The organism is Chryseobacterium sp. SIMBA_029 (genome assembly GCF_046535275.1).
Classification (GTDB): Bacteria; Bacteroidota; Bacteroidia; order Flavobacteriales; family Weeksellaceae; genus Chryseobacterium.
The window spans coordinates 346,029-402,762 of sequence record NZ_JAWRXA010000001.1 but is presented as its reverse complement, the minus strand read 5'-3'; the positions used below and the strand labels follow the sequence as shown (position 1 = coordinate 402,762).

At 37.2% G+C, this 56,734-nt stretch carries 64 protein-coding genes and 1 pseudogene (2 of these 65 only partly in view); 32 read left to right on the top strand and 33 right to left on the bottom strand.

Annotated features, from left to right (window positions below; genetic code table 11):
* The 5 genes from SB679_RS01975 to purF all read left to right on the top strand — a co-directional run.
* A protein-coding gene (locus SB679_RS01975; RefSeq protein WP_410700568.1) for an endonuclease crosses the window boundary here: on the top strand, nt 1-187 show its 3' portion. 1,715 nt of this gene lie to the left of the window's left edge; only the last 187 of its 1,902 coding nucleotides appear in the window; the start codon falls outside the window, past its left edge; its stop codon occupies nt 185-187.
* Nucleotides 188-343: 156 nt separating this feature from the next.
* A complete protein-coding gene (locus SB679_RS01970; RefSeq protein WP_317739734.1) occupies nt 344-949 on the top strand; it encodes a SatD family protein in 606 nt (201 codons plus the stop codon).
* Between the two features lie 2 nt (nt 950-951).
* Complete coding sequence (locus SB679_RS01965) at nt 952-1,647, top strand: DUF3307 domain-containing protein (protein WP_410700567.1); 696 nt, start codon at nt 952-954, stop codon at nt 1,645-1,647.
* 32 nt (nt 1,648-1,679) lie between these two features.
* On the top strand, nt 1,680-2,399 hold the full coding sequence (purC, locus tag SB679_RS01960) for a phosphoribosylaminoimidazolesuccinocarboxamide synthase (RefSeq protein WP_410700565.1): 720 nt from the start codon (nt 1,680-1,682) through the stop codon (nt 2,397-2,399).
* A gap of 118 nt (nt 2,400-2,517) precedes the next feature.
* On the top strand, nt 2,518-4,017 hold the full coding sequence (gene purF, locus SB679_RS01955; protein WP_034711188.1) for an amidophosphoribosyltransferase: 1,500 nt from the start codon (nt 2,518-2,520) through the stop codon (nt 4,015-4,017).
* Between the two features lie 81 nt (nt 4,018-4,098).
* Here purF and SB679_RS01950 read toward each other — a convergent pair whose 3' ends face one another.
* The 4 genes from SB679_RS01950 to SB679_RS01935 form a co-directional block, all read right to left on the bottom strand.
* Entirely contained in the window at nt 4,099-4,812 is a 714-nt protein-coding gene (locus tag SB679_RS01950) for a porin family protein (protein ID WP_410700563.1), read from the bottom strand.
* 316 nt (nt 4,813-5,128) lie between these two features.
* Nucleotides 5,129-5,614, bottom strand: coding sequence for a porin family protein (locus SB679_RS01945; protein ID WP_410700785.1), 486 nt, complete (start codon nt 5,612-5,614; stop codon nt 5,129-5,131).
* Entirely contained in the window at nt 5,566-5,814 is a 249-nt protein-coding gene (locus tag SB679_RS01940; RefSeq protein WP_410700561.1) for a hypothetical protein, read from the bottom strand. The genes SB679_RS01945 and SB679_RS01940 overlap by 49 nt, the downstream gene beginning before the upstream one ends.
* Before the next feature lie 232 nt (nt 5,815-6,046).
* The gene (locus SB679_RS01935; protein WP_410700559.1) at nt 6,047-6,697 is read right to left on the bottom strand and encodes a porin family protein; all 651 of its coding nucleotides are present in this window, start codon (nt 6,695-6,697) and stop codon (nt 6,047-6,049) included.
* Nucleotides 6,698-7,146: 449 nt separating this feature from the next.
* On the opposite strand from SB679_RS01935, the gene SB679_RS01930 reads away from it, so the two are divergent.
* Complete coding sequence (locus tag SB679_RS01930; RefSeq protein WP_410700557.1) at nt 7,147-7,920, top strand: hypothetical protein; 774 nt, start codon at nt 7,147-7,149, stop codon at nt 7,918-7,920.
* 64 nt (nt 7,921-7,984) lie between these two features.
* On the opposite strand, the gene aroB is transcribed toward SB679_RS01930, so the two are convergent.
* Entirely contained in the window at nt 7,985-9,031 is a 1,047-nt protein-coding gene (aroB, locus tag SB679_RS01925) for a 3-dehydroquinate synthase (RefSeq protein ID WP_410700556.1), read from the bottom strand.
* 103 nt (nt 9,032-9,134) lie between these two features.
* Between aroB and SB679_RS01920 the strand changes: the two genes are divergently transcribed.
* Nucleotides 9,135-10,325, top strand: coding sequence for a pseudouridine synthase (locus tag SB679_RS01920; protein ID WP_410700555.1), 1,191 nt, complete (start codon nt 9,135-9,137; stop codon nt 10,323-10,325).
* A gap of 109 nt (nt 10,326-10,434) precedes the next feature.
* Here SB679_RS01920 and pncA read toward each other — a convergent pair whose 3' ends face one another.
* Nucleotides 10,435-11,040: a bifunctional nicotinamidase/pyrazinamidase gene (gene pncA, locus SB679_RS01915; RefSeq protein ID WP_410700553.1), complete on the bottom strand. Its 606-nt coding sequence runs from the start codon at nt 11,038-11,040 to the stop codon at nt 10,435-10,437.
* Between the two features lie 205 nt (nt 11,041-11,245).
* On the opposite strand from pncA, the gene SB679_RS01910 reads away from it, so the two are divergent.
* The 5 genes from SB679_RS01910 (at nt 11,246) to SB679_RS01890 (ending at nt 14,584) form a co-directional block, all read left to right on the top strand.
* Nucleotides 11,246-12,388 (top strand): DEAD/DEAH box helicase, encoded by a 1,143-nt coding sequence (locus tag SB679_RS01910; RefSeq protein WP_410700552.1) that lies wholly within the window; start codon nt 11,246-11,248, stop codon nt 12,386-12,388.
* Nucleotides 12,389-12,622: 234 nt separating this feature from the next.
* Nucleotides 12,623-13,159 (top strand): YfiT family bacillithiol transferase, encoded by a 537-nt coding sequence (locus SB679_RS01905; RefSeq protein WP_410700551.1) that lies wholly within the window; start codon nt 12,623-12,625, stop codon nt 13,157-13,159.
* Nucleotides 13,156-13,614, top strand: coding sequence for a DUF1569 domain-containing protein (locus SB679_RS01900; protein WP_410700549.1), 459 nt, complete (start codon nt 13,156-13,158; stop codon nt 13,612-13,614). Before SB679_RS01905 ends, SB679_RS01900 begins: the two co-directional genes overlap by 4 nt.
* Nucleotides 13,611-13,991 (top strand): bacillithiol system redox-active protein YtxJ, encoded by a 381-nt coding sequence (gene ytxJ / locus SB679_RS01895; RefSeq protein WP_410700548.1) that lies wholly within the window; start codon nt 13,611-13,613, stop codon nt 13,989-13,991. Before SB679_RS01900 ends, ytxJ begins: the two co-directional genes overlap by 4 nt.
* Nucleotides 13,991-14,584, top strand: coding sequence for a Crp/Fnr family transcriptional regulator (locus SB679_RS01890; protein ID WP_034711202.1), 594 nt, complete (start codon nt 13,991-13,993; stop codon nt 14,582-14,584). Before ytxJ ends, SB679_RS01890 begins: the two co-directional genes overlap by 1 nt.
* 3 nt (nt 14,585-14,587) lie before the next feature.
* Here SB679_RS01890 and SB679_RS01885 read toward each other — a convergent pair whose 3' ends face one another.
* Complete coding sequence (locus tag SB679_RS01885; protein ID WP_410700547.1) at nt 14,588-16,000, bottom strand: PLP-dependent aminotransferase family protein; 1,413 nt, start codon at nt 15,998-16,000, stop codon at nt 14,588-14,590.
* Between the two features lie 94 nt (nt 16,001-16,094).
* On the opposite strand from SB679_RS01885, the gene SB679_RS01880 reads away from it, so the two are divergent.
* From SB679_RS01880 to SB679_RS01850, 7 genes are all read left to right on the top strand, one after another.
* Nucleotides 16,095-16,979, top strand: coding sequence for a DMT family transporter (locus SB679_RS01880; protein WP_410700546.1), 885 nt, complete (start codon nt 16,095-16,097; stop codon nt 16,977-16,979).
* A gap of 337 nt (nt 16,980-17,316) precedes the next feature.
* Entirely contained in the window at nt 17,317-17,916 is a 600-nt protein-coding gene (locus tag SB679_RS01875; RefSeq protein ID WP_410700545.1) for a Crp/Fnr family transcriptional regulator, read from the top strand.
* Between the two features lie 41 nt (nt 17,917-17,957).
* A complete protein-coding gene (locus SB679_RS01870; RefSeq protein ID WP_410700544.1) occupies nt 17,958-18,572 on the top strand; it encodes a Crp/Fnr family transcriptional regulator in 615 nt (204 codons plus the stop codon).
* Nucleotides 18,573-18,773: 201 nt separating this feature from the next.
* Complete coding sequence (locus SB679_RS01865; RefSeq protein WP_034711210.1) at nt 18,774-19,076, top strand: hypothetical protein; 303 nt, start codon at nt 18,774-18,776, stop codon at nt 19,074-19,076.
* Nucleotides 19,077-19,089: 13 nt separating this feature from the next.
* Nucleotides 19,090-19,476: a hypothetical protein gene (locus tag SB679_RS01860; RefSeq protein WP_410700543.1), complete on the top strand. Its 387-nt coding sequence runs from the start codon at nt 19,090-19,092 to the stop codon at nt 19,474-19,476.
* A gap of 33 nt (nt 19,477-19,509) precedes the next feature.
* Nucleotides 19,510-20,010, top strand: coding sequence for a CinA family protein (locus SB679_RS01855; protein ID WP_410700542.1), 501 nt, complete (start codon nt 19,510-19,512; stop codon nt 20,008-20,010).
* A 6-nt stretch (nt 20,011-20,016) separates the two neighbouring features.
* Nucleotides 20,017-20,769: an SDR family oxidoreductase gene (locus SB679_RS01850; RefSeq protein WP_410700541.1), complete on the top strand. Its 753-nt coding sequence runs from the start codon at nt 20,017-20,019 to the stop codon at nt 20,767-20,769.
* Nucleotides 20,770-20,810: 41 nt separating this feature from the next.
* On the opposite strand, the gene SB679_RS01845 is transcribed toward SB679_RS01850, so the two are convergent.
* Nucleotides 20,811-21,602 (bottom strand): AraC family transcriptional regulator, encoded by a 792-nt coding sequence (locus SB679_RS01845; RefSeq protein WP_410700540.1) that lies wholly within the window; start codon nt 21,600-21,602, stop codon nt 20,811-20,813.
* Between the two features lie 80 nt (nt 21,603-21,682).
* On the opposite strand from SB679_RS01845, the gene SB679_RS01840 reads away from it, so the two are divergent.
* Nucleotides 21,683-22,822 carry an Atu1372/SO_1960 family protein gene (locus SB679_RS01840; protein ID WP_410700539.1) on the top strand — a complete coding sequence of 380 codons (1,140 nt, stop codon included), beginning with the start codon at nt 21,683-21,685 and terminating at the stop codon, nt 22,820-22,822.
* Nucleotides 22,823-22,925: 103 nt separating this feature from the next.
* Here the strand turns inward: SB679_RS01840 and SB679_RS01835 are convergent, their stop codons facing one another.
* Nucleotides 22,926-23,432: a pyridoxamine 5'-phosphate oxidase family protein gene (locus tag SB679_RS01835; RefSeq protein WP_410700538.1), complete on the bottom strand. Its 507-nt coding sequence runs from the start codon at nt 23,430-23,432 to the stop codon at nt 22,926-22,928.
* Nucleotides 23,433-23,737: 305 nt separating this feature from the next.
* On the opposite strand from SB679_RS01835, the gene SB679_RS01830 reads away from it, so the two are divergent.
* From SB679_RS01830 to SB679_RS01820, 3 genes are all read left to right on the top strand, one after another.
* Nucleotides 23,738-24,976, top strand: a complete 1,239-nt coding sequence (locus SB679_RS01830) for a Na+/H+ antiporter (protein ID WP_410700537.1) — start codon at nt 23,738-23,740, stop codon at nt 24,974-24,976.
* Between the two features lie 67 nt (nt 24,977-25,043).
* Nucleotides 25,044-25,844 (top strand): AraC family transcriptional regulator, encoded by an 801-nt coding sequence (locus SB679_RS01825; RefSeq protein ID WP_410700536.1) that lies wholly within the window; start codon nt 25,044-25,046, stop codon nt 25,842-25,844.
* Nucleotides 25,845-25,909: 65 nt separating this feature from the next.
* On the top strand, nt 25,910-26,863 hold the full coding sequence (locus SB679_RS01820; protein WP_410700534.1) for a nitrilase family protein: 954 nt from the start codon (nt 25,910-25,912) through the stop codon (nt 26,861-26,863).
* Nucleotides 26,864-26,963: 100 nt separating this feature from the next.
* Here the strand turns inward: SB679_RS01820 and SB679_RS01815 are convergent, their stop codons facing one another.
* The 19 genes and pseudogenes from SB679_RS01815 to SB679_RS01725 all read right to left on the bottom strand — a co-directional run bounded on the left by SB679_RS01815 (nt 26,964) and on the right by SB679_RS01725 (nt 44,121).
* The gene (locus tag SB679_RS01815) at nt 26,964-27,317 is read right to left on the bottom strand and encodes a rhodanese-like domain-containing protein (protein WP_317739755.1); all 354 of its coding nucleotides are present in this window, start codon (nt 27,315-27,317) and stop codon (nt 26,964-26,966) included.
* Entirely contained in the window at nt 27,314-27,616 is a 303-nt protein-coding gene (locus SB679_RS01810; protein WP_410700533.1) for a DUF3817 domain-containing protein, read from the bottom strand. The genes SB679_RS01815 and SB679_RS01810 overlap by 4 nt, the downstream gene beginning before the upstream one ends.
* Before the next feature lie 2 nt (nt 27,617-27,618).
* On the bottom strand, nt 27,619-28,077 hold the full coding sequence (locus SB679_RS01805) for a hypothetical protein (RefSeq protein WP_410700532.1): 459 nt from the start codon (nt 28,075-28,077) through the stop codon (nt 27,619-27,621).
* 72 nt (nt 28,078-28,149) lie between these two features.
* Nucleotides 28,150-28,740: a TetR/AcrR family transcriptional regulator gene (locus SB679_RS01800; RefSeq protein ID WP_410700531.1), complete on the bottom strand. Its 591-nt coding sequence runs from the start codon at nt 28,738-28,740 to the stop codon at nt 28,150-28,152.
* A gap of 55 nt (nt 28,741-28,795) precedes the next feature.
* Nucleotides 28,796-29,440, bottom strand: coding sequence for a ligase-associated DNA damage response endonuclease PdeM (gene pdeM, locus SB679_RS01795; protein ID WP_410700530.1), 645 nt, complete (start codon nt 29,438-29,440; stop codon nt 28,796-28,798).
* A gap of 213 nt (nt 29,441-29,653) precedes the next feature.
* The gene (locus tag SB679_RS01790) at nt 29,654-32,110 is read right to left on the bottom strand and encodes a ligase-associated DNA damage response DEXH box helicase (protein WP_410700529.1); all 2,457 of its coding nucleotides are present in this window, start codon (nt 32,108-32,110) and stop codon (nt 29,654-29,656) included.
* Nucleotide 32,111: 1 nt separating this feature from the next.
* Nucleotides 32,112-33,692, bottom strand: a complete 1,581-nt coding sequence (locus SB679_RS01785) for an ATP-dependent DNA ligase (RefSeq protein WP_410700528.1) — start codon at nt 33,690-33,692, stop codon at nt 32,112-32,114.
* A complete protein-coding gene (locus SB679_RS01780) occupies nt 33,689-34,711 on the bottom strand; it encodes a ligase-associated DNA damage response exonuclease (RefSeq protein ID WP_410700527.1) in 1,023 nt (340 codons plus the stop codon). Before SB679_RS01780 ends, SB679_RS01785 begins: the two co-directional genes overlap by 4 nt.
* A 234-nt stretch (nt 34,712-34,945) precedes the next feature.
* The gene (locus SB679_RS01775; protein WP_410700526.1) at nt 34,946-35,335 is read right to left on the bottom strand and encodes a nuclear transport factor 2 family protein; all 390 of its coding nucleotides are present in this window, start codon (nt 35,333-35,335) and stop codon (nt 34,946-34,948) included.
* A gap of 65 nt (nt 35,336-35,400) precedes the next feature.
* Nucleotides 35,401-36,240, bottom strand: a complete 840-nt coding sequence (locus SB679_RS01770; RefSeq protein WP_410700525.1) for an MBL fold metallo-hydrolase — start codon at nt 36,238-36,240, stop codon at nt 35,401-35,403.
* Between the two features lie 89 nt (nt 36,241-36,329).
* Nucleotides 36,330-36,911 (bottom strand): Crp/Fnr family transcriptional regulator, encoded by a 582-nt coding sequence (locus tag SB679_RS01765; RefSeq protein WP_410700524.1) that lies wholly within the window; start codon nt 36,909-36,911, stop codon nt 36,330-36,332.
* A 145-nt stretch (nt 36,912-37,056) separates the two neighbouring features.
* Nucleotides 37,057-38,133, bottom strand: a complete 1,077-nt coding sequence (locus tag SB679_RS01760) for an SDR family oxidoreductase (protein WP_410700523.1) — start codon at nt 38,131-38,133, stop codon at nt 37,057-37,059.
* A gap of 88 nt (nt 38,134-38,221) precedes the next feature.
* A complete protein-coding gene (locus SB679_RS01755; protein ID WP_410700522.1) occupies nt 38,222-38,818 on the bottom strand; it encodes a Crp/Fnr family transcriptional regulator in 597 nt (198 codons plus the stop codon).
* Between the two features lie 38 nt (nt 38,819-38,856).
* The gene (locus SB679_RS01750; RefSeq protein WP_410700521.1) at nt 38,857-39,312 is read right to left on the bottom strand and encodes a PPC domain-containing DNA-binding protein; all 456 of its coding nucleotides are present in this window, start codon (nt 39,310-39,312) and stop codon (nt 38,857-38,859) included.
* A gap of 40 nt (nt 39,313-39,352) precedes the next feature.
* On the bottom strand, nt 39,353-39,742 hold the full coding sequence (locus SB679_RS01745; protein ID WP_410700520.1) for a DoxX family membrane protein: 390 nt from the start codon (nt 39,740-39,742) through the stop codon (nt 39,353-39,355).
* Nucleotides 39,743-39,806: 64 nt separating this feature from the next.
* Nucleotides 39,807-40,658 carry an NAD(P)-dependent oxidoreductase gene (locus tag SB679_RS01740; RefSeq protein ID WP_410700519.1) on the bottom strand — a complete coding sequence of 284 codons (852 nt, stop codon included), beginning with the start codon at nt 40,656-40,658 and terminating at the stop codon, nt 39,807-39,809.
* A gap of 23 nt (nt 40,659-40,681) precedes the next feature.
* Nucleotides 40,682-41,524, bottom strand: a pseudogene (locus SB679_RS01735) (aldo/keto reductase).
* Nucleotides 41,525-41,637: 113 nt separating this feature from the next.
* Complete coding sequence (locus SB679_RS01730; RefSeq protein ID WP_410700518.1) at nt 41,638-42,747, bottom strand: L-dopachrome tautomerase-related protein; 1,110 nt, start codon at nt 42,745-42,747, stop codon at nt 41,638-41,640.
* A 6-nt stretch (nt 42,748-42,753) separates the two neighbouring features.
* Entirely contained in the window at nt 42,754-44,121 is a 1,368-nt protein-coding gene (locus tag SB679_RS01725) for an amidohydrolase family protein (RefSeq protein ID WP_410700517.1), read from the bottom strand.
* A gap of 165 nt (nt 44,122-44,286) precedes the next feature.
* Between SB679_RS01725 and SB679_RS01720 the strand changes: the two genes are divergently transcribed.
* The 6 genes from SB679_RS01720 to SB679_RS01695 all read left to right on the top strand — a co-directional run bounded on the left by SB679_RS01720 (nt 44,287) and on the right by SB679_RS01695 (nt 51,061).
* Nucleotides 44,287-45,129 carry an AraC family transcriptional regulator gene (locus SB679_RS01720; protein WP_410700516.1) on the top strand — a complete coding sequence of 281 codons (843 nt, stop codon included), beginning with the start codon at nt 44,287-44,289 and terminating at the stop codon, nt 45,127-45,129.
* An 85-nt stretch (nt 45,130-45,214) separates the two neighbouring features.
* Nucleotides 45,215-45,841: a CatA-like O-acetyltransferase gene (locus SB679_RS01715; protein WP_410700515.1), complete on the top strand. Its 627-nt coding sequence runs from the start codon at nt 45,215-45,217 to the stop codon at nt 45,839-45,841.
* A 130-nt stretch (nt 45,842-45,971) separates the two neighbouring features.
* The gene (locus SB679_RS01710; protein ID WP_410700514.1) at nt 45,972-46,097 is read left to right on the top strand and encodes a hypothetical protein; all 126 of its coding nucleotides are present in this window, start codon (nt 45,972-45,974) and stop codon (nt 46,095-46,097) included.
* A gap of 47 nt (nt 46,098-46,144) precedes the next feature.
* On the top strand, nt 46,145-47,623 hold the full coding sequence (locus tag SB679_RS01705; protein ID WP_410700513.1) for a tellurite resistance TerB C-terminal domain-containing protein: 1,479 nt from the start codon (nt 46,145-46,147) through the stop codon (nt 47,621-47,623).
* Complete coding sequence (locus SB679_RS01700; protein WP_410700512.1) at nt 47,616-48,932, top strand: ATP-binding protein; 1,317 nt, start codon at nt 47,616-47,618, stop codon at nt 48,930-48,932. The genes SB679_RS01705 and SB679_RS01700 overlap by 8 nt, the downstream gene beginning before the upstream one ends.
* Nucleotides 48,929-51,061 (top strand): DEAD/DEAH box helicase, encoded by a 2,133-nt coding sequence (locus SB679_RS01695; protein WP_410700511.1) that lies wholly within the window; start codon nt 48,929-48,931, stop codon nt 51,059-51,061. Before SB679_RS01700 ends, SB679_RS01695 begins: the two co-directional genes overlap by 4 nt.
* Here SB679_RS01695 and SB679_RS01690 read toward each other — a convergent pair.
* Entirely contained in the window at nt 51,058-51,516 is a 459-nt protein-coding gene (locus SB679_RS01690; protein WP_410700510.1) for a PPC domain-containing DNA-binding protein, read from the bottom strand. The two genes, SB679_RS01695 and SB679_RS01690, sit on opposite strands and share 4 nt — an antisense overlap.
* A gap of 20 nt (nt 51,517-51,536) precedes the next feature.
* On the bottom strand, nt 51,537-52,130 hold the full coding sequence (locus SB679_RS01685; RefSeq protein ID WP_410700509.1) for a Crp/Fnr family transcriptional regulator: 594 nt from the start codon (nt 52,128-52,130) through the stop codon (nt 51,537-51,539).
* A gap of 515 nt (nt 52,131-52,645) precedes the next feature.
* On the opposite strand from SB679_RS01685, the gene SB679_RS01680 reads away from it, so the two are divergent.
* The gene (locus SB679_RS01680) at nt 52,646-52,987 is read left to right on the top strand and encodes a helix-turn-helix transcriptional regulator (RefSeq protein ID WP_410700508.1); all 342 of its coding nucleotides are present in this window, start codon (nt 52,646-52,648) and stop codon (nt 52,985-52,987) included.
* A gap of 17 nt (nt 52,988-53,004) precedes the next feature.
* Here the strand turns inward: SB679_RS01680 and SB679_RS01675 are convergent, their stop codons facing one another.
* Nucleotides 53,005-53,736 carry an MBL fold metallo-hydrolase gene (locus tag SB679_RS01675; protein WP_410700507.1) on the bottom strand — a complete coding sequence of 244 codons (732 nt, stop codon included), beginning with the start codon at nt 53,734-53,736 and terminating at the stop codon, nt 53,005-53,007.
* A gap of 78 nt (nt 53,737-53,814) precedes the next feature.
* Nucleotides 53,815-54,567, bottom strand: coding sequence for an NUDIX hydrolase (locus SB679_RS01670; protein WP_410700506.1), 753 nt, complete (start codon nt 54,565-54,567; stop codon nt 53,815-53,817).
* 175 nt (nt 54,568-54,742) lie between these two features.
* Between SB679_RS01670 and SB679_RS01665 the strand changes: the two genes are divergently transcribed.
* The gene (locus tag SB679_RS01665) at nt 54,743-55,933 is read left to right on the top strand and encodes an MFS transporter (RefSeq protein WP_410700505.1); all 1,191 of its coding nucleotides are present in this window, start codon (nt 54,743-54,745) and stop codon (nt 55,931-55,933) included.
* Between the two features lie 30 nt (nt 55,934-55,963).
* Here SB679_RS01665 and SB679_RS01660 read toward each other — a convergent pair whose 3' ends face one another.
* Nucleotides 55,964-56,338 carry a winged helix-turn-helix transcriptional regulator gene (locus SB679_RS01660; protein ID WP_410700504.1) on the bottom strand — a complete coding sequence of 125 codons (375 nt, stop codon included), beginning with the start codon at nt 56,336-56,338 and terminating at the stop codon, nt 55,964-55,966.
* Nucleotides 56,339-56,495: 157 nt separating this feature from the next.
* Between SB679_RS01660 and SB679_RS01655 the strand changes: the two genes are divergently transcribed.
* On the top strand, nt 56,496-56,734 hold the 5' end (the start) of the coding sequence (locus tag SB679_RS01655) for an alpha/beta hydrolase (protein WP_410700503.1). 688 nt of this gene lie beyond the right edge of the window; the window shows 239 of its 927 coding nt (coding positions 1-239); its start codon is at nt 56,496-56,498; its stop codon lies beyond the right edge, outside the window.

The window sequence follows — 56,734 nt, the reverse complement described above, 5'->3', positions numbered from 1 at the left end:
GAATATCTTTGTGAATGGTAAAACGGAGGGAATTAAAGATGCAAAAATCTTAGATTTCTCAGGAAGACTCATGTATTCCGAAAAAAATCCGTTTAAAAATAAGAAGAATATTTCTGTACAGAATATCAGTGCAGGAAATTATTTACTACAGCTGGACGGCAAGACATATCCGTTTATTAAAAAATAATTTCAACTACTTTTTTAAAAGACAGATGGTTGTATAAACCGTAAAAACCTTGTATTTAATGCATAATTGATATAAGCAGATTCACTAATAATTAATATCTATAAGTGTTTCTGCTTATATCTTTTATTTATAAGTAATTATGCTTATATTTGCAAAATGATAGCGGTCATTACCGGTGATATTATAAATTCGCAGCACGCAGACACTGAAGTTTGGATCACCAAACTAAAGAATCTCCTAGAATCCTGGGGGAGCTCACCCCTAACATGGGAAATTTACAGAGGAGACGAATTCCAGTTTAAATGTAATATTGATGTCGTTTTCTGGCGTTTTTTAGCCATAAAATCTCTTATAAGAAGTCAGGAAAATTTAGATGTAAGAATCGCCATAGGAATCGGTGAAGAAAATTTCTCCTCAGAGAAAATCACGGAATCCAATGGAACCGCTTATGTACATTCCGGACGATTACTGGATGAACTGAAAAGTGACGGACATACCGTTTCTATTAAAACTTCCAATGAATCTGTAGACCGGGATCTTAATATCCTACTGAAATGGTCTTCCAAAGACTTTGACAGCTGGACGATGGCTACTGCAGAAATCATTCATGAAATGATCATGAATAAGGACAACACTCAGGAAGATCTCGCAAAGAAATTTGCAATTTCTCAATCCTCAGTAAGTCAACGATTGAAACGGGCTAATTACGAGCTTATCATAGAAACTAATCAATATTTTAGAAAGAAAATTTCGGAACTGTAAAAATGATTTTCACTAAACTCATATTGGCTCACCTACTCGGAGATTTTGTTCTTCAGCCAGATTCATGGGTTGCAGATAAAGAAAACCGCAAGCTGAAAAGCAAGTATCTGTATTTTCACGTTATCATTCATACTGTTCTCAGCTTTATATTCCTTTGGGATTTGCAGCTTTGGTGGGTAGCTGTTTTGGTGGGAGTTTCCCATTTCATTATCGATGCCTGCAAGCTTATTTTCCAAAAGATAAAAACTAAAAAAAGATGGTTTTTAATAGACCAGCTTCTTCATATCCTGGTTATTGCAGGAGTTTCATTCTATTTTCAGGAATTTAATTTTGATTTTTTAGAAAATCAGAACTTCTTGAAAATACTTATAGCCGTCCTGTTTTTAACCACTCCGGCTTCAATTTTTATTAAAATTTTACTGTCTTCATGGACGCCGGTTCCGGAGACCAATAATACAATACAAACCGAATCTTTAGCAAGTGCAGGAAAATATATCGGAATTTTAGAACGTTTATTAGTCTTCACTTTTATTATGGTAAACCACTGGGAAGGAGTGGGGTTTATGGTCGCTGCAAAATCTGTTTTCAGATTCAGTGATCTGGCACAGGCCAAACAAAGAAAATTAACGGAGTATGTACTGATCGGCACGCTCTTAAGCTTTGGAATGGCTGTTTTGATTGGAATTTTAATTCAATAATATAAATCTAACTATAAAGACAATTTTAGAAAATGGAAAAGAAAGAAATGTTGTACGAAGGTAAAGCGAAACAAGTTTTTGCTACCGATAACCCTGATCAAGTAGTCGTACGTTTTAAAGACGATGCTACAGCATTTAATGCTCAAAAAAGAGGGCAGGTTGATTTGAAAGGCGAAATGAACAACGCGATCACGACCCTTATCTTTGAATACTTAAATGAAAAAGGGATCAAAACTCATTTCATTAAACAATTGGACGAGAGAGAGCAATTGGTAAAAAAAGTGTCTATTATTCCTTTAGAAATGGTGGTAAGAAACTATTCTGCAGGAAGTATGGCACAGAGACTAGGAGTAGAAGAAGGAATCAAATCTCCGGTAACGATTTTTGATATCTGCTACAAAAAAGATGAATTAGGAGATCCGCTTATCAATGATCATCATGCTGTGTTCTTAGGGGCTGCAACGTATGAAGAACTTGCTGAGATGTATAAACTGACAGCTGAGATCAACGAAATCCTGATCGATCTTTTTGATAAAATGAATATCATCCTTGTTGATTTCAAAATCGAATTGGGTAAAACTTCAGACGGTGAAATCATCCTAGCTGACGAAATTTCTCCTGATACCTGCAGACTGTGGGATAAGGATACAATGAAAAAATTAGATAAAGACCGTTTCCGTAGAGATTTGGGAGAGGTAACTGAAGCATATGTTGAGATCTACAACAGATTGAAGACATTGCTTGCTAAATAATTGAAGCTTAAAGCCAGAAGTTGGCAGCTGGAAGTCCGTAGAAATCAAAAGAAGTTTATCATACAGCTTCGGATTTCAGATTTCCAGCTTCCATCATTATAATTTAGAAAAAATAGAAATGAAAAGTTTAGACATTCATAAAAGTGAATATTTAAAACAATTTAAAGACCAGCCTTACGGAAGAAATCTCTTCAGAACGCAGGACGAAGAAAGACTGGATGCTCCCAATGAGGAATGCGGTATTTTCGGAATGTATTCTGATGATGATCTTGATACATTTTCTCTTTCGCAGTTCGGGCTTTTTGCTTTACAGCACAGAGGCCAGGAAGCATGTGGTATTTCTGTTTTGAAAAACGGAAAGATCAATAACCTGAAAGATGAAGGATTGGTTTTAGATGTTTATAAAGAAATCCAGGATCCGGAAGCTTTTATGGGAAATTCTGCAATTGGGCATACCCGTTATACCACTGCAGGAGACAAAAAAAAGTATAATTTTCAGCCGTTTTTTGCCAAAAATGAATATGATCAGATTATACTTTCTATTGCACATAACGGTAACCTTACCAATGCAAGAGAATTAAAAAATGAATTGGAAGCAGAAGGGGTCGTATTCAGAGCCACTTCGGATTCCGAGGTTATTTTAAGATTAATTCAAAAAAATCTTGACCTTGGATTGCGTGCTGCTATCAAAGCAACCATGGAAAAAATTGAAGGTGCTTATTCTGTGGTAGGAATGACGAGAAATAAATTCTTTGCATTCCGTGATTTCAATGGAATCCGTCCTTTAGTATTAGGAGCAGTCAATGAAAATACTTACGTTGTTGCTTCAGAATCTGTAGCATTAGATGCCGTAGGTGCTCAGTATGTAAGAGATATTTTACCGGGAGAAATCATTTATACCAATGAAAATGAGCCTGGAAAACTTAATTCTTACATGGTTAATGAAGAAAAAGGAAAACAAAGAATCTGTTCTTTTGAATATATTTACTTTGCAAGACCCGATTCTACATTAGAAAATATCAATGTTTACGAAATCAGAGAAAAATCTGGTGAGAAAATATGGGAGCAGGCGCCCGTAGATGCTGATATCGTGATTGGAGTTCCGGATTCCGGAGTTCCGGCTGCTATCGGTTTTTCAAAGGCTTCAGGAATACCTTTCCGTCCTGTTTTAATTAAAAACAGATACATCGGAAGAAGTTTCATCGTTCCTACACAGGAAATGAGAGAAAGGGTAGTGAACCTTAAGCTGAACCCGATCATCTCAGAGATTAAAGATAAAAGAGTAGTGATCATAGACGACTCTATCGTTCGTGGAACCACATCAAAGAGACTGGTAAAAATCTTAAAAGATGCAGGGGTAAAAGAGATTCATTTCAGAAGTGTTTCTCCGCCGATTATAGCACCTTGTTATCTGGGGATTGATACACCGTCAAAAGATGACCTGATCTCTGCAAATATGACTACTGAAGAGCTTAGAGATTATCTGGGAGTAGATTCTTTAGAATTTTTAAGTACAGAAAACTTAAAAGAAATCTTGGGATCTTCTAACCATTGTTTCGGATGCTTTACAGAAGAATATCCAGTAGAAAAAGGAGAAGAAATAGAACTATTCAATTAATCATTGAATTACCATAAAAAATGAAAAGGTCAGGTTTAATAATAAGCCTGACCTTTTCTATAGAAGTTAAAAAATTGGTTTTTAAAACTTATAATTTAAACCCAGTTGAAATACTCTGTGGTTTAATGGATCTGTACCTTCCGGCTTACTGTTTCTCATGTCAGTAAGACTGTTTACATATCTTGCATTGATTCCTAAATGCGGAGTGAAATCATATCCTAATCCTAGACCAAGACCCAGGTTGAATTTATTCACATCGTCCTTATTAAGGTCTTCAGAGTGAGATGATGTTTGGGTGGTAGTAACTCCTGCTGTAGTAGTAGAAATCGTTTGATCTCCTTTAGTTTTACCATCTAGGAAATAACTGAATTCAGGACCTGCTTCAATATAAAAATTACGGGTAGGTCTCATTTGAAGCATCAACGGAACTGAAACATAGTTCATCGTTATTTTATCCTCATTTTTCGTTTTTACATTGGTTGCTCCCGTTGTTACATCTGTAGACGAAAGAACACTTCTTGCTCCTAATTGGTTGTATAGTACCTCCGGTTGAATACTAAATTTTTCAGAAAGTGGAATATTAACAAACACCCCAGCATGAAATCCAATTTTTTGATTGTTAAGGCTTAATTCCTGCGAATTGAATGAAGCCGCATTTCCTCCTCCTTTAATACCAAATCTAATAGGTGGCTTTTCTTGTTTAAGTGGAGCCGCTGCTACTGTTTTTGTTTCCGTTTCTTGAGCAAATGCTAATGTGCCAACGACCATTGCTAGTCCTAGGAATAACTTATTCATAATTTCGTTTTTTAAATTTTACTATTTAATTTTTATCCGAATATTCATCCAGACAGGATTTATTTTGCAAATTTCTTGCCAAAGTCTCTAATCCTTGATTAATAGGCCTTTGTAAGCCTGTTTAGGGTTGAAGAAATGTTTGTATTCTTTTTAAATTTAAAAAGTATGAACAAAAAAACTGGATTTTAATTGAACTTTTAATGAATATAATTGAGTTTTATTGACAGATTTTTTTACTTGAAAAATATTCTAATTCTTATACAAAAAGAGCAGCCTTATTAATAAACCTGCTCATTATTACTATTTTTTTAATATGCTATTTAAATTTATAAGCTACACCAACCTGAAATGTATTATTTCTCACTGCATCTACAGTATTATGTTTATAGATGTCCGTTAATCCTGCTGTAAATCTTGCAGTAGCTCCAAAATTAGAAGTGAAGAAATAACCGGCTCCAATACCTATTCCCATATTGAATGTATTATAATAATCTTTAATGATTTTTCTGTTGCTGCTGCTTGAAATTATACTGATATTGTTTCCCGAAGTTGTTGTTTCAGTCCAGCTGTCTTCTGTTTTTCCTCCTAATAATAATCCGAATTCCGGACCTGCTTCTACATAAAGATTGGGAAGAATATTATATTGAAGTATAACAGGCAGCGATAAATATCCTAATGTCAGGGAACCGTTATTTTTCATTCTTACTACAGTGCCGGGAAGATCATAGCGGGTATCAATTTCTATTTTAGAACCTACCTGGTTATAGGAAAGTTCAGGCTGAAGACTGAATTTGCCGGCAATTGGGATATTTGCAAAATTCCTGCATTGAATCCTACTTTAGGTTTGTTGTCTTTGTAGTTATAGCTGTTAGTGATGGTTGAAACATTAAGACCTCCTTTTACTCCGAATGTTACAGGATTTGAAGATTTTGATGGTGTGTTTTGCTGTGCAGATACCAGAGAACATCCAATTAATGATGCTCCTAAGATTAATTTTTTCATAGTTATTGCTGATTATATGTTTAATTTGCCTTTTCCTGAGTGCAAATTTCTTACCGAAAACAGAGTTGTTGATATAAGTCATATCCCGTTTGGAAGACGCAATAACTGATGATATTGAATTGTGCTTGGTATTCAATCAATTAAATAGATAAACAAAAAAAGGCCAGCTTTAACAAGTAAAACTGGTCTTTCTATTGAATTTAAAATTTGTTACTGAATGTTGTAGTGCTTATTATTTGAATTTATAAGCTAATCCTACTTGGAATACGTTGTTTCTTACAGCATCTCCAGAATTATCTTTGTAGATATCTGTAACTCCAGCTGTATATCTAACAGTAAGTCCTAAGTTTTGAGTGAAATAATACCCTGCACCAATACCAATACCTAAGTTAAATGTATTGAAATCATCTTTGTTAAGAGATGCTGTTTGGCTAGAGTTGGTATTTCCGTTCGTAGAATTTTTAAATTTGTCTTTAGCACTTACCAAGAATCCGAATTCCGGACCTGCTTCTAAATAAAGGTTAGGAAGTGCGTTGTACTGGAACATTACCGGTACTGCGATATATCCTAAATTTCTAGAATAATCTGCTTTGTAGGTGTTTCCTCCTGCTGTAAGTTCTCTTGTTACTTTTGATCCCAGATCATTATAAATAACCTCTGGCTGTATACTAAAAGAACTTGCTATTGGAATGTTTGCAAAAACACCAGCGTTAAATCCGATTTTTGATTTTGAATCGCTTAAATCAGCTCCATTTGAAAGTGAAGAAACGTTCATTCCACCTTTTACCCCAAATGTAACTGGGTTTGAAGATGAAGTAGGTGTTGTTTGAGCGAATGCTAACGAACTTGCAGTTACTGCTAATCCTAAAATTAACTTTTTCATAACTTAATTTTTTTATTTTTTACTATTCTAATTCTAAATTTTACTACTGTCAATTTTCTGTTGACGCAGAGTATCTTTCAAATTGCTTGCCAAAAATAATTTTTATGATAAAAGTCAGTGTTAAATTAAATTGTTAAATAAATGATTTTGCTTGTAAAATACTGATTATCATTTTTTTATTTAATTAATTAAACGTTTGTTTAGAAACTTTATAAATAATTATTTCTCGAAAAAGCAGTTTTTCATAAAACTTTACTAAAAAACATACAGAATAAGATAATTTATTAACATTCATCGGCAGGGTTTTTATTTATGTTAATTGATAACGGAGTGAAGCATTAATACTCATTAATGATTATGTGTAAAATTGTAATACATGCCTCTGGCGGATATTCGGATGTTTTTTTACTACCTGCTCTAAAAAGTGTATTATTACATACTGGTACAATATGGAACATAAAAAACTAATACAATTTATTGCCGCAATTATAGGATTGGCTATGATTACGATGTTTATATCAATGTCGAATACGATATCATATCCTTTCAATATCTACTTAATGATTGGGATATGCGTTGTAATGCTTTTGCTGGTCACGAAGCTGATTTATGATGTTTTTACAGCAGATCCATCAGTGCCGGTGCATTACCAGGATCGTCCCGGGCGTAAAACATTCTTCATTTCACCTTACAGAAGCACGACTTTAAGTGTCGTCATGATTCTATTTCCCTTATTTTTCTTTTATCTTTTTGCTCAATTATTTCCTGTGTTTATAAAAGATATTCAAACTGAATTTGTCATTAAGGTTATTATCATAGCAGTATTCTCTGTTATTGTATTATGTGCAGCTTTCTATTGCTTATTGACAGGGATAAAACTCTTCATCCGCAGGAAAAAAATTGTACAGCTGATCATTGATGATGACAGTTTTGAGTTTTTCCCCATCTACGACTTTGGTTCTACAACCCGAAGTACCAATGCGGTATCTATGTTTTTTCGTAAAGAAATGAAGAAGGCTTATTTTACCGATCAGGTGAGAATAGAAATGGTAAAAGATAAATGGCAGGGAAATAAAATAAGAATGTATATGGAAGGAGTTGGGTTTTATCTTCCGTATCTTTATAATGATACGAATGAACTGGAAGAAGTATATCAGACGCTTCAGCAGCGTTTGCAAAAAGGCAAACAGTCTATAAATGATCAATTGCCCAAAAATAGGTAATGTAAAATCAACTTATTTTTAGGCAATTTTAAAATGTGTTTTGTGTTTGTAATGAAAACGTAGATTAAAAATCATTCAGTTTTCTGTAAAAATCCAACGCTTTCAAAATGTTTTTCTGGCTGCATTGATGATCGAATACACAAGAACCTATTCCTGAAAGCAGAGAAAAATTGATTTTACTTTCCGTATTTTTTTTATCGTTTAATAGCAGTGCTGAAATATCATCATCTTTAAAATCACTCACATCTAAATAAGGATAATACCGTTGAATATTTTCAATAATTATGGTTGAATCCTGCTCGGAAATAAGACCTTCAAGATAAGCCAGATGGGCTTCACAGATCATTCCCATCGCAACAGCCTCTCCATGAAGAATCGGATTTCCCTGCTCCAGACACAAACTTTCAACAGCGTGGCCGATGGTATGGCCGAAGTTTAATGTTTTTCTGATGTTCTTTTCATGAAAATCTTTTTCAACGACGTCCTGTTTAATATCCATAGATGTCTGAATGTGCGGGATAATGCTTTCTACATCCAGTTTATGGATCTGTATAAGGCTTTCCCAATGTTTTTTATCGGCAATCAGTCCGTGTTTCAGCATTTCTGCGAAACCGCTTCTTACTTCTTTAAAGGGAAGGGTATCTAAAAATTGAGGGTATATAAAAATCTGTTCCGGGAAGGTAAAAGTTCCTACCATATTTTTAAAATGCATCAGGTCAATCCCAGTTTTCCCGCCGATGGAAGCATCACACATCGATAAAAGGGTAGTGGGAATATTAATAAACTGTATTCCTCTTTTATAGGTAGACGCCACAAAACCGCCCATATCGGTAATAACACCGCCGCCAAGATTGATGATCAGGGCTTTTCTATCCGCCTGCATTTCCGTTAAAATTTCCCAAAGGTGATTGGCAGTCTGGATATTTTTCATTTCCTCACCAGCCTCAATCTCTAAAATTTCAAAACTCAAATCTGTCTCCAAATTGCCTAAAAGAACCGGCAGACAGTACTCATGAGTGTTTTCATCAACTAAAATAAAGATTTTGCTGAACGATTTTTCCTGCAAAAAATCATTTAATTGAGAGAAATTATCGTTTAATAATGTTATCATTTTTGGAATTTCTGTTACGTTAATTATAAAACTATATTGCAAAGTTATGATTCTTAATTTTTAACTCGTAACTAAATTACTATCTTTGCAGAAATTTTTTAGAATGAGCAGAGATAATAACAATTCAGAAAAGCCAAAAAGACCAAGAATTTCAACAAGAAAGAATTCTGATGATTCTCGTGCTTCAAGATCCGTAAATTCTTCAGGATCAAAACCTTTTAAGAAAACTTTTACAAAAGATAGCGGAAGAAGCTCCGAACATACTGGTTCCAATTCAAAGTTTGAGAAAAAGCCTTTCAAAAGAAGTGAAGGGAGTTTTGAGGGCAGAGATGAGGAGAAAAGTTCGAAGTTTGAGAAAAAACCTTATATCACCAGCAGAAATGAGGATAAAAAATCTTTCGGAAACTCTACTCCCAAGAGAGGTGGTAGTGCCAGAAGTCAGGACGCTAAAGCTAGAGATAAGTATGAAAGAGGCAGCCTGAAATATGGCCGCAGACCGTCAGGCGGAGATGATAAAAACGAAGACAAGGCAAGATCTTTTGTACAGAAGAGAAGGTTCAATAAAATTGAAAAAGATGTTCATAAAGATACCATCCGTCTAAATAAATACATTGCTAATTCAGGAATCTGCAGCAGAAGAGAGGCTGATGAGTTGATTACCCAAGGCCTGGTAGAGGTGAATGGTAAAGTAGTTACTGAAATGGGTTATCAGGTAGAAAAAACAGATAAAGTAGTTTTTGACGGACAAAGCATTACTCCGGAAAAACCTGTTTACGTTCTTTTGAACAAGCCTAAAGGATATATTTCTACGACTAAAGATGACAAAGCCAGAAAAACGGTAATGGATCTTGTGGCGAATGCTTCTCCATACCGTGTTTTCCCGGTAGGAAGATTAGACCGTTCTACAACAGGGGTTATTCTTTTGACCAATGACGGACACATGACGAAGAAATTAACGCATCCATCTTTCGAAGCAAAAAAAATCTATCATGTAACGTTGGACAAGAAATTAACGAATGAAGACATGAAGTTGATTTTGGAAGGAATCCGTTTGGATGAAGGAATTGCTACGGTAGATCAGATTTCATTCATCGAAGGGAAACCTAAAAATGAAGTAGGAATCGAGATCCACATTGGATGGAACCGTGTGATCAGAAGAATTTTCCAACGATTAGGATATGAGGTTGAGGCCTTAGACAGAGTAATGTTTGCAGGCATGACGAAAAAGAATATCAAACGTGGACACTGGAGAATCCTTACGGAGCTGGAAGTGAATAACCTGAAAATGCTTTAAAAGCTTATAGGAAAAGTAATAATTTTTAATTCTTACTTTGATTTTCAACAAAAAATAAAAAGCGTGGTAAAATATTTACCACGCTTTTTTGTATTGTAAACGGATGTTTCTATCCCAAAATAGTCACTCCTTTTTGTAGCATATCATAGATAGCATCTTTGCCGTTGTCAGGTTTTACATTCACTGCTTTTGTTCCGTTGAAATGCAGACATGTAATATAACCATTGCTTACTGCATCCAGACAGGTAAATTTCACACAATAATCCATGGCAAGACCTACCACTTCAAGCAATTGAATATCGTGGTATTTCAAGAAATCATCCAGACCGGTTTTCATGAAATGGTTATTGTCCTGAAAACCACTGTAGCTGTCAATTTCAGGGTTTTTCCCTTTTTGAATGATATGGGTTACTTTATCTCTGTTTAAATCTTTATGGAATTCTGCTCCAAAAGTTCCCTGAACGCAATGATCCGGCCACATAAACTGAGGAACACTGTTTAGAATGATGCTTTCTCCTACATTTCTTCCGTTGTTGCTTGCGAAGCTTTTATGGTTGGAAGGATGCCAGTCCTGAGTTAAAACAATCTGATCGTATTCATTTTCTTCCATCAGAAGATTAATATAAGGAATGATTTCATTAGACCCCGGAACAGCTAATGCTCCACCTTCACAAAAATCATTTTGTACATCTACTATTATTAATGCTTTTTTCATATTTAGATTTCTCGAATTTTAAATTTACAAAAAACTAATCTTCAAAAATTTGTCCAAAACTTAATTATCGGACAAATCGGCATTCTCTAAAACATTTTGTTATAAAGGTTTTTCAATCTAAAAAGAAAATAATTACAACCAGTATCAGGTTTCAGGTTATAAACCAACTGTCAATAGCTTATCTTTGCAGGAAATAAGTATTTTTATGTCATTTGAGTCGTTAGGATTATCACACAATATTATTCATTCTGTCAACAAATTAGGCTATCTGAAGCCATTTCCCATTCAGGAGCAGGCTATTCCTGTCATTATGCAGGGAAAGGATCTGATGGGAATTGCACAGACAGGTTCCGGAAAAACGGCTTGTTTTGTAATGCCTATTTTAGAAAAAATACAGCATACAGAAAGTAAAAAAGACCGTAATATTCAGGTGTTGATATTAGTTCCTACCCGTGAGTTAGCGATTCAGATTGATGAAGTGTTCAGGGCTTTTACGGAAAATTTAAAACGTGAAATCCGTACGATGGCTGTATATGGAGGCGTTTCTATCAACCCACAGATGAAAGGAATGTTTGGGGTAGAGATCCTGATCGCAACACCCGGACGTTTGTTGGATTTAATTGATCATAAGGCGTTGAGTATTTCAGGAATCCAGCATTTGGTGATTGATGAAGCTGATAAAATGTTTCAGCTAGGCTTTGAAGAAGAAATGAATAAGCTTTTTGCTATGATGCCTGTCATGAAGCAAACGACTTTATTCTCAGCAACGTTAAATGATAAGGTTGCCGAAATGAAAGAACGTTTATCCATTCATCCTACCATTATTGAAATTAAAAAAGAAGAAGTTGAGATCGATAATATTGAGCAGCTGGCTTATCATGTTTCTCCGGAAAACAAAGGTCCTTTTTTACGGTATTTAATCAAAGAAAAGAAGGTTGAAAAAGCCTTAATCTTTGTTTCATCTACCAAATCTGCAGATAGTTTAGTGGAAAAACTTAAAAAGAATAAAATTAAGGCAGTAGCCATTCACAGTCAGAAATCACAAGGTGCCCGTAGAAATAATTTAGAAGAATTTAAAGTCAACGGTGCCCAGATTTTGGTTGCTACAGACTTAATTGGCCGTGGTATTCACATCGAGTCTTTACCTTGCGTTATCAATTATGAATTGCCCCGTTCGCCTTTAGATTACATTCACCGTATTGGTAGAACAGGTCGTGCTAACGAAAAAGGGACTGCCATCAGTCTTTTAACAGATGATGAACTGCAGCATTTCAGAGTAATTCAAAAGAAGATGGGCAAGAAAGTGACTTTACAAAGAACAGAGGATATTAACCTTCACGGTTACTAGCATATAAATTTCAACAAAAAGCTTCGATGGTAACAACATTGAGGCTTTTTTTAGCCATAAATCTGTCGGTTAATTACACATTCCTGGCTTATAAATTATAATAGGGAAATTAACATTTTTTTCATTTTAGATTCTTGATTTTTTGATACATTTACAAGAACAAATAGTTAAATAATTGTCCAAAAAAGGAGTCACCGGACAAAAACGACAACTATACCATTTAAAACTGATATAATGACCAACTTAGACCAGAAAAGGTTTCCAATAGGCGAGTACCAACAGCCTGCAAACATCTGCGATATCAAGCTTGATGAATATATTAAAGTCATCAAAAACTTTCCGGAAAAGCTTAAAAACTTAATAGAGGACCTTTCTGATGATCAGTTGGATACCCCTTACAGAGAGGGAGGCTGGACGGTAAGACAGCTTGTCAATCATATTGCAGACAGCCATATCAACAGTTTTATTCGTCTTAAACTGGCCTTAACGGAAGATAACCCGACGATACGCCCTTATGATGAGGCCAAATGGGCGGAACTTCAAGACAGTGTAAATATGCCGATAAAACCTGCTATGAGAATGATCAAAGGAACACATCAGAGATGGGCTACGTTGCTTAAAAGCCTTACTAATAAACAGTTTGAGCGGACTTTTCATCATCCGGAACAAAACAAAGACTATGATTTAAGAAATTATCTTGCAATCTATGTTTGGCATTGCAACCATCATTTTGCGCACATAGAACATCTGAAGATCGAAAAGGGCTGGTGAAAAAAAGTCTGCATAACCGAGTTGATTTTGAGGAAATTCGGCAAAGAATTTCCTGCCTAACAGAAGATTCCCCTGCAAAATGGGGAAAAATGAAGGCTGCCCAAATGATGAAACATTGTAATCTTGTCCTTCAGGTACCACTGAAAAACATTGATCTTCCAAGTGTCAATGTCGTTTTTGAGGCAATAGGAATTATGGCTAAAATAGAAATGCAGCTATTTAATAATGGAATTCCCCGAAACATGCCTACTTTTCAAAAACTTATCGTTAATTTTGAATGTGATTTTGATGAAACCAAAAAAGAGCTCTTACAAACATTAGAGGCATATTGGAAAGCATTTGAACATAAAAATCTCCCGGACAGACACGAACTTTTTGGTGAAATGACAGAGAAAGACTGGGGATTTTTAGAATATAAACATCTGAATCACCATTTTAAACAGTTTAATATATGAGTTTTTTTGATAAAATATTTGGTGGAAAGGAAGAGCAATCGCAACAGAAATCTTTCTGGAAAAAAATACAGTCTGAGGAAGATTTAGCAGCTGCTATTGAAAAATCTCACACAGAACGGATTGCTATATTTAAGCATTCTACAAGCTGTTTTATCAGTAAAACGGTATTGAGGAATTTTGAAAAAGAATTGGAAAACAGCGATCAGCAGACAGCAGATTTATATTATCTGGATTTGCTGGCATACAGACCTATTTCAAATAAAATTGCTGAGGAATTCGGGATCAGACATGAAAGTCCTCAATTAATAGTAATTGAAAACGGAAAGGCGGTTAAAAACGCTTCACATCAGGACATCTCTATAAGCCAGCTTGCATAATGAAGAATATCAACAATTATTTAGCTCAGGTCTTAAATGTTCCCATTGAAAAGGTGAACATGTGCAGTCTGCATTATGAAGTAAAAAAAATTCCGAAAAATCAGTTTCTTTTACAGTATGGTGAAATCTGCAGATATATTTTTTTTGTAGAAAAAGGCCTTATAAAAATGTATTCCATTGATAAAAACGGAAAGGAGCATATTATTCAGTTTGCTCCTGAAAGCTGGCTGATCTCAGACCGAAGTAGTCTTTATTTCAATGAAAAATCCAATTATTATATAGAAGCAGTTGAAGATTCTGAGATTTTATTTTTACATCCTGATTTTTTCAACAAACTGGTTGAGCAGTTTCCCAACAGTATTGAACGAAGCGATATTCTGTTACAGAAGCATATAAGAAGTCTTCAGAACAGAATCAATTCTTTGCTTGGTGAAACCGCAGAAGAGCGGTACATGAAGTTCATCAAAATGTATCCTGATTTACTGCTTAGGGTGCCGCAATGGATGATCGCTTCTTATCTTGGTATTACTCCCGAAAGTCTTAGCCGTGTCAGAAAAGAACTGGCCAGAAAGAACTTTGTTCCGGATAAATAACCGTTATATTTTTTTAGCCATATTTCCGACCTGCTGGAGTTTAAGCCGGGTTTCTTCAGACCATGGGAGGCCTATACACAAACGCATACAGTTTTCAAACTGATCCTGGAGAGTAAACATCCTGCCTGGGGCAATGCTTATATTTTCCTTAATGGCCAGGTCATACAGTTTTCTGGTCTGGATATTTTTATCAAATTCAACCCAGAGAGAAAGTCCGCCCTGAGGCCGGCTGGTTTTTGTTCCTGCGGGAAAAGATTCGGCGATGGTCTGCACATAATTCTGATAATTACTCTGAAGCGTTTTCCGCAGCAGGTGAAGATGTTTTTCATACCTTCCTGTTTTCAGGAAATTGGCTACAGCCTCATTCACAATCGAAATAGAGGAAGTGGAGTGGAGGAGTTTAAGTTTCAGGATTTTATCTTTATATTTTCCGGGAGCAATCCATCCGACACGGTATCCCGGGGCTAATGTTTTTGATATGGAGCTACAATATAAAACGTTTCCTTCTTTATCAAAAGATTTACAGCATTTCGGACGATGGGATCCGAAATAAATATCTCCATAGACGTCATCTTCAATCAAAGGGATATTGTGTTCTGCCAGTAATCTTACCACTTCTTTTTTATTTTCATCGGACATACAGCTTCCCAGAGGGGTATTGAAATTGGGGATCAACAGGCAGATATCAATGATAGGAATTACTTTTTTCAGCGTTTCTATTTCAATTCCTGTTGAAGGATGTGTGGGCAGTTCCAGTACTTTAAGCCCTAAACCGGTTGCTAACTGTAAAATACCAGGATAACATGGACTTTCTATGGCAATGGTATCTCCTGGCTTCCCTAAGGCCATTAAACAGAAGGATAAAGCATTCATGCCGCCATTGGTGGTCACCAGATCGTTTTCATTAAAATTTCCACCCCATGATAATGATCTCAATGCGATCATTCTTCTTAATTTAAGATTACCCTGAAGTTCTTCGTATTCCGTTCCCCCTGCTTTTAATGCTCTTGTTGCGCTTACAATTTCTTTTTTAAGCTTAGCCAGTGGCAAAAGATCCCCGGATGGAATGGCAATAGAAAAAAGGGTAAGATCATTTTTACCCATATTTTCATATACGGTGCTGATCAGTTCATCAGGTTCATTATGATTAGCAATCAAAGAAGGACGGCTGGCTTCGGGCAGAGGTAAGGTAATCGCAAGAGAAGCACTGACAAAATACCCCGATTGCGGTTTTGAATCAATAAGCGATTGGGATTCCAGTTCCAGGAAAATACGTTTTGCCGTATTCATACTAATCTGGTGCTCTTTGCATAACGTTCTTACGGATGGAAGTTTATCACCGGATTTTAAAGCACCGCTTCTAATCTGTGCTGCAATCCCGTTAGCTATTTCTGTGTATAAAAATTCTTTACTCATAGTTCAACTGTGCTCATGCAAATATACAAAACTGATACTGTGTTTATCCGTTTATCCTTTCTAATTTTGCTTCAATAAATAAAATGTACATCAGATGATCACAGAAAAAATATCAAAAGAACAGGCTTTAAGCGGATGGATCAACGGTTTTATCGGCGTTTTACTGTTTAGCGGATCCATGCCGGCCACAAAATTAGCGGTAATGGATATGAGTCCCATTTTTGTAACGATTGCCCGTGCTGGAATTGCCGGTGTCCTTGCATTGGGTGTTTTATTGGTTTATAAAGAAAAGCGTCCGGCAAAACATCAGATATTTCCATTGATATTGGTGTCAATTGGATGTGTGATCGGGTTTCCGCTTCTTTCCGCATTGGCACTTCAGTATTTAACTTCGGCACATTCTATTGTATTTTTGGGAATGCTTCCTCTGGCAACAGCCATATTTGGAGTTTTCCGGGGTGGAGAAAGGCCACATCCTGTATTTTGGTTTTTCTCGATTGTGGGCAGTCTTTTAGTAATTGGGTATGCAATTGCTCAGGGAATTTCTGCATCGCCTATAGGAGATATTCTGATGCTGGTAGCCGTAATCTTATGTGGGATGGGGTATGCCGAAGGTGCTAAGCTTTCTAAAACATTAGGAGGATGGCAGGTAATTTCGTGGGCGCTGGTGCTGTCTTTACCGCTGATGATTCCATTATTCTTCATCTATTTTCCGGATAACATACAAGGCGTTACGGCGAACGGATGGTTTGGTTTGGCCTATATTTCTTTATTCAGTATGTTTATAGGATTTATATTCTGGTATAAAGGGCTGGCACAGGGCGGTATCACAACCGTGGGTCAGTTACAGCTTCTACAGCCGTTTTTCGGATTGGCGCTGGCTGCTTATTTTCTTCATGAGCAGGTGAGTATGGGAATGCTGGGAGTGACTGTCGGGGTTATTCTGTGTGTAGCAGGGACCAAAAAATTTGCTAAATAATATGTATTAATGCTGTTTTATACTTCAATGTATTTATTATAATCCATAACCTATCGTTATGGATTTTTTACTGATAATATTCATAGAGTAAAAAAATGGAATATTTTAAGATAATAATATGAATTATTTGTAAATATGTAATAAATAATTTCTTATTTCAGTGAGATTCAGACAAATAATCTTTAAATATTTAACTTATGTAATAAAATTAACTTTTTTTAACAATAAAATAAAAAAATCGGTTTAAGATTTGCTAGGGATAGTTCAATTCCAATTTTGTTTTTACTAGAATAATTGACTTAAAAACTTTAACCCAACATTAAAAAAGCAAATTATTATGGTTATTAATGAGAATATTTTACGCGCAGCGGGAGCTAGCATGATGAGCTACAGTCCCTCGGAATATATTTTCAGCGAAGGCGATGTACCCACTTATTACTACCAGATCATAAGTGGAGAAGTGAAGCTTAACAATTATAGTGAAGATGGAAAGGAATTTATTCAGAACATTCTGTCGGCCGGACAGAGCTGTGGAGAATCAATCCTTTTTATTGGCAAGCCTTATCCCATGAATGCAGAAGTTATTACCGAATGCCGGGTTCTGAGACTTCCTAAAGCGCAGTTTTTTGATTTATTGAATCAAACCCCACAACTGTTCCTGGAAATAAGTACTTTTCTGTCTCAGGGTCTGTACTATAAATTTATTATGATGCAGAATATTTCTTCTCAGAATCCTGCCACAAGGATCAGGGGGCTCATGGATTATCTTAAAAGTTTTCACGGAAGAAGTGATGCGCCGTATTCCTTCCTGATTCCTTTCACAAGAAAGCAGGTGGCAAGCCTTACAGGACTGTGTGTAGAGACGGCCATAAGAACGATAAAAGGAATGGAAAGAGATAAAATCGTTAAAATTAAAGATCGTAAAATTTTATATTAAAAAGCAAATTTGTATGATTAAAATCTAAAAAACACATTATTATGAAAACAATAAGCTGTATGAATATCGATGGAAGTCTTTTGCGGGCTTTCGGTGCCGAGGATAAATCATACAAAAAAGGAGAGTTAGTATACAGGGAAGATGATCATGCAATGTATTATTTTCAGATTGAAGAAGGAAAAGTAAAGCTTAACAATTATGATGAAAATGGAAAAGAATTCATTCATAATATATTAGCAAAGAATCAGAGTTTTGGAGATTCAATGCTTTTTTTGGAAAAGGCTTATCCAATGAATGCTGTTTGTCTGTTGCCGTCTGAAATCATCAGAGTGCCTAAAGACAACTTCCTCGAACTTCTGAAAGAACACCCGCATCTATCGGTATCCATGAATGCCTGCCTGTCACACAGGCTTTATTTCAAAGCGATTATGATTCAGAGTATGGCATCTCAAAGTCCGGTGTCAAGATTGAAAGGTCTTATGGATTATCTTAAGAGTTATCATGACGGAGAATGCGGGCAGGCCTTTAATGTGGAACTCACCAGGCAACAGATTGCCAGCCTTACCGGTCTGAGAGTAGAAACTGTTATCAGAGCATTGAAAAAAATGGAAAAAGAGAATATATTGTCTCTGGAGAGCAGAAAAATTCTGTATTAAAAGCGGCAGCTATGATCCTGATCATAAAAAAGTGAATTATAGAGTTGTATATTTGAGAAAGAACTCAGTATCAAAATAATAAATAAAAATAGAGTTCTTAAGGTAGAAAAATACCGGGATATATATTAAAAAACAATCGCAATAAATAATAAGTCATGTGGAGTTTCTCTATGTGGCTTATTTTAACCACTAACTCAACTCATGAAGGGTCAAAAAATAGTAAAAGCACTGAAGCATAAAAACTTCATCAGAGTGAATAACGAAGGCTCCTGGTTTGGAGAGGGTGCTACTATTTATGCGAAAGAGATCAAAGAAAATATTTTTCTGCTGTTTGTGATTTTGAAGGATATTCATATTGAAAATATTCAGGCACTGATTGCCCACTTTGATTGTTTCAGCAGCATAGGAACCAAAGAGCCGGAGCAGATTATGTTTTATCTCTCCATCAAGGATAAAGAAGACCTTCATTATTTTGAAAAATATTTAAAAATTTCTGACAATTAATACCTGAAAAACTATGATTTTTGAAAACGACACATTAAAATTCTGGAGTCTGCACGATAAAAATAATGTTATCGAGAATGAATCTTTGTTTCCGAGTGTTATTAATTCTTACGGAGTTACAGCATTTTTGATCAAGTCTCTGGAAAAAATAAAAAGCAATGCACAATGTGACATTATGAAGAACGTGATTGATACCTACATTCAGGAATATATTCTCCATATCCGTGAGTATCATAATGAAAGTGCTGTTATTGAATATGAAAAAGATTCAGCAATAGAGATTGACAATCCTTCTTTTACCCTGTATGCAAAAACAGCTTACTATAAAGTGTTGAAGGAAGAAGAATGTTTGAATAAACTACTGAGCACCTTAGGGGTTGAAAAGGAAGCTCTCGAATAAATTTCCCACACCACACCAAAATCACTTATTATTATGGAATTTCAAAAGAACCTATTAGAATATATCAGCCAGTCGCTCCTAACTACCAACGAAACCATTTCCATTGTAGAGAGCGTTACTTCAGGCTGTTTGCAGGTTGCGTTTTCACAAATGCCGGATGCCTCTTTATTTTATAAAGGAGGAATGACGGCCTATATGCTTGCTGAAAAGGTAAGACTTCTGAATGTTGATCAGGAAGAAGCCGAAGAATGCGATTGTGTTTCCGAAAATATAGCACAAACAATGGCACTGCAGGCCGCAAAATTATTCCAGTCCGACTGGTCTATAGCGACTACAGGATATTGTACGCCAACTAAGAAGTCTGATTATAAAATATTTGCTTACTTTTCTTTTTCATACAAAGGAGAGATTGTTCTGACAAAAAAACTGGAACTGCATCATAAAACTCAGGCCCTGAATGCTCAATTGTATTATACAGAATTTATTCTGGGCTGTTTTAAAAGTGAGATGAACCGTTTACTGATCTTACAATAGTTTTTTATGGGCGGATTAAGATTAAAAGACAAGTCGGTTCTTATTACAGGAGCAGACAGTGGTATCGGGAAGGCAGTAGCCTTGCTTTTTGCACAGGAAGGTGCTGATATTGCAGTTATTTATCACACCAGTAAAGAAGATGCCAAAAAGACTAAATCAGAAATTGAAGCACTGGGAAGAAAATGTATGATTTTCCAGGGAGACATTAATGATTATGAATTTTGCCAGAAAACAGTTGATGAAATGATCCAGGCCTTTGGTGGTATTGATATTCTGATCAACAATGCAGGAGTCCAGTTTCCTTCAGACAATATCGAAAATTTACAAGAATCCAATATCAGAAAAACATTTGATTCTAATATTGTGGGCATGATTTTATTGACTAAGGTGGTTTTTCCGCATTTAAAAGAGGGAAGCAGCATTGTAAATACAACTTCTGCGGCAGCTTATCAGGGACATGCCGAACTGCTTGATTATTCGGCTACCAAAGGAGCAATTGTCTCTTTTACCCGTTCTCTGGCGCTGCAGGCAAAACCAAAAGGAATCCGTATCAATGCGGTGGCTCCGGGACCCGTTGCTACACCGCTTACCAAAGCCACATTTGGTGAAGAAGAGGAAAATACCCATCAACCGCCTTTCGAACGCAATGCAAGTCCGGAAGAAATTGCAGCAAGTTTCCTGTTCCTGGCCAGTAATGATGCTGCACAGATCACGGGTCAGGTCATTCATCCAAACGGCGGACTGATTGTTAACGGATAAATAATTAATTTTCAATAAAAAAACAGCAGTAATAATCTCATTTAATGCTTTCTGGCCTGTGGTTTCGACTTCATGATTGCAAAATAGGAGGCGGTAAAAGCAGATAAGCTTTGGTAGCCGACCTTATACGCTACCTCACTTAAAGTAAACCGTCTGGTATCCAGCAGTTCAATGCTTTTTAAAATTCTTGTCAGCTGAAGATATTTCTGAAGCGTAATTCCTGTTTCTTTTTTGAATGTTCTCTGAAGGCTTCTTACCGACATTTGTGTTTTTTCTGCAAGAAGATCCATATCCAGATTATATTTAAAATTTGAATTGATATAAGTACACACAGGAATCAGCCGGATATCGGCGGGTACAGGGATTTCCAAATGGCTGCCTTCATTGCAGAAATTGGGAAGACTTTTTAAGATTGCTTTAAAAAAGATATCCTGTTCTTCATTATTGGTCAGTAATTTATTCCATTTTGAAGCATACAAGAGCATTTCTTTTAAAACCGGAGGAACAGCAAAAACATGCACCTGCTGATAAAAAGGTTCCTGGAAGACTGTAGAAAACAAAAATACCATCAGATTGACTGTAGTTGCTTCGGAGGTTATCCGGTGCGCTTTTCCGGAGGGAATCCAGATCACATGATGCTGGGGAACCAGATAAATCCGGCGGTCAATGTGAAAATACTGATATCCTTCTTCTACATAAGTTAACTGCGAACGTGCATGAGTGTGCTCATGATCATCATGTTTCCAGTTGTGCTCACACCATACATAAGCTTCTTTTTCAATAGAATCAATGAAAAGGCTGTCATTCTGCTTGGTTAATCCGCATTTCTCCATGTCGTTCTGTATATTATTTTTGGCAAATTTAATAAAAACGACAATACTATTTTTGTATCTATATTTATATCCTATTCAGAATGAAAAAATTAAGTTCACTTTTTGTATTTATTTTATTATTAAAAATCAACGCTATTATGGCACAAGACAATAAAGCGCATGTATTGGTTCTGATCCATTCGGATAACGGAGGAACCTATGAACTGGCAAAAGAAATGGCCGCAGGGATTGAAAGCAGCAACCATGCATCAGCCGTTATTAAACAAGTGAAAGAATCTTCTAACCAAAAATTAAAGAACATTCCAGTAGCTACTGTAGATGAATTAGCATCTTATGACGGAATTGCTTTTGGTTCGCCCGTATACTTTGGAAATATCAGCACGGGAATGAGCGAATTTTTATCTAAAACAGTGAATTTGTGGACCACACACTCACTCGAAGGAATGCCGGCAACGGTTTTTATGTCTGCAGGAAGCGGGGCAGGTAAAGAGCTGGCATTGCAGTCGTTCTGGAACAGTCTGGCTGTTCATGGGATGGTATTGGTTTCCAACGGGATCCGCGGTACTGAAACGATGAACAAAGCTATTCCACAAGGAAATTCAGTGTTAGGAATTACCAGCATGGCTTCTTTAAAAGATGTTGAAAGACCTACGAAAGACGAACGCCTTCTGGCTCAGCTTCAGGGAAGGAATTTTGCAAAAGTGGCGGTGGCACTGAAAGGAACATTCAGTAAAAAAGAAACAATAGCGATAGAAAAACCTCTGGATTTCAAGGCGATGCTGCAGCAAAAGAATATTGTCCTGCCTCAGGTTCCTAAGCCTGCAGGGAATTACAAACCTTTTGTAAGATCCGGAAATTTAATCTTTATCAATCAGGTTGCTTTAAAAGACGGGAAAATCTTAAATCCCGGTAAACTGGGAGTAGATGTTAATGAACAGCAGGTAAAAGAGGCTACAAAAGCTACCATGCTTAATGTATTGTCTGTTCTAAATGAAGCGGTTGGCGGAGATCTCAGCAAAGTAAAACAATGTGTACAGCTGACAGGTATTTTCAATACTAAAGATGATTATACCAAACATGCCGATTTAATGAATGTAGCTTCAGACCTTACTGTAGAGGTGTTTGGAGAAAAAGGAAAACATGCAAGAGCTACACTGGGAGCATCATCTATTCCTGTGAATTCTTCTGTGGAAATACAGGCTGTTTTCGAAGTGGAGTAGATCACATTGTACTGCACACAGATTGAGCTGATAAAGCAGATTTGAAAGTTTTCCTACAAAGCAAAAAAAACGGCTTCGAGTGAATCGAAGCCGTTTTTTATATTTATACAGTTGCGTTACCTTCAACGCCATCTGAATTATTGGTTTTAGTTCCTGTAATGGCCGCAACAGCGAAACTTAACAAACTCACCAGTTTTCCGGCTTTGGTATCCCAATAATAGGTTTCTTTCGGTTCTACACGGATAATGGTAACGTTAGGATCGTCTTTACCATCAAACCAGGCTTTAGCCATAGGCGACCACTTTTCTTCGATAGTCGATTTGTCTTTATAAATAGAGGCTGTTCCAAAGACTGAAAGATACTGTGAATCGCTGTTGTTCATAAAATACAGCTGTACTCTGCGGTCTTCCTTTATTTCAAAATTTTTGTTGCTGTCTGCACTGCTGATAAACCACAGATTTCCACTGTCATCGGTTTCCTGCAGAGACATAGGGCGGGAATTCACAGGAAGGGTTTCCAGTTCCGTACAAAACATACAGATTCTTGCGCTTTCCGACAGTTCTTTAATTTTTTTAATGGCCTCAAGATGAGTAAGATTTTCTGTTGACATAATAAAATATTTTAAGTGATTTGGTTTATATTATGAATTAAATAAACTAAAAATTAATAGTTGCATTCATAACCTAAACTTCAAAAACCCGACCAAAAAAGTATAAATGTGGTATGCATTGGCGGAAAAAAAATTCAGTGATGAGTTTTTCAGAGTATAAGCTGACATTATATTCATGATAAAAGGTTGATAAAGAAAAAATGCAGAATATAGTATCGATGGGTTAAAATCATTATTTTTAACTGCAATTTATACGGTAAAAAAGTTTATCTGTATATATTATTACAAAATACAGTACTATTCTCATGGAAAATTATACGGTCGTCCTAGTGATCATGGCATTAATGATCGGAATCTCCGGATTAGCGGGTAAAACTAAAATACCCACGCCTATGCTGCTTTTAATTGCAGGAATATTGATAGGTTTTATACCTGCAATGCCTGAAATAGAGATCAATCCTGAAATTATCATGCTTCTTTTCTTACCGCCGTTACTGTATGATGCCGCTTTTAATATTTCATTTCCACAATTTAAAACCAATCTTAATACGATCAGTACGCTGGCGATAGGGCTTGTATTTTTAACTACTGCCGGAATTGCCGTACTTGCTTACTACCTCATTCCCGGGATGACCTGGCCGCTGGCATTTGTACTGGGAGCCATTCTTTCTGCGACGGATGCTGTTGCTGCGGTGGGAGTAACGAAAGGATTGGGACTTTCTCATAAAACCATTACTATTTTGGAAGGTGAAAGCCTGATCAATGATGCTTCCGCACTGGTAGCGTACCGTTTTGCAGTAGCTGCGGTAACAGGAGTTGCTTTTGTCACCTGGAAAGCTTCGTTGGAATTTATACAGGTTTTAGGCGGAGGTTTTTTGATCGGCTGGCTGATATGGAAAGGATTGTCGTTAATCATCGGGCTGTTTCGTAAGGATCATATGGTGGTGATCAGCCTCATTCTTTTAATGCCTTTTGTAACATATCTCATCGCGGAACATTTCCATGTTTCAGGGGTGATTGCCGTTGTTGTATTAGGATTGGGAATGTCGAAGCTGAGCCGGAATAAATTTCCTGATAACGTTAAAGAACAGTCCCGCAATTTCTGGGATATCATTATTTTCCTTCTTAACGGATTGATCTTCTTATTGATCGGTTTGGAATTCCCTATTGTTTTAAAAAAGATGCCTGAGCTACAGGTATGGACCTACGCAGGGTATGCATTAGTTATCGTCTTGCTCACTTTATTGATAAGATTAGTAAGAGTATATCTGCAGCAGTTCAATTTGCAGAAAGCTTTTCAGGGGAAAAGACGCATCAGCGAAGAAGCATTATTTGATTCCAAGACGAGTTTTATCATCACCTGGTCGGGCATGCGCGGAATTGTCTCACTGGCGATTGCATTGGGTCTTCCTACTACAATTAATAATGGGGAAGCATTTCCGTTGCGTAATGAAATTATTTTCCTGTCCATTGCGGTGGTACTCATTTCTCTTCTAGGACAGGGGCTTACCTTACCCTGGATTGTGAAAAAGCTTAAAATATAATATTTCAGTTACGGTATATTCTTAGGAATTTAACCGTCATTAAACCTATTTTGCGTAATTTTGATGGATGCAAATAGCACCTCCGGCATCTTTAGCATCTTATATTAAACATTATATCTTTTTGGAAAACTCCGAAAACGATATCAAAAAGCTGAGACTATTTGCTGACGGAAATACCGGACTTATTATTTCCAGTGATATTCATATCTATCAGGATGGACTGGAAAATAATTTACCGTTATCTTTTTTCTACGGACAGCCTACACAATATAAAGATCTCGTTACCAAAGGTGCATTTTCTTTCATTGTAGTGGTATTTCAGCCATATTTTCTCAACCTGCTTCTTGGAGTTTCAGCCCGTGAGATTCAAAATCAGATGATCACTGTGGAAGATGTCATAAAAAATGACTTACAGCCTTTTCAGGAAAAACTTTTTTACAAGGTTGATCCAAAGGTGATTATCCATGAACTTAATACGTATTTTACTGCGTTTTTATCTAAAAAAGCAGATTCTGATCACCATCTTATCAGGGCGGCTCAGCAATACATTCTTCATAATAAAGGAAATATTTCATTAAAAGATCTTGAGAATTTTACAGGATATTCTGAAAGACAGCTTGAAAGGAAATTCGATCATTATATTGGTATTTCCCCTAAAAAATACAGCAATATTACCCGGCTTCATTATTTTCTGAGTCTTATGAAAAGCCGCAATACAAATGAAAATATAACCAGGCTTTCTTATCATGCAGGCTACGCCGACCAGTCTCATCTCATTAAAGATTTTAAAAATAATACAGGACTTACACCAACACAGTACCTAAAAACTGAAAATAAGTTAGCCGTCAATTTTATAGAACTTCCCTGATAACAACTTATGTCGGTTTTTTACAATTTTCAGATGATCCTGCGGGGTAGCTTTGTAGAAAAAAAATGAACAACCTCAAAATTTCTACTGCACAATTTGAAAACCGAAGCGGAGACAAAGACTATAATCTTTCTATTATTGAAAAACTCTCTGGTGAAGCTGCGGCTAAAGGCTCTCATGTCATAGCATTCCACGAATGCTCTATCACAGGCTATACTTTTGCACGAAACCTTACCAAAGATCAAATGCTTGAAATTGCCGAATATATTCCGGAAGGAAGCAGTATTATAAGGCTCCAGAAAATTGCCCGAAAATTTGATATCACCGTATTAGCAGGACTTTTTGAAAAGGATAAAGATGATAATCTATTCAAAGCCTATGTTTGTGTAGATAAAAACGGATTAGTGGCAAAATATAGGAAGCTTCATCCATTTATCAATCCTAATCTGACACCAGGGAATGCCTATTGTGTGTTTGAAATTCATGGCTGGAAATGCGGTATCTTGATCTGCTACGATAATAATATCATCGAAAATGTAAGAGCGACCAAACTCTTGGGAGCAGATATTATTTTTATGCCTCATGTAACGATGTGTACGCCTTCCACAAGGCCCGGAGCAGGCTTTGTCGATCCCAAACTATGGGAAAACAGGGAAGCGGATCCCACTTCTCTGCGGTTGGAATTTGATGGAATGAAGGGCCGGGACTGGCTGATGAAATGGCTTCCTTCCAGAGCCTATGATAACGCAGCATATATCGTTTTTTCCAATCCGATTGGGATGGATGCGGATCAGCTTAAAAACGGATGCTCGATGATTATTGATCCTTTTGGAGATATCATTGCGGAATGTAGATCTTTTGACGACAGTTTTGAAACGGCTGTTGTAACTCCTGAAAAGTTGATGCAGGCTGGAGGTTATCGATACATCAAAGCCCGCAGACCGGATTTATATAGAGATATTCTTGGAAAAGAACATCATTCGGAGCAAAAAGTAGTATGGATTAATGATGAAAAATAATGGATTCTAGATCCGGATAATCAACGAATAGCAGAAAGCTATATTACTTACTGATTTATTTCAATTCCGAAGGAATGTTGTGTTTCTTTCGGAATTGTATTTATGGCAGGGTCTTTTGAAAATCGCTCCAGGCACCGCCATTGTAGACCTTTTTAAAGCCCTTTTCCTTCAGAATCTTCTCCGCTTTTACACTGCGAAGCCCATGAGAACAAACGGTGATATATACTTTCTTAGGATCAAGTTCAATATATCTTTCCCTGATCGTCCCTAAAGAAATATTAACGGAACCTTTGATATGCCCCATTTCAAACTCTTTTTCAGTTCTTACATCCAGAACTACCGCTCCGTTTTTCACCAGCTGATCTAATCCTTTATCCAGTGTCTGATACCGATACACTTTGTACAGTATGTAAACGGCGAGAATAATCCCGCAAAAAACCAATATATTCTTCATAATCTACTGAGAATTTTTTTATCAATATAAAACGTCCCAAACGGAATAAAACAGGCAAGGATCACCTTCCAGGTTGTTTCTTTAAACTTCCAGTGCTGCTCAACGCCCACACTCAGCGTATTGAACAGAAAAAGAAGAAATAAAGTTCCATGAATGGGTCCCATCATCTTTACCAAAGACGGGTTTCCAAACCCATATTTCAACGGAACGGCAATAAACACAAGGGTAAGCAGAGAAATTCCTTCTAAAATGGCAAGAATTCTTAAGCGGCCAATCTTTGTTTTGAATAAATCAATCATAATTATCTGAAATAAGGTCTGTTAGCAAAAGGGGAGAATGGCCACGGAATGGCAATGAAGATAATAACCAGGGCGGCAGAAAACCATATAAGCATTGTTTTGAACTTATCCCGGTCGGTTTTTCTTCGCTTTGATAATGCAGATCCAATCGTGATCATTACAATCGCGACTAGCATTAAAAAGATATGGATCATTCCGAAAAACAAAAGGTCAAAAGATGCTTTGGCCGTATTGAAATTTTTCCAGAAATAGCTAATAATCGGACTTTGAGAATATAAAATAATGCCTAAGATAAGCTGGATATGAGCAATCGTTGCCGTCCAGTGTCTTATAGAATCAGCCTTTTTTGAAAATTCTTTTTTTGAGAAAAATCCTCTGTATGCTGTGAACAAAGCATAGAAAAGACTTAGTAGAACCAGCCACCGGAATGTGGAATGCAGGAAGGTAAGGGTTTGGTACATGGCATAATTTTTTATCCTGCAGCAAAGGTATAATAAAAAACATACTAATTAGTATGTTTTTTGAGAAAAAAATTATTGCAATGTTTTAAAATACGACTTAAGCTGTTTTAAATAAGTGATATACGAAGACTTGTTGTTGTCTAATTTCCCTAAATTTCTAACGCCCCAATATCCTGACATCACAAAAACGGCAACGCCTTCAGCATCTGTTTGCTGTTGTATAATTCCAGCTTTTTTACCTTTCTCAATAGACTCAATCATTGCATTTTTCCATTGAAGGGAAAGTTCGTTTAAAGCTTTGGTGAATTCGATGTGCCACGGTGCCATTTCCTGGGTGAAATTGGATGCAGGACAGCCATATTCAACTTTAAGCATTTCATTTTTCATTAGTAGATTTTCTATTAACTGATAAATACCATCTAATGGATTTACAGCACTTTGTATAGGTTCAACAAAAGTATTTTTGAAGGTAGGTTTTAAGTGCTCATTAATAATAGCAAGTCCCATTTCATCTTTGGTTTTAAAGTGATAATAAAAGGCTCCTTTCGTTACCTGGGTCGTCGCAATGATCTCATCAACACTGGTCGTCTGATAACCGTTGGTATAGATCAGTTGAAATGCTCTTTGAAGAATATTTAAACGGGTGGCTGCTGATTTTTTCATAAAGATACCGGTTGGTCTTTTTTACAAAGGAACACTATTTTTTAATTAATTTCAACTAGATTTCATGAATTTCGGCGTCCGTGAACACGAAAAATTTCCCGTTTTTAGGAATGTTTTTGGTATCCAGTCCGGTAAACTCGCTGAAGGCAGGAAGAAGCAATTGATTGGGAGTGAGGACAAAACAGGGCAGCCTTATTTTTTTTATAGCAGAATGTAAAACGGTTCCCGGATGGATGTGCCCTGTAATTTGAAACTGTGGATTTTTTTTGTCAAAATCGTGGATAAAAACAATAGGATCAATTTCTAAGAGTTCTGTTTTTACATCGAGACATAATTTAGCTTCTAATGATTTTGTAAGCCGGTCGTGATTCCCTTCAACAAGATACAATTTCAGATCCGGATATTGATTTCTCCATCGGCAGAAGTCATCCACATCAGAATTGTTGCCGGCATGCAGAAGATCACCAACTACAATAAATTTTTCTACCTCAAAATAAGCCAGCAAAACTGATAGTCTTTCAAGATCATTTTTCATCACCTGATTCGCGATTGCAATTCCGTTTTTCCTGAAATGGGCTGTTTTTCCGATATGGAGATCGGAGAGGATCAGTGCTTTCTCTTTTTTCCAGTATAAAGCCCGCTGATTGGTTAAAGTAAATATTTCGTCCTGAAAGGTGATGTTTTTAGTAGCAATCTTCATTGTCTTGATCTGGTTGTCTGTTGTCTGTTGTCTGTTGTCTGTTGTTAGTGTTTGGTTTTTAGTTTTTGGTCTTTGGTCTTTGGTCTTTGGTCTTCAATCTTTATTCTTTGTTCTTTGTTCTTTGTTCTTTGTTCTTTGTTCTTTGTTCTTTGTTCTACAATAGCTAAAAGTCTGAAATCTGAAATCTCATATCTAGCATCTTGCCTCTTCTCTCTACTCCAATCCCAAATTCTTACCCGACTGAATCAAAAGCTTTTTAATCCTCGCATCTAAACTTTCACTTGAAAGGGTTTGGCGTAAGCTGTCTATTTTAATCGGGAAACTTAATGGGGTAAATGTATTGGAATATTTTAAAATAATCTTCGATTTTTCGATCCTTTTAAAAGCCTCCACCAGTCTTTGCTCCTGAAGCTGCATATTAAAAACTTCCGTGTAGGCCTGTCTTACAAGAAAATGATTGGGATCATAATCTTCCAGTACTTTAAACAGTAATCCTGCAGAGCTTTGGAGGGCTTTATTGGAACGCTGTTTTCCCGGGAAATTTTGTACGACCATTCCTGAAATCACGGCAATATCTCTGAATTTTCTTCTTGCCATTTCAGCAGCGTTGATACTGGAAATAACGTCTGTCATTAAGTTATCCCTTGTAAGAATCTGATGTAGATTATCTTCACGCACAGGAATTTCTTTATCACTGAACAGTTCAAAACCGTAATCATTCATAGCCATGGAAAATGAAATAGGAGCCCATTTTGAAATTCTGTAGGCAATGAGCGCTGCCATCACTTCATGTACCAGACGGCCCTCAAATGGATACATAAACAAGTGATATCCTTCCCGGTTTTTAATTAATTCCACCAAAAACTCATCATCTTTGGGAATGTGGGATCTTTTTTCCTGATTGGCGAGTAAAGGATGCAGAAATTTCAGTTCTTTTTCAGAAGCTTTAGGATTAAGCGCTCCTGATAGTTTTTCTCTTAAAAAACGGCCTAGATTAGAACTTAAAGGAAGTCTTCCGCCCAGATAACTTGGAGCCATCGCTTTTCCTTTCGTCAGACGAACATACACTGTCATATCTTTGATCATAGCGACTTCAAGGACTCTTCCTGCCAGAATGAATTTTTCATCCTTTTTAAGCCTTGAAATGAAGTATTCCTCAACCATGCCGATATAACCGCCTGAAATAAATTTAACTTTCAACATGGCATCGCTTACAATGGCTCCCATATTCATCCGGTGAAGCATGGCAATTTTACGGGAAATCACTTTATGCAGGCCGTCTTCCATAACAACTACTTTATGAAATTCTTCATAATTATGCAGGGCACTTCCGCCGATTGTAAGGAAATCGATCATGCTTTTCCATTCTTCATCGGTCATTTCCTGAAACGTGTACACCTGTTTGATTCTTTCACGGAGTTCATCCGGATAAAAACCATCACCAACCGCCAGGGTCATGAGAAACTGTACTAAAACATCGAAACATAAAACCTGAGGTTCACGGGGTTCTATAACCTTTTGTTTCACAGCTTCTTTTAATGCGGCAACTTCAATCAGTTCTAAAGAATGGGTAGGAACGCAATAGATTTTTGAGGTTTCAAAAGGGGAGTGGCCGCTTCGTCCGGCACGTTGTAAAAACCGGGCAACTCCTTTTGCGGAACCGATCTGAATAACCGTATCGACAGGTTTAAAATCGATTCCCAGGTCTAAAGAAGAAGTGGAAACTACTGCTTTAAGTTTTCCATTACTGAGGTTTTCTTCTATCCAGATGCGGAGATGGGCATCAATGGAGCTATGGTGGATGGCAATCTGTCCTGCAAAATCAGGATAGGCATCCAGCAGCAGCTGGTACCACATTTCGCTTTGGCTTCGGGTATTCGTAAAAACAATGGTTGATTTTGATTCCAAAATAATAGGAACCACTTTATCAGCCAGTTTACTTCCCAAATGCCCGGCCCACGGAAGAATTTCCACCTCATCAGGCAACACCGGAATAATGTCAATTTTTTTATGCTCTTTTGCGGTAATTTTCGTCTTTTTACCTTGATAAGGAACCAAAACTTCAAGGGCCTCATCAAGATTTCCAATCGTTGCTGTTATTCCCCATATTTTGATTTTAGGAACATAATGTTTAAGCTGAGAAACGGCTAATTCTACCATGACTCCTCGTTTGGAGCCTAAGAGTTCATGCCATTCATCCACGGCAATACAGTGCAGATGTTGAAAGAATCTGAGATTGTTTTTCTGAGCCAGAAGAAGGTGAAGACTTTCCGGGGTGACCACTAAAATATCTGGCATGCTTTTTATCTGTTGCTGCCTTACTTTAGGATCGGTATCACCGTTTCGGACTCCTACGACCCAGTCGAGGCCAATTTCATTCATGGCTTCATCCATCGCTTTCGCAATGTCTTTGGCCAGAGAACGTAACGGGGTAACCCAGATCATTTTAAGCCCCTTTTTGTATTGGTCGGGACGGTTGAGAAAATCTGTTACCAAGGCTAGAAAAACAGAAAAAGTTTTTCCGAAACCGGTAGGAGCAATGACCATTCCACTATATCCGTTGCCGAATTTCTTCCAGGTTTCAACCTGAAAGGCAAAAGGGGAAATGTCTTTACCAGCCATCCATTGCTGAATGATTGTAAATCCGTTGGTATTTTCAAACGCTGCCAAATTATTGTATTAATTTTTTTATTTCTTCAAGATCATCAATTTCTGCTACTGTTTTATCTTTTCTCCACCGTACAATCCTTGGGAATCTAAGGGCTACACCGCTTTTGTGGCGGCTGCTGAATCCTATTCCTTCGAAAGCGATTTCAAAAACAAGCTCTGCTTTTACAGTTCGTACGGGCCCGAATTTTTCGATCGCATTTTTATTTACAAATTTGCTGACTTCCATAATTTCTTTGTCGGTAAGTCCGGAGTAGGCTTTTGCAATAGTGACCAGCGTATCTCCATTTTTTACGGCAAAAGTATAGTCGGTATAATAGGCACTTCGTCTTCCGCTTCCTTTTTGGGCATAGATCAGTACGGCATCAATGGTGAGCGGACTGATTTTCCATTTCCACCAGTCGCCTTTTTTTCTTCCGGCATGATAGGGGGAGTTTTTTTGCTTCAGCATTAATCCTTCGCTGTTGATATCTCTTGAATTTTCTCTGATCTGCTGTAATGATTCCCATTGTGAAAAGTCAACAGCCTGAGAAAGTTTAATATTCTCCGGATTTTCATTGAGCAGTAGCTCAATCAGCATGGCGCGTCTTGCAGAAATGGGCTTTTCTCGCAAATCGGTTCCTTCAAGTTCCAGCAAATCGTAAGCGAAGACTTCAATAGGAATTTCCGAAAGCATTTTTTTGGTGATGGTTTTACGGTTTAACCGTTTCTGCAATTCGTTAAAATTTAAAACTTTACCTTCTTTTACAGCCAGTATTTCTCCGTCTAATACGAAATTACCTTTCATTGCTTTTACGGTTTCTGCAATCTCTGGAAACTGCTCGGTAACCAATTCTTCGCCTCTGGACCAGATAAATACTTCATCATTCCTGCGAATGATCTGGCCCCGGATTCCGTCCCATTTATATTCTACCAGCCATTCATCGGGTTCACCCAAATCTGCCAGTTCTTTTTCCAGCGGATAAGCGAGGCAAAAAGGATAGGGTCTGGAATTATCAGCATTTACTTTTTCAGCAGAAATCAATTCCTGAAACGAAATTTCATTGGGATGCCATTTTCCCATCATGCTGTGCATCAGTGCGCTTGGTTCCTGTCCTGAATATTTGGTAAGGGCATTGATGAGTGTTTTACCGGAAACTCCGATTCTGAAACTTCCGCCCAATAATTTATTGAAAATCAATCTTTCGGTATAATCGAGTCCGTTCCAGGATTTCAAAACAAATTCTTTTTTTTCGCTTTCTGTTTTATCTTTCATGGCAGCGATCTCATTCATCCATTCAGAAAGAGTTCGCTCTATTTTTTCAGAAGGCGGCGGCAGGATCAGCGAAAGGGTTTCTCCAAGATCACCTACGGAAGAATAGCTTTCCTGGAAAAGCCAGAAAGGAAGCCGGGTGATTTCCAGTGCCCATTCTTTCATAAAATTGGTTCCTACATTTCTCTTCGGTCTTTTTCCTGTGAATAGGGCAATAAACCATACTTTATCATCATCCGGAGCACGCTCAAGATAGTCGATAATGGCATCTATTTTAGCATTGGTTTTATTGGTGCTTTCGAGGGCGTTGATCAGTTCTGCAAAATGTCTCATGGCTCAGGATTTTCGAGGTTTTCTTTTTCAGAAGGTTCTTCATCATCTCCATAAAGGGTTTCCACGACATCGGACTGGATACCGATTTCATTTAAGTATTTTGAAAAAACTTCGGTCTGACCGTGGGTAACGTGTACAATTTCAGCTTCTGTTGCTTTTATAGCCTGCAATAATCCTTTCCAGTCTGCATGATCACTCATCGCAAAACCTGCATCGGCGCTGCGCCATCTTCTGGCACCCCGTACATGCATCCATCCTGAACAGATGGCGGTTGCAGCATCGGGTATTTTACGGATAATATTGCTGTCGAGTAAAGCGGGCGGCACTATAACAATTTCATGCTGCAATTCTTTTGGATTTTCTTTAAAATCAGCAATTTCATAGTCCGGAAGATCAATTCCGACGGATTCAAAGGCTTGATTCAGTCTCCCGATCGAGTTGTGGACATATATTTTTCCTAGTCCTTCTACTGCTTTCATGATCCGCTGTGCTTTTCCCAGTGAATATCCTATAAAAACGGAAGTTTTACTGTTTTCCTGATTTCTTAGCACCCAGTTTTGTAATTTTTTATTGAGATCTTCGACTTCCAGCCAGTTGTAGATTGGAAGTCCAAAGGTACTTTCGGTAACAAATTCATTGCATTTTACGAGTTCAAAAGGGGTACTCAGTCCATCATACTGAACTTTATAATCCCCGGAAACAACACTTACATAGCCTTTGTATTCCATTCTGATCTGGGCAGAACCAATAATGTGCCCGGCAGGATGAAAGGAAACTTTTACGCCGTTGATATTGAGAACTTCTCCGTATTCTACCGTCTGGCATTCAATATCCAGTCCGATTCTCTGATGCAGAATTGGCTTTGTAAATTGGTGGCATAAGTATTTTTTCATTCCCCAGCGGGCATGATCGGCATGACCATGGGTAATAACGGCCATATCCACAGGCCTCCAGGGATCAATATAAAATTTACCCTGCGGACAGTAGATTCCTTTGTTTGTAAATTTGATTAGTTTCAATGATGATTTGGTTTGTATTTCAATATTCAAAAATCTAACCAAATTGCTTTACATAATTCCTGAAATATCATTTATTTAAAAGGAAAATAAAGTGAAAACAAATAAAAAGAGAGTATTTTACTGCGGTAAAACACTCTCTTTTTTTATATAATACTGATCTCTTGTTTACAATATACTTTTAATAAGATCGTTGTAAGGTATGTGTACAATCACGAAAAAATCTATTTGTCCTTTTTATTTCATAGCATTATTGACTGTCTGACTATCTACAAATTGTTCAAATTTGATAATTTTTCCATTTTTCAACTTCCAGATATGGGCTACTCTTGCTTCAAAGGGCTTACCCGTTGCTTTATAGGTTCCCGTATAAGTTCCATAAGCAACCACTTTATCTTCACTCGCAACATATTCTTCCGGAGTGAATGTATAGTCTATCCATTCATTGGCCAACCGGCTGAATACATTTTTACTTATTTCTTCCAGCCCAGTATACGTTCCTGCATAAGGAAATCCTTTTGCTTCCGTCCAGGAAATATCACTGGCTGCATAGGCGGCTAAATTTTTCCCGTTTTCTTCTGAGGTCTTCCCTTCGTAAGTGCTCTTTACAATTTCAAGATTTGTCATTTTATTTTTATTTAAAGTGCAGCCCGACAATATAAAAACAATGGGCAGGTTGAAAATTAGGTATTTTACCATTTCATTTCGCCTGTATTTACTTTTGTGCCTATTTGTAAAGCGGTTTCAAAAGTAAGGTCAGGATATTCTGTTTTTATGGCTTTTATCAGCTCTTCTGAAGTTTTATTCGTTTTTAAAGCTTCTTCATAGAACTCAATATAGCTTTTGGTATGTTCCACAGCGGAAAGGTCAAACGGAGATTCAGCATTAGCGTGGGCAGGGATAACAATGGAAGGGTGTAGAGCTTCTATTGCATTCAAAATAGTAATCCAGTTGTTTCTTGAATCTGCTGTTTGTGAATCTGCCATCCAAAGGTTAAATGTTGTTCCGAAAACATTAATACCGCCAACAACAGCTTTTATAGAAGGAATCCAAATGAAAGTTCTTGATGGAAATTCTTCCAAACCAATGATTTCTAAAGGCTGTTCTTCCAGGATAATACTATTCCCTTTCAGTACCTGTGGCAGTACAATATTGGAGGTGATTGCTTTGCCTAATCTTTCTCCCCAGATATCTAATTTTTTTTGAGCAGTTGCTTTAATAGACTCTACAGTCGCCGGTGATGCATAAGCGGTAACTTCCGGGAAATATTTTTTAAATACCTCCAGACCGAAGTAGAAATCAGGATCGGTATGCGAAATATAAATTGAAGTTAGATTTTTACCAGAATTTCTGATGTGTTCCGCTACTTTTTCTGCATCAGCCAGTGTAAACTGTGCGTCAATTAATACAGCATCATTTTTTCCTGAAATAATGACAGAGGCTACTCCGAAACTGTTTTCTGATGCATTGTAGATTTCCAGTTTTAGATTTCCAACTTCAATGGTTTTGAAATTTTGTGTTGGTAGATTCATTTTGAATGTTTTTATTATTGTTATGGTACAAAGATGGTAACATTCAGTCTCTGAAAACATTGAACAAGATCAATAAATACACAAATGAATTATTTTTTGCTGATTATTTTTTTTCTTATTCTACTTAAAAATTCATGACTGATTCCTAAATAAGCCGCAATCTGAAGATTGGTAAGCCGCTGATAAAGCTGAGGATATTTTTCTATAAAGTCCACATATCGCTGATCGGCCGTTTTACTGAGGTTATCTACCATTCTTCTTTGCAACGCAGCATGGGTTTTTTGGGTCATCACCCTGAACAGTTTTTCAATTTTAGGAAGGTTTTCATAGGCAAATTCTTTGTCTTTTTTTGAAATCAGAAGAATTTCACTGTCTTCGATGGCTTCAATGAAAAGCTGAGAGGGGATTTCATTGGTAAAGCTATCAATATCAGTAATCCACCAGTTTTCCGCTGCGAAATAGAGGATTTGTTCCACGCCGTTCTGATCAAGATGATATACTTTGAAAAGTCCTTTGGTTACAAATCCTTCAAACTTACAAACTTCACCTTCTTTCAGTAAGAAATTCTTTTTTTTGATCAAATTTTGCTGAAATAGATTACAGAATACTTCTGTCTCATTTTCAGAAAGAGAAATATGGCTGGTGATGTTTTGTTTAAGAAGTTCCGTCATATGCTGTCTCCTGATTCTTATTAAAGTGAATACGAATATACAAAATCCTGTGACATTGGAGGAGTTCTGTCGGTTGCTGTTTATGTTCGTTAACTGTACCATTACTACATAAAAAAGGAGCTGTTATCAACAGCTCCTGAGTAATTTAAGGGATTAATTTTTCCGCTTTTAATTTTTCAAACAGTTCGGTAAAAGAATCTTCTGTATTCTGATATTCTTTGAAACCAAGTTTTCTGCTTTTAGACATGTCTACCATAACCTCCAGCGGTCTTCCAAGATCCAGGTCTGTATGCCATGGAGAGGCTAATCTGTCGAGATTATTTTCCTTTAACCCATATTTTTGCACGATCTGAGTCCAGATATCCTGATCATGTTCCAGTTCTTTTTCAAGAGGTCTGGCGATGCTGTCAAAACCTTCTGCTTCAATACCGAACCAGTCTGCCAATCTTTTCCACAACCATTTCCATCTGAATACATCTCCATTAACGATATTGAACGCTTCATTTTGAGCAGCTTCTGTTGTTGATGCCCAAACAAGTTGTTTGGCTAATATTCTGGCATCAGTGACGTCAGAAACTCCGTTCCATTGGGCAACAGATCCGGGCCAGATGAATTTTCTTCCGGTCTCTTTGCAGATACTGGCATAGACAGCCAATGTAGTTCCCATATTCATCAGATTTCCTACCGCATATCCAATAACCGTGTGAGGCCTGTGAATGCTCCATGTGAATCCGTCCCTTTCTGCGGCGGCATATACTTCATCTTCCTGCGCATAATAAAAATTAGGAAGGGGTAATCTTGGATGTTCTTCTCTGACAGGGGTTTCAGGTAAAACTCCCTCTTTAGCATAGGCCTCGAAAGGTCCTAAATAATGTTTCAGTCCTGTCACCAAAGCAACATGCTTTACGGATTGTTTTGAAGATAAAACATCTAAAAGATTTCTTACCAACGCGCTGTTTACTCGGATATTTTCTTCTTCTGTATCATTGCGCATCCATGTGGTAAAATAAACATGTGTAGGAGCGATGTTCTCTAATGCTTCAATGAGACTTTGTTCATCCAATAGGTCTGCTTTTACAGCATGAAGCCCTTGTATATTATTGTTGGGGTTTCTGGACAGTCCATAGGTCGTCCAGCCTTGTGAAATAAGCTCTTCGGCAAGGTTACTGCCTGTAATTCCTGTTGCACCGACTACGAGTGCTATATTTTTACTATTTTCCATATTGTAAAATTTCTTTTACAAAGGTATGGAGGCAGAAATCCAGGGAACTTGACCTGTATCATTTATTTTTATTGATATAGATCAAGTGCTATTGCTTTGAAAGCTTTTTACGGATCCTGCTGATGGTTTCCGGCGTCAGTCCAAGATAGGAAGCAATAAGAGTATGCGGAACTCTTTTGATCATGTCCGGATTATTTTTTGCGAGATAGGTGTATTTTTCTTCAGCGGTATAAGAATTGGAAACAATAAGCCGATAGTCTTTTGTAACGAGACTGTTTTGATACAGAATCCTGAAATACCGGTCCATTACCGGGATCAGAAGAGTCATTTTCTCATAGTTTTCCAGGCTGATCATCAACAACTCAGAATCTTCAATAGCATCTATATTGAGGACTGCTTTTTCCTGATTGATAAAACTGTTGAAATCCGAGATCCACCAGCCTTCAAATGCAAACATGTTGATGTGTTCACTTCCTTTTTCATCCAGTGTATAGGATTTTAAAATTCCTTTGGCTACAAAAGAAAGGCTTCTGCAGAGATCACCTTCCTGAAGCAGGTATTGCTTTTTACGAAGCTTTTTAGGAATGAAAAACGACTGTATTTCATTTTTCTGTTCTTCGGTAAGGTCAACTTTATTTTGGATATGTGAAATCAGAACATCAAACATCAGGAAATATTTCTTCAAAAATACTACATAAAATCTTTGCGGTGCAAAGGGAGGACTTATTTTTCGAAATCATAGAAATTAATACCGACTTTCTCATTTTTAACTTTAATCACTTTGGTAGGTAAGGGATAGAAAATGAATTCTCCGGCACCCCGGATTTTAGCATCCAGAAGATGTCCGGCCAATGCGGTGTAATCCTGTCTTCCTAAGGTAATATGCAAATGAAGTAAAGGTTTTCCGTCCAATTCAGATACGTTGCCTGAAATATTGGTAACCTCCATTTGTTCATTGAATGTTTTATCTACATACTTTTTGGTCGCAGGATCAAAGAATCGGAGGGTGGCTTCACTTACGGCGCCTATTCCGGTAATCTGCCCGGCTTCAATGTGTTGACGGGTTACAAAATCTGTCAGTGCTTCAACAATTCCAGATTCGTTTTGAAGGCTTACGATGTAGGTGTGATCCACTTTTCTGGCAGTCCAGTGGTTTCCTTTATAATTTTGAAATTCCATATTATTTTGATGAAAGGTTGGTAATAGCGTGAATAATTTTTTATGAATTCGTTTTTTCTGCTGCATATTTATTATACATCCAAAACAATCCGAAAAGATACAATGAGTGCAATAACTGGGCCTCAATAGCCGACCAGTTTTCAATGGAGCAGCTGCCTAATATTAAGATACTCATCAGCACCAATCCTGCATACAAGGTATATTTTGTTTTAAATCCGATCAATAATATTATTCCAATAATGGCTTCTGCAATGGGTAAAACATAGCTGAACGGTACAAGTAAAGCTGTTGGAATGGCCGATTTTTCCATGGTGGTGACCATCCATTCACTGAAGGTCTGCAGTTTGGGAAGTCTTACCAATCCGTGTCCTGCTAATGAAACGGCAACAGGAAGGCGTAAGAAGAAAAATGTTGTTTTAAAGTCTTTCATGGCTTATTGTAATGATAAATGTAATCTTCCCGAGACATAAAATCTTGGGAAGATTACAAACTTTTTATTTATTCTTTTTCAGGTAATTGATAATGCCAATCACATCATCTTTTCCGAAACCGGCATCATGAGCTGACTGATAAGTTTCGATGAGTGTTTTTGACAAAGGAAAATCTGCTCCGGCCTCCTTAGCGAGAAGAATATCCTTCAGCATGAGATCTAAGGCGAATGCGGGTTCATAATGATCTGTGGTTAACAATGGTGTTTTTACTTTTGTAGCTCCGCTTCCGCTTGCACTTTCATTAATGATTTCCAACATTTCTGTACGCTCTATTCCCAGCTTATCTGCGAATAAAACGGTTTCAGCCAGTCCTTGATAAATCCCTGCAAGGAAGTAATTCACGGATAATTTTGCAGCAATTCCTTTTCCGTTTTCACCAAGATGCTTTACTGTCTTTCCTAATTTCTGCAGGTAGGGCATCGAACGCTCGAGATCTTTTTCTGCACCGCCCGCCATAATAATCAGGGTGCCTTCTGCGGCTGGTTTTGTGCTTCCTGCGACAGGAGCATCGATAAAGGAAGCTTCTTTTATTTTGACGGCATCTGCTATTTTTTCGGAAGCTTGTGGTGAAATGGTACTCATATCGATAAACAGCTTTCCTGTGAGAGGCGAGGTTATGATCTCTTCATAAACCGCTTGTACCGCATCATCATTGGTCAGCATGGTGAATATAATATCACTGTTCTTCACCAGGTCTGAAACACTGCTGCAAACAATTGATTTTGCTTTAAAATCCTCCGTTTTTTCCGGAGATCTGTTGTAAACGGAAAGTGGAAATCCTACTTTTTCTAAATTTTTAGCCATCGGATAACCCATATTTCCCAGTCCTATAAATCCTATTCTTTCTGCGTTCATTTTTTCTTTTTTTTAATGATAAATTATACAATATCCGGCCAATGATTTGGCAGTTCACCACTGAAACCCATTTCAGGAATGGCGTTGATCTGCTCAATTTCTTCCGGACTTAATTCAAAATCGAAGATATCTATATTATCCTGAATTCTTTCCGGTGTTGTCGACTTAGGGATTGTTATGGCATCATGTTCTATACACCATCTCAGACAAATCTGCGAAACAGACTTGTTGTGGGTTGCAGCAATAGATTTCAATACTTCATTATCAAAAACCTTACCTCGTGCCAATGGAGACCAGGCTTCCACAACAATTCCTTTATCTTTACAGTATTGAGTAACCTCCGGCTGCCAGTATCCGGGGTGGAACTCAATCTGATTGATGGAAGGCATTACTTTCGCTGTTTTTGCCAACGCTTCCAAATGTTCCTGCCAGAAATTACTGACTCCAATTGATCGTATTTTTCCTTGCGTCTGGAGTTCTTCCATAGCACGCCAGGTTTCAGCATTGACTTCCTGCCAGTTATCAAAATTCTTTGCATTAGCAGGCCAGTGAATCAGGTAAAGATCAATATACTCAAGATCTAATTTCTGAAGAGATTCTTCGAAGGCTTTTTTGGTGTTTTCATAGCCTAAGTTGTCCCGCCATACTTTGGTAGTAACAAAGATTTCTTCACGGGGAATTCCGCTTTCTTTGATTCATTTTCCTACCGCAGATTCATTTTCGTATTTGGCTGCAGTATCAAGCAGTCTGTATCCTTTTTGCAGTGCTAATTTTACGGATACAATGCCTTCTTCTTCCGTTGCTTTGTATGTTCCAAAACCGATGTAGGGTAATTGGATACTGTCGTTGAGTGTAATGTATTTCATTTTTTTTTATTATATAAAATGTATTTTGGGATAAATGACTGTTGTAGAGGTTAGATGTCAGATTCCAGACTTCAGATTTTTAATTTAATGTCTTAAATAAAGACCAAAAGCTATCAACTATCAACCTTAATTCTTACTACCAGATAGGGCGGCTTTCTAAGGTCTTTTCCATTGTTGAATCCTGGCAGACGGTTCCATTGGCCGAGAGTGACGTACACATATCCGTTTCTGTAGGCCAGTCCATCGGGCCAGACATAATTGTCTTTGTCATGTGAAACTAGATCGTATTTTCCATCCGGACTTCGTTTAATGATGGATTGCTGTTCAAAAGCACCAATATATATATTTCCCTTTTCATCTTCGGCGAGGCCGTCACAGGCTGGTCTTTCACCTTCATAGTGTACAGTTTGCTCAATTTGCTGTTCTGTTGCCTTGAAATCGCTTACTATATCAGTCGGAATGCTGTATAATTTTCGTCCAGTAATTGCAGTCCAGTACAGCTTTTTTTCATCGGGACTGATTGCTATTCCGTCTGTACCGCCACTTGGAAAAGTCTGATGTTTAACATCATAAACAAGAGGTTTTCCTTCTAAAAATCCCATAAATCCCGGTTCCGGCGAAGTGGAATAATGATTCAGCAAGACTTCTCTGGCTTTTCCTGTTGCGACATCTACAATAACCAGTGAATACCGTTCTCCGAAACCTGAATTTGCAATATAGATCGTTCCTTGTTTTCCGTGAGAGAGATCAACACGCAGGTCATTATAATGCGAGTCATCCGATAAAACAGGCTTAGGGATGATAATAGAATGTACAATTTGCTTCGTTTTACTGTCAATTGCCATTACTTTTGCCGCACCAAGTGGAATTTCTTTGGTTCCGGCTCTTTTACCATCGTCCAATACCCAGAGAATATCATTTTTATCAATAAAAATCCCATGAGGCGACACCAGCCAGTCTTTGTAAGGCTGAGTGCCGGGATACACTGTTTTTTTATCAGGAAAGGGAATCAGTTTTCCATCGATCAATTCGGCAAGGGAAAACGCTGAATGGTTATCCGCATGACGTGGGAATCCTAAAAAGACCCTGTTTGTTGAGCTCACCGCAATACCGGAAGGATCCGGATTGGGAGGTGAAATTTTAGCAATGATTTCAGAATCCGATTGTGCAGAAATAAAGGTGGTGCTCCCTATAATGCACAGGCTTGTAATAAGTTTTTTCATATATCATTATTTTGCTAGTGGGCCTTTGCTTACTTCTTTTCCGGCTTTATAGACAGAGAAGATTTTTCTTGTATTTTTAATATCCTTGGTAGGATCAGCATCTACAATAATAAGGTCAGCCGTTTTTCCCACTTCAATGGTTCCAAAATCTTTATCAATTTTCAGGGCTTTCGCAGAGTTTTTTGTTGCAACACTGATGGCCTGAAGCGGTGTTAATCCTGCTTCGGTCATTAACTGCAGTTCTAAATGTTCAGAAAATCCCTGTGCACGTAACGGCATGGCTCCGCTGTCTGTTCCCATCGCTACCAGAATTCCGGCATCAAAAACTTTTTTCAGGTTTTGTTTTGCGGTTTCAAAGGCTTTGGTATTAACTGCAAAAAGAGGGGAGTTCTTTAAATCATTCTGGTATTTTTCTGAGGTGATCATTTCATAAACACCAGGTTCCAATGATTTTTTGAAAAATTCATTATTGATCCATTCCGGTTTTTTAGCATACACAAATGCAAATTCATCCAGTGAAAGGGTAGGAATATAGATGATGTTTTTTGCTTTCATTTGTGCAATTGTTGCATCGTCAATGACTTCGCTCCGCACACTGTGACCGATCACGTCAATTCCGGCTGCAACCAGTTTTTTAAGGTCGGAGAGGTAATAGACATGGGCGGCAACTCTTACATTCCTTTTGTGGGCTTCATTAATGATGGCCTGGTAGATTTCAGGTTTCATTTTAGCTTTATATTTTCCATTAAAATCGTCTACCCATATTTTTACCATTTCAGGATTTACTTTTTTAAGGCTGTCCATTTCGGCAGGAATCTGTGATACAGAATTGGGACGGTACACTTTATCCATGGCAAAATCCAGTGGTGGAGCTCCGGCCGGCGTTCCGAAACCATATCCCGCAGAATGAATTCTTGCACCGTCAATTTGTCCTTTAGCCGATTGATCCCGCAACCCGCTTTCAAATAAAAGAGGACGATCGGTGCCCATTGCCATCACATTTAAAACACCGTAATCCTGATATTTTTTAAGTTGAGAAAGTATGTTTTCTTTGGTATAATTTTCCGCTTTGCTGGTAGTCCCTTTCAATGTGCCGATATGGGAATGCGCTGAAATCAGAGCCGGAATAACTGTTTTACCCTTTAAATCTACAACTGAAGCATCTTTATCAGAAACTGAAGCTCCAATCTGGATAATTTTCCCATCTCTGATTAAAATTCTTGTATTTTCTATTGGATTGCCACCGTTTCCATCAATAAGACGTACATTTTCAAGGAGAATGGCCTTATTTGATGCTTCCTGATTCTGTTTGCTACAGGAAAACAGTAATAGTCCTGAAAATACAATAACTGATAGTTCTTTTAGGATTTTCATATTCAAATATTTAAGGTTAGGTATGTGTTAAATGGTAAAAGAAAAAGGTATATATAAGCCTTAATTTTATATTCTTCCCACTATTTCTTTAGGTGTATACAAATTTTGTCAAAAAAAATCATTTTAAGGTTGTAAAAACCGGTTAACATATTGTAATTTTAAGAGATGAAACGAAAGCAATTTGAACCGCTGGAAATTGATACTTTTGAAACGGATGTTTTCCCTCTCCCCAAACACAGTCATACGTATTACGAACTGGTTTATATTTTCAAAGGAAGCGGCAATCACCATATCAATCAGCTGCTGATTCCTTATAAAGCAGGAGATTTGTATTTGATCTCTCCTGATGATGAACATTTCTTTGACATCAAAAAATTGACCAAGTTTTGCTTTATTAAGTTCAATGACAGCTATTTTGAAAGCAATAAACATCTTTCTCCCGATAATCTGGTGACGGCTTCTCCTTCTGATATCATGCGGAATCCACTGTTGAAAGAGGAAAAGCTGATCTTTGATGAACCTTGTAAAACCATTCTGAAAAAAACAGTTGAAAATATTATAGAATACAACCGATTTCAGAAAGTTTCAGATTCACCGATTGTTTTTTTTCAGGTTTTATCGCTATTTGGATTGATCCGTGAAGCCTCCGCCAAATTTTTAAACGTGAGAGTTGATAATAATGCTCCTCAAAAAGATGATCTGACGTCTTATATTCACCAAAATATTTATCATCCGGATCAGATTAGAATACAGGTTATTGCCAAGCATTTCAATATTTCAGAAACGTATTTCAGTGCTTATTTTAAAAGAAATTTTGATGTTTCTTACCGGAAATATGTTACGGATTATAAAGTAAAATTGATTGAAAGAAGAATCCAATCCGGGCAGATGACCATGAAGCAGATTGCCTATGAATTTGGGTTTACGGATGAAAGTCATCTCACCAATTATTTTAAAAAGCAGATGAAAATGAGTCCGATCCATTTCAAATTACTGCACAGTGTTTAGTATTCATTAGCCTATTTTTTCATTGCTGCAAGTTGTAAAACCGATAAAACTTATAGAAATTTGCAGTGTATACAAATCCTTATTTATGAAGATTATTGATCTTGAGAACTGGAACAGAAAGGAACATTTTGATTTTTTCTCAAAAATGCAGAGCCCTTATTTTGGGTTTACTACGGAAGTGGACTGTACAAAAGCCTATCATAACGCTAAAGAAAAAGGAGTGTCCTTTTTTGCTGCTTATCTCCACAAATCAATGGTTGCCGTCAATACGGTAGATGCATTCAAGCTACGAATTATTGACGGAGAAGTTGCTTTGTTTGATACCATTCATGCCGGAACAACCATTGGAAGGGAAGACGGTACCTTCGGGTTTGCTTATATTCCTTTTTCAAATGATTTTTCTGTTTTCAATGACAGATTGCAGCGCGAAATACAAGCGGTACAAAACTCAACAGGACTCAGATTGAAAAATGGTGATATTGGAAAGGATCTGATAAGACATTCTACCGTTCCATGGAACTCTTTCAGTGCATTGCTGCATCCCACTAATTTTGACCCCACAGAGTCTGTTCCGAAAATTACCTTTGGTAAGTTTAATGTGCGTAAGGGTAAAAAATATTTACCTGTTTCTGTAGAAGCTCATCATGGATTGGCTGATGGTCTTCATATTGCCCAATACCTTGAAGAATTCCAGCGCCAGTTGGATATGTAATGAATTTTTACGGAAAACCGTAAGGGACTTTTCTTAATCCTGGATATATTTGATGTAATAATATTGCTATATTAGTAAGTTGATTTCATATCAAACAAGCTAATAAATCATAAACACAATTTTATTTAAGATGACTAATTTTGAAAATGCAGATCTACAGATCGTTACCACCAAAGCCAGAGCAGATAAAGCAATTAATTCATTAAAAGGAATTTTGCATGGGAGTATTTTTGATAATATAGCTGTTATTCAATAATTTGAAGAAAAGCTACAGATATTTCATTAATCAATACCCCTATTGCTATGTCAAGTAATACCCCCTTTTTTGCCAATGAGGACGATTTCATTATTGATGTTTCGGGAAATGCGTCTATTCCCATTCGTTTTGATGAGAATATTTCAGCACCGGTTCCTGCTGCCAGTATAACTACGAGCCAGCCTCATGATCCTGATTCCTGGAAAATAGGAAAAAAATATACCCGAAAGCTTAATTTAACGGATGAACAGGCAGCGCTGTTAGATAAATTATCATTTGCCGGGAATGTTTTCAATGAGATCGAATATTGCAGGATCCAGATCTTAAAGCAGTTTTTAAGAGCGGTGGAATATCTATATACCGAATGTATTCCTGTCAATAAATCATATCCCACTGTGATTGATGAGCTGTCAGAAATCATTGTATGTCTTAAATATAATTACAGAAAAGAAAGCCTGAATTATACCTATACTTTCCAGTCTGTACAGGCAGAAATTTTTAATCATATCCTGAAATTATGCGAAAATAATGTCAGAGAAGTCTATGGTATCAAAAGAAAAATAAATACAGACTTTACTTATAATCATCCTGATATTCTGCACCAGTACAACAGGAAAATCGTTTCCAGGCTTGAGGTTTTCTTACCGGAAAATCAACACTATATTCTGGATGCAGATGCCCGAACAAATATTATTCTGAATGAAAACAATACCAGCCGATGGAAAATTAAATTTGATATTCTCAAAGAAGACTATACCAATCCGCTGGCTTTTGAAAGAGAAATATTTCGTCTTGCGGATGTAAATATTAAAAATCCTTCCGTTGATGCCTTATTTTTTGAGGCTTCAAAATTCATGGCAGATCATGATAAAATATGTTCTCTACGGCTGTATCTTCATTATTTGGATAAGGATCTGCAGTCTCCGAAATTTGATAACAAACCCTTGGCAAAAAATATTCAGAAAAGTTTATTTGCCACTCAGGAACAACTGCATGACTTTGAGCGGATTTTAAGCAGTTTTATTGCAGACCGAAAGCTTACAACCGCTATTGAAATGGCCAGCCGCTTGTATGAACCGAAGAGAAAGAAAATTGTGATTAACCGGGAAGCTATTGAAAATGTTCAGAGGCAGCATTCCGGAACGGTTGAATTATTAGGACAGTACCTTAATGATGCTGAAGATGAAACGCCATCTGTGAAAACGGAAGAAGCCGTCAACACGAACGAATTAACTATAAATATAACCCAACATAATCCTGAACCTCAGGAATCAAAATATCTGGATGAACTGAACTTAACAGCTATCCAAAAGGAGATCCTTGATCTTTTTGAGAAGCAGAGTTTCAGTGTTCCTCAAAGTGAATTTGAACCATTTATCAAAGCTAAGAACCTGTTTATGGGATCCACCATCGATTCTATTAACGACAGCTGTTTCGAAATACTGGACGATATTTTAATCGAGGAAGAGGATGAATACTTTACCATCAACACAGATTATTATAAAAAACTATTAAACAATGACTGACAATATTAAGCCCAAAGAGGCCACTTCAATTATCAATTCTCTGGTAGGCGGTGTCGTACCCAAAATCGGAGTACAACATATTACCGTAGGAAGATCTGAAGAAATTGCTGCTTTTATAAGCGCTTTGGAGGACGTAAAGAACGGACACAGCATGGCAAAATTCTGGATTGGAGATTTCGGAAGCGGAAAATCTTTTATGCTTCATCTTCTGAATACGGTTGCCCTAAAACAAAAATTCGTAGTTGCAAATGCAGATTTTACTCCTGACAACCGTCTGTATTCAAATGATGGAAAGAGCGTTATTCTGTATGCTGCGATTATGGACAATATTGCGATCCAAACCAAGCCTGAAGGCGGCGCCTTACAGACGTTACTGGAAAAATGGATCGAGCAGGTGATTACCAAAACAGCTGAAGAAAATTATATTTCATTGGCAGAGATCCGAAATGAAAAGTACTTCGGATTGATTCAGAATGCTATCATGAAAACCATTAACGAGATCACGGAAGTGGGTGGTTTCGATTTTGGGTATGTTATTGTGAAATACTATGAAGGTTACATTAAAAATAATGAATTGCTGCGCAGAAATGCCTTAAAATGGCTGAAAGGAGAATATAAAACTAAAACCGAAGCAAGGCAGGATCTGGGAGTCCGGGAAATCGTTAATGATTCAAATTATTATGATATGCTTAAAAATTTCTGCAAACTTTTTGTAAGCATGGGATACAGCGGTTTTATGATTAATTTGGATGAAGCCATTAACCTGTACAAGATTTCAACAGCCGCAGCACGGGAGAAAAATTACGAGAAAATTTTATCCATCTATAACGACTGTTTCCAGGGGAAAGTATCAAACTTATTCATCAATTTTGCTGGAACAAAGAAGTTTCTAGAAAATGAAAGGAGAGGACTGTTCAGTTATCAGGCTTTAAAATCAAGACTGGAAACGAATAAATTTGAAACCCTTGAAATCAGGGATTTTGCACAGCCTGTCATTACATTGGCTCCGATGGATCATAACGAGATCTTTGTATTATTGAAAAAATTAAAAGAGATTTTTGATTTCAATTATAAAACAGAACTCAATATTACCGATGAAGAGATTTCTGCTTTTATGGAAGAAATGTTCAATAAACCCGGCGCATCAGAATTTCTGACGCCAAGAGAAGTAATTCGCGATTTTCTCAATATATTAAACATCATCAGACAAAATCCTGAAGTGGATAAAAGAAGGCTATTCGGGGAAATTGAAATCTCTGACGAAAGGCCAAGCGACCTTATCCTATTAGACAGTATTGAAGAATTATGACAGCCTACGATATGCTTTCCGAGCCTATCCGGAAATACATCCGCGATAAAAAGTGGGAGAGCTTACGGCCTATTCAGGAGGCCGCGATCCAAAAAATAATGACAACGGACACTAATTATGTCCTCATATCCAGAACGGCTTCAGGTAAAACTGAAGCTGCTTTTCTGCCCATTCTTTCAAAGGTTAATTTCAAAGAACAGGGTGTTAAAGTGCTGTACATTTCTCCTCTTATTGCTTTGATCAATGACCAGTTTACAAGGGTAGAACAGCTTTGTATGTATCTGGATGTTCCTGTTACAAAATGGCATGGTGAAGCTTCCAAAGGGCAAAAAGACCGGTTAATCAAAGATCCGGCTGGAATTATGCTGATCACGCCTGAATCGATCGAGGCTATGTTTGTCAACAAACCACATAACGTCAGGCATTTATTTTCCGATCTGGAATATGTCGTAATTGATGAGATTCATTCTTTTTTAGGCTCTGACCGTGGGGTACACCTGCAGTCTTTACTGAACCGTTTACAGAAGGTTAATCATAAAAAATTCAGTATTGTAGGGCTTTCGGCAACCGTGAGTGATGCCAACCAGTATATTGAACTGAAAGATTTTTTGGGAACTTCAGAGAATACTAAGATCATCAGGGATAATACTCCAAAGCCTATTAATGCCGTTTTTAAATATTTCCCGGGCACTGTTGAGGAACTTCCGCTGGACCTTCTTAAAGACCTGTATGTAAGAACAAGAGAAAGTAAAGTTCTGATTTTTCCAAATACGAGAGGCCGTGTAGAAGAAGTGGCTGTAAAGCTGAAACAGATCTCCGACAAAGTGGGCGGACATAAAAATTATTTTGCCCATCATTCTTCGGTAGATAAAGAAGTCCGCGAGTATGTGGAATTTTTCGCTAAAAACAGTACACTTCAAAACTTTGCTATTTCCTGTACTTCTACATTAGAACTGGGAATTGATATTGGCAATGTAGACGAAGTGGTACAGATCGATGCCACGCACAGTATCGCTTCTTTAATACAAAGAGTAGGACGAAGTGGAAGACGGGAAGATAAAGCCAGCAACCTGTTTTTATATGCCACTACTGAATGGAGTCTAATTCAGTCTCTGGCATGCTGGCTTTTATATAAAGAGCAGTATATTGAACCGATATCAGTGAATAAAAAACCTTACGATGTATTGGTTCATCAGATACTTTCCATTGTTAAAGGCAGGTCGGGAATCACATTACGTGAGCTTCTGGAAGATTTTGCCGACAATTCTACTTTTAAGGATATTACAGCAGAAGAAACAGAAGAAATTATCGATCATCTCAGGGAAATAGATTTTCTTGAAAAGCTTGGAAATGAATATATCATTGGCATTGAAGGCGAAAAAGTAGTGAATACTAAAGATTTTTACAGCCTCTTTAATACACCCACTTTCTTCAAAGTAGGCAATCAGGGGGTGAAAATCGGAGAGTTACCTTTGTCACCACAGATCAGGGAGAATGAAAATATTTATTTATCGGCTAAGATCTGGAAGATCATTAATATCGATTATCAGACAAAGAAAATAGAAGTGATCCCTGCAAAAGATGGAAAGAAGCCTATGTTTCTAGGTGACGGTGCGGATACGGCTCATCAAATAAGGCAAAAAATGCTGGAAGTTCTTGTTTCAAAAGAAGAATTTGATTTTTTAGATAAAGACGGACAGGAAATTGTAAACATGCTGAGAAAAGAGTTTTCGATATTTGACATTAACCATCCTGAAACGGACAGACCTTTGCTATCGAGCAATGAAAAGCTGATTTTTTATTCATTTACCAGTTCAAAAATCAACAGAACATTAAGCTTTATCATGAATGTATTGGGAATTGATCATCATCTCGATAAAGATATTTTATTTGAAATCGAACATTCCCAGTCTGACTTTGTATCAATCATGAAAAATATCGATTGGGAAGCCATGAATTTGAATAAGATAATGACAGATATGGCAGAAGATATTCCGAAAATGCTGGATTTCTCAAAATGGGGAATCTACTTACCCGTACACTACCAGGCTGAGCTATTGAAATCCAGATATTTTGATTTTGAAGGCTGTCGTGATTACCTTCAGCGGCTTCGCTGTATAGAAAATTAATTTAAGCTGTTTAAATGAAAAGAAGGAAATCCCTTTTTGTTTTTAGAAATCACCAATTGATTTTCCATAGGAAGTAAGATAAACTCAGCTTTTCCGCGGACTTTTCCATCCATAAGAAGACCGTCCAATACGGTATGTTCGCTGAGTCTGAGAACAACATGTAAATGCAGCATCGGTTTTCCCTCGTTTTCTGAAATATTTCCGGAAATATCGGAAGCGTCTGATGTTGCATTGATTTTCCCCTCAATATATTTCTTTCCAAATGGACTTAAAAATCGCAGCAAAACGTGATTGATAACGCCAACTCCCGAAATTTTTCCTGCTTTAATTTTTTGACTCTGCACAAAATCTTTCAGCGTAGCGATAATGGAAGCCCCATCATTAATACTGATAATATACGTGTTTTCTATTTTTCTGGCCATCCAGAGACTTCCATATAAAAATTGTGATTTCATCTTATTAGTTGTTATGCAGTTTAATAGAAAATTTTCCCGTTTTGTATCCTTACCATTTCTTTCTTTTCCATATGTTTGATCGTCCGTATTACCGTTTCTACACAGAGGCCCGTAAGAGAAGCCAGTTGCTGTCTTGTCATCGGAATCTGAAAAGAATAGAGCGTTGTATCGTTGTGAGGCCTTTTAAGATAATCCAGGAATAATTTTAATTTATCTATTGAATGTTGGAAAGAGAGATTGTACAACCTGATATACGTATCATACATCCTTTCAGCAAGATATTGATTGATATTTGATAAAATATCCGGGTGAGTATTGATCAACTTTAAAAAACCGGATTTTGTACTTCTTATGATGATGCTTTTCTCGATCGATAGGGCATTAACAGGATAAGGTTGATCTATAAATAAATTGGATTCGCCAAAGCTTTCACCTGCCGAAGCAATATGCTGGATAAACTCTTTTCCGTGCTCATCGTAATTATTCAGCTTCACGCTGCCTTTCCTGATCTGAAAATAATACAATGGGAAGTCTCCTTCACGAAAAAGGATTTCATTTTTTTCGTAATGTATAATTTCGGCTCCAAATGAAAACAGTAGATCTTCAAGGATCATATGAGTGATTTTTTTTCAAATTTTATGATCTATAAAGAAAGAATAATTTTCATCAATCTGATTATAATAAGGTACCACAAACATACCACAAAGACTATTTACAACGGCTTTTAAATAAGGGTACAGAATGATAATTTTTTAAAAGTATTGATTGTAATCATAAAAACGGAAGATCAATTCTTCTATTTTTGTTATTAAATAAAAACTGATGATTGTAAAAGCTTTATTGAAGGGCCAACAATGACTCCATCGTGGTATCTATGTGGTATTATAATTCAATAAAATTTTAATCATTTTTTCTTTCTTTGCTGAATCTAAATAGTACAAATTTCTTTGCAAACCATAAAAGAGCAATGGTAAGAGATTATGGCGGGCTTTACTATGATATTTATTCATTTCGGCATCCGTGTCAGAAATAATAAAGAATAGTAAATCATCGTGCGAAAAGTACAATGTATACTGATGCAGATAAACATAGAAAAAGTGACAGAAATCAGCAGAGATGAGAACATATTATGAATAACCAAGAACCTGAATTCAATATAAAAGACTTAAGCCAAAAACTTTTTTTCCAGGATGAAATTATGACACTGGCGAAAGGGAATTCTCCTTATCTATTGAATAAATCCAGATTAGTATACCCAGCTTTTTTTAACAAGATATATACGATCCAGCCCAATTTAAAAAATTCTGAACTGATTTTTTGCATCTATCTGAAACTTAACCTTACGACTAAGGAAATTGCAACATATACTTTTGTAACGCCAAAAGCCATACAAAACCGGAAAAACCGACTTAGAAAAAAACTCAGTATTCCTTCTGACGTTGATATTTATAAATGGTTTAATAATCTGTAAGCCGGTTTACTACAAATTTAGAATTCAATGACAGCTTTATCCAGATCGTGATAAAGTAACACTTTCCAATTGTTTTCAACAGCTTCTTTTTCCCAGATCTGTCTTAATTCCTTAGCTTTTCGGCCATTAAAATCACTTTTATAGGCCAAATGGTATTTGAGATAAGACTCCTGCGGAAGATCATCAGCACCATAAAATGCAGTTTCTCCATTCTCTGTGATCCAGAAGACCTGCATAAAAGGAGTGTGTCCGCCTACTACCTGGTAAGAAATTTCATCGGATATCTGTCCCTGATCTTCATGCATCCAGACAATATTTGGCAGCTGGGTCAGCCTGTCAAGTGTTTCAAAATCGAATGAAGGATTCCCTCTGTTTTCCATTGCAAAATCAAATTCCCGCTTTTGAACATAGATGGTCGCATTGGGAAAAGCAGCCTCAAAACCATTTTCCGTATTTTTTATAATTCCCTGAAGGTGGTCTTTGTGAAGATGAGAAAGCAGCAGTTTAGTGATCTGATCAGGTCTTACATTTTCTTTTTTCAGAAGGTCTGACAGTACGGTTTTTCCCTCGGGCGTTTTCCATCCAAGACCGGTATCCAGAAGAATATAGTCATTTTTCGTAATGATAAGAAAAGGCTGAACAGACATTCTTATCCCCGTAGCAGTCGGTAAACTGTCTTCCGTTAAAAGAGTAAAATCTTTCGTTTTGTTTGCTGAGAAATTGCCTTCTTTAAGTGGGATGATTTTCATGAGGCAAATTTCCTCAATATTTCTAAATCTGTAAAACCTTTTTTTTCGATATCATCCATCGGTAAAAACGATGATTGACTACCAGGAATTCAATCCGTTTTTCAAAGCCTGGGCATATTTTTCTTCATCAAAAGAATACAGATCCGGAGATTTGTGGGCACCGCCGCGTCTTTGTTCCTCAAGCTTATTCAGAATACCCAGATTTTTAATTTTCCGGTAAAAATTTCCACGGTTGAGCTCTTTTCCTAAAATCGCTTCATACAGTTTCTGAAGCTCGGAAAGCGTAAATTTTTCCGGAAGAAGGTTATAACCGATTGGTTTTATAGAGATCTTTTCGCGCAAAGTAAGCAGCGCTTTTTCAATGATTTCCCGATGATCCATAGCCAGTTCGATTTCAGATAACTTGCTCAGATAGATCCATTCGCAGCTTTCACTAAACTCATCAGGAACCAGGTTGAATCTCGAAGGATTATACAGCGCATAATATCCTATGGAAATGAACCGCTGCTTGTGAAAAAGAGTTTCATCAAAATCTTCAAAATAATGTTCGCTCCGGTTTCTTTTCCCGAAAACACCGAATTCATCGAGATATACATCCGCTGTTATTCCTGCTCTGTCCTTAAGAATTCTTACCACAGCTTCATCCAGATCTTCCTCTTTTCCAACGTACCCGCCGGGAAGAAGCCAAAGTTTTCTGTAATTTGTCTTAATCAGTAGCACTTTAATTTCGTTCTGGTCAAAGCCAAAAATGACCGGGTCGGCAGAAAGGTGGGGCAGGAAAATTTCCTTTGCTTCAATTGATCTTTTTACGATCTGTTCTTTAGAATCCATAGTTATTGTTTGAGAATAGGTGATAGCACAAATTTAATGATAAATGTCCGGAATTGCTTTACTATAGAGTGTTTTCAATCGACTGTATTAATAAGATCATTCATTATTAACAATTTGAAATTCTCCTTAATCCGTAATTCTATTCTTATCTTTGCGCTCAAATTTTAATATAACTATGCAGGCGAGCTCTACGAACGGTATTTCAAGAACGGTAATTTGGCTGATGGCAATTATTTCAGGACTTGTAGTAGCCAACAATTATTACAACCAGCCATTACTGGCCCTTATTTCCAACGATCTGAAAGTTTCTGAAAGTGCAGCCAGTAAAATTTCTGTTCTTACCCAGGTGGGATATGCTGTTGGATTATTAATGATTGTTCCGTTGGGAGATAAATTCTTTCGTAAAAGACTGATTCTCATTGATCTTTTTTTAGTGTTCGGTTCATTATTATGGATGACGTTCGCGACTCAATTATGGATGCTGTATGCAGCCAGTTTATTGATTGGTGCAACGTCTGTGATCCCTCAGTTATTCATTCCGATTGCCGCAGAACTCTCCTCTGATAAAGAAAAATCTTCCAATATCGGAGTCGTAATGTCAGGTTTGTTATTGGGAATTCTTTTATCCAGATTTATAGGCGGAATTGTGGGTGATGTCTGGGGCTGGAGAGCCATGTTTGGGATTGCCGCAGGACTCATGACCCTGGTGTGGCTGGCCGTGTATAAAATGCTTCCAGAAATGCAGCCTAATTTCAAAGGCAGTTATAAAGAATTGATGCGCTCTGTGGCTCATTTAGCAAGAACACAGCCTATTTTACAGCTGGCATCTTTTCGTGGAGCTATGGCTTTCGGATCGATGTGTGCCTTGTTTACAACGTTAGTCTTTCATATGGAAAAACCTCCGTTCAATGCAGGGGCATCAGTTGTCGGAAGTTTCGGATTGGCAGGTGCTGTAGGTGCTTTAGCAGCGGCTAAAGTAGGAAAGCTTCAGAAATATTTAGATATCAATAGAATCATTGTATATGCATTGCTGATTGTTTTAATAAGCTGGGGATTCACCTATTTTGCAGGAGAAACATATTGGGGGCTGATTGTAGGCGTGATCCTAGTTGATCTTGGAGTACAATCAAGTCATATTATGAACCAAACCAATTATTTCTTAATAAAAACCAATGCAGTCAACAGATTGAACACTGTGTATATGGTATGTTATTTTATAGGAGGCTCTTTGGGAACCTGGCTGGCCTCTGTTGCCTGGCATTATGCCCAGTGGGATGGCGTTTGTTTGGTAGGAGCAAGTTTTGGTTTGTTAGCATTAATCGCTCATGTGCTGTTCAGCAGAAGAGTTAATGCATCTCAATCTTAGCCTTACAACAAATTGTACATTTTTTAAATTTTAATTTTCATGGTTATTTCCATGAAGTAATTCTTTGTGCTTATTTCCCCATTTTTCCAGTTCCTCCCATATTGGAATCAGCTCTCTGGCTATGTCAGTGAGCTCGTAATCAACTCTTGGCGGTACTTGTGCATGTACCGTCCTTTTTACAAGTGCCTCCTTTTCCAGCTCTCTTAATTGTAGAGTAAGCATTCGTTCGGTGATGCCACAAATACGATCGCGGACTTCACTGAAACGCAACTTCCCATCTTTAAGTCTATTCAAAATCAAGAGTTTCCATCTTCCACCAATTCTGCATACTGCATACAATAGGTCACATTCCTGTATGTACTTTTTATTGATGTTATTCGTAGAATTTTCCTTTATTTTCCCCATAGCTTACAAATTTGTTAGTACCATACAATTAGCTGTATACAGTGCAAATATAAGGCTTGAAATCTAATTTTGTATTCAGAAACTGAAAATAGTCAGCAGTTCGGGGAATCATAGCGCTTACATTCCTTTAATCTAATAATATAAAAATAAAACAATAATGCAGTTAACATCACCTATCAATAAAATCATCAATCATTTAGAAAAAATACAATCATTCAATGCACAGGATCCGTTAGATGATACCCGGAAATATCTGGAAACCATGACGCTTCAGCTTAGTGAAAAGAAGGAGCCGATTGCAATGATAGAAGAACTGAATATTCCTCAGGAAAATCATCAGATTCCCATTCGTATCTATCGTCCGAAAGGAAAAACCACTCAAAAATCATCAGCCAT

Excerpts from the sequence above, each read along its gene's own strand:
- SB679_RS01970 (WP_317739734.1), top strand. The coding sequence starts at position 344 with ATGATAGCGGTCATTACCGGTGATATTATAAATTCGCAGCACGCAGAC.
- SB679_RS01965 (WP_410700567.1), top strand. The coding sequence starts at position 952 with ATGATTTTCACTAAACTCATATTGGCTCACCTACTCGGAGATTTTGTT.
- purC (WP_410700565.1), top strand. The coding sequence starts at position 1,680 with ATGGAAAAGAAAGAAATGTTGTACGAAGGTAAAGCGAAACAAGTTTTT.
- purF (WP_034711188.1), top strand. The coding sequence starts at position 2,518 with ATGAAAAGTTTAGACATTCATAAAAGTGAATATTTAAAACAATTTAAA.
- SB679_RS01950 (WP_410700563.1), bottom strand. The coding sequence starts at position 4,812 with ATGAATAAGTTATTCCTAGGACTAGCAATGGTCGTTGGCACATTAGCA.
- SB679_RS01940 (WP_410700561.1), bottom strand. The coding sequence starts at position 5,814 with ATGAAAAAATTAATCTTAGGAGCATCATTAATTGGATGTTCTCTGGTA.
- SB679_RS01935 (WP_410700559.1), bottom strand. The coding sequence starts at position 6,697 with ATGAAAAAGTTAATTTTAGGATTAGCAGTAACTGCAAGTTCGTTAGCA.
- SB679_RS01930 (WP_410700557.1), top strand. The coding sequence starts at position 7,147 with ATGGAACATAAAAAACTAATACAATTTATTGCCGCAATTATAGGATTG.
- aroB (WP_410700556.1), bottom strand. The coding sequence starts at position 9,031 with ATGATAACATTATTAAACGATAATTTCTCTCAATTAAATGATTTTTTG.
- SB679_RS01920 (WP_410700555.1), top strand. The coding sequence starts at position 9,135 with ATGAGCAGAGATAATAACAATTCAGAAAAGCCAAAAAGACCAAGAATT.
- pncA (WP_410700553.1), bottom strand. The coding sequence starts at position 11,040 with ATGAAAAAAGCATTAATAATAGTAGATGTACAAAATGATTTTTGTGAA.
- SB679_RS01910 (WP_410700552.1), top strand. The coding sequence starts at position 11,246 with ATGTCATTTGAGTCGTTAGGATTATCACACAATATTATTCATTCTGTC.
- SB679_RS01905 (WP_410700551.1), top strand. The coding sequence starts at position 12,623 with ATGACCAACTTAGACCAGAAAAGGTTTCCAATAGGCGAGTACCAACAG.
- ytxJ (WP_410700548.1), top strand. The coding sequence starts at position 13,611 with ATGAGTTTTTTTGATAAAATATTTGGTGGAAAGGAAGAGCAATCGCAA.
- SB679_RS01890 (WP_034711202.1), top strand. The coding sequence starts at position 13,991 with ATGAAGAATATCAACAATTATTTAGCTCAGGTCTTAAATGTTCCCATT.
- SB679_RS01885 (WP_410700547.1), bottom strand. The coding sequence starts at position 16,000 with ATGAGTAAAGAATTTTTATACACAGAAATAGCTAACGGGATTGCAGCA.
- SB679_RS01880 (WP_410700546.1), top strand. The coding sequence starts at position 16,095 with ATGATCACAGAAAAAATATCAAAAGAACAGGCTTTAAGCGGATGGATC.
- SB679_RS01875 (WP_410700545.1), top strand. The coding sequence starts at position 17,317 with ATGGTTATTAATGAGAATATTTTACGCGCAGCGGGAGCTAGCATGATG.
- SB679_RS01870 (WP_410700544.1), top strand. The coding sequence starts at position 17,958 with ATGAAAACAATAAGCTGTATGAATATCGATGGAAGTCTTTTGCGGGCT.
- SB679_RS01865 (WP_034711210.1), top strand. The coding sequence starts at position 18,774 with ATGAAGGGTCAAAAAATAGTAAAAGCACTGAAGCATAAAAACTTCATC.
- SB679_RS01860 (WP_410700543.1), top strand. The coding sequence starts at position 19,090 with ATGATTTTTGAAAACGACACATTAAAATTCTGGAGTCTGCACGATAAA.
- SB679_RS01855 (WP_410700542.1), top strand. The coding sequence starts at position 19,510 with ATGGAATTTCAAAAGAACCTATTAGAATATATCAGCCAGTCGCTCCTA.
- SB679_RS01850 (WP_410700541.1), top strand. The coding sequence starts at position 20,017 with ATGGGCGGATTAAGATTAAAAGACAAGTCGGTTCTTATTACAGGAGCA.
- SB679_RS01845 (WP_410700540.1), bottom strand. The coding sequence starts at position 21,602 with ATGGAGAAATGCGGATTAACCAAGCAGAATGACAGCCTTTTCATTGAT.
- SB679_RS01840 (WP_410700539.1), top strand. The coding sequence starts at position 21,683 with ATGAAAAAATTAAGTTCACTTTTTGTATTTATTTTATTATTAAAAATC.
- SB679_RS01835 (WP_410700538.1), bottom strand. The coding sequence starts at position 23,432 with ATGTCAACAGAAAATCTTACTCATCTTGAGGCCATTAAAAAAATTAAA.
- SB679_RS01830 (WP_410700537.1), top strand. The coding sequence starts at position 23,738 with ATGGAAAATTATACGGTCGTCCTAGTGATCATGGCATTAATGATCGGA.
- SB679_RS01825 (WP_410700536.1), top strand. The coding sequence starts at position 25,044 with ATGCAAATAGCACCTCCGGCATCTTTAGCATCTTATATTAAACATTAT.
- SB679_RS01820 (WP_410700534.1), top strand. The coding sequence starts at position 25,910 with ATGAACAACCTCAAAATTTCTACTGCACAATTTGAAAACCGAAGCGGA.
- SB679_RS01815 (WP_317739755.1), bottom strand. The coding sequence starts at position 27,317 with ATGAAGAATATATTGGTTTTTTGCGGGATTATTCTCGCCGTTTACATA.
- SB679_RS01810 (WP_410700533.1), bottom strand. The coding sequence starts at position 27,616 with ATGATTGATTTATTCAAAACAAAGATTGGCCGCTTAAGAATTCTTGCC.
- SB679_RS01805 (WP_410700532.1), bottom strand. The coding sequence starts at position 28,077 with ATGTACCAAACCCTTACCTTCCTGCATTCCACATTCCGGTGGCTGGTT.
- SB679_RS01800 (WP_410700531.1), bottom strand. The coding sequence starts at position 28,740 with ATGAAAAAATCAGCAGCCACCCGTTTAAATATTCTTCAAAGAGCATTT.
- pdeM (WP_410700530.1), bottom strand. The coding sequence starts at position 29,440 with ATGAAGATTGCTACTAAAAACATCACCTTTCAGGACGAAATATTTACT.
- SB679_RS01785 (WP_410700528.1), bottom strand. The coding sequence starts at position 33,692 with ATGAGACATTTTGCAGAACTGATCAACGCCCTCGAAAGCACCAATAAA.
- SB679_RS01775 (WP_410700526.1), bottom strand. The coding sequence starts at position 35,335 with ATGACAAATCTTGAAATTGTAAAGAGCACTTACGAAGGGAAGACCTCA.
- SB679_RS01770 (WP_410700525.1), bottom strand. The coding sequence starts at position 36,240 with ATGAATCTACCAACACAAAATTTCAAAACCATTGAAGTTGGAAATCTA.
- SB679_RS01765 (WP_410700524.1), bottom strand. The coding sequence starts at position 36,911 with ATGACGGAACTTCTTAAACAAAACATCACCAGCCATATTTCTCTTTCT.
- SB679_RS01760 (WP_410700523.1), bottom strand. The coding sequence starts at position 38,133 with ATGGAAAATAGTAAAAATATAGCACTCGTAGTCGGTGCAACAGGAATT.
- SB679_RS01750 (WP_410700521.1), bottom strand. The coding sequence starts at position 39,312 with ATGGAATTTCAAAATTATAAAGGAAACCACTGGACTGCCAGAAAAGTG.
- SB679_RS01745 (WP_410700520.1), bottom strand. The coding sequence starts at position 39,742 with ATGAAAGACTTTAAAACAACATTTTTCTTCTTACGCCTTCCTGTTGCC.
- SB679_RS01740 (WP_410700519.1), bottom strand. The coding sequence starts at position 40,658 with ATGAACGCAGAAAGAATAGGATTTATAGGACTGGGAAATATGGGTTAT.
- SB679_RS01730 (WP_410700518.1), bottom strand. The coding sequence starts at position 42,747 with ATGAAAAAACTTATTACAAGCCTGTGCATTATAGGGAGCACCACCTTT.
- SB679_RS01725 (WP_410700517.1), bottom strand. The coding sequence starts at position 44,121 with ATGAAAATCCTAAAAGAACTATCAGTTATTGTATTTTCAGGACTATTA.
- SB679_RS01720 (WP_410700516.1), top strand. The coding sequence starts at position 44,287 with ATGAAACGAAAGCAATTTGAACCGCTGGAAATTGATACTTTTGAAACG.
- SB679_RS01715 (WP_410700515.1), top strand. The coding sequence starts at position 45,215 with ATGAAGATTATTGATCTTGAGAACTGGAACAGAAAGGAACATTTTGAT.
- SB679_RS01710 (WP_410700514.1), top strand. The coding sequence starts at position 45,972 with ATGACTAATTTTGAAAATGCAGATCTACAGATCGTTACCACCAAAGCC.
- SB679_RS01705 (WP_410700513.1), top strand. The coding sequence starts at position 46,145 with ATGTCAAGTAATACCCCCTTTTTTGCCAATGAGGACGATTTCATTATT.
- SB679_RS01700 (WP_410700512.1), top strand. The coding sequence starts at position 47,616 with ATGACTGACAATATTAAGCCCAAAGAGGCCACTTCAATTATCAATTCT.
- SB679_RS01695 (WP_410700511.1), top strand. The coding sequence starts at position 48,929 with ATGACAGCCTACGATATGCTTTCCGAGCCTATCCGGAAATACATCCGC.
- SB679_RS01690 (WP_410700510.1), bottom strand. The coding sequence starts at position 51,516 with ATGAAATCACAATTTTTATATGGAAGTCTCTGGATGGCCAGAAAAATA.
- SB679_RS01685 (WP_410700509.1), bottom strand. The coding sequence starts at position 52,130 with ATGATCCTTGAAGATCTACTGTTTTCATTTGGAGCCGAAATTATACAT.
- SB679_RS01680 (WP_410700508.1), top strand. The coding sequence starts at position 52,646 with ATGAATAACCAAGAACCTGAATTCAATATAAAAGACTTAAGCCAAAAA.
- SB679_RS01675 (WP_410700507.1), bottom strand. The coding sequence starts at position 53,736 with ATGAAAATCATCCCACTTAAAGAAGGCAATTTCTCAGCAAACAAAACG.
- SB679_RS01670 (WP_410700506.1), bottom strand. The coding sequence starts at position 54,567 with ATGGATTCTAAAGAACAGATCGTAAAAAGATCAATTGAAGCAAAGGAA.
- SB679_RS01665 (WP_410700505.1), top strand. The coding sequence starts at position 54,743 with ATGCAGGCGAGCTCTACGAACGGTATTTCAAGAACGGTAATTTGGCTG.
- SB679_RS01660 (WP_410700504.1), bottom strand. The coding sequence starts at position 56,338 with ATGGGGAAAATAAAGGAAAATTCTACGAATAACATCAATAAAAAGTAC.